The sequence below is a fragment of the Streptomyces sp. NPDC048295 genome, from assembly GCF_040652135.1.
Taxonomy (GTDB): Bacteria; Actinomycetota; Actinomycetes; order Streptomycetales; family Streptomycetaceae; genus Streptomyces.
The window spans coordinates 1-52,664 of sequence record NZ_JBEZLL010000035.1; the positions used below are offsets into that span (position 1 = coordinate 1).

At 71.4% G+C, this 52,664-nt stretch carries 40 protein-coding genes and 1 pseudogene; 14 read left to right on the top strand and 27 right to left on the bottom strand.

The features are described 5' to 3' along the window. Positions 1 to 112: pseudogene (locus AB0D53_RS36025) on the top strand (epimerase); the annotation flags it as partial. 38 nt (positions 113 to 150) lie between these two features. On the opposite strand, the gene AB0D53_RS36030 reads toward AB0D53_RS36025, so the two are convergent. The 6 genes from AB0D53_RS36030 to AB0D53_RS36055 all read right to left on the bottom strand — a co-directional run bounded on the left by AB0D53_RS36030 (position 151) and on the right by AB0D53_RS36055 (position 10,826). Next, the gene (locus tag AB0D53_RS36030; RefSeq protein WP_362453560.1) at positions 151 to 3,909 is read right to left on the bottom strand and encodes a S8 family serine peptidase; all 3,759 of its coding nucleotides are present in this window, start codon (positions 3,907 to 3,909) and stop codon (positions 151 to 153) included. 104 nt (positions 3,910 to 4,013) lie between these two features. Beyond that, entirely contained in the window at positions 4,014 to 5,165 is a 1,152-nt protein-coding gene (locus tag AB0D53_RS36035; protein ID WP_362453562.1) for an XdhC/CoxI family protein, read from the bottom strand. Positions 5,166 to 5,215: 50 nt separating this feature from the next. Next, complete coding sequence (locus tag AB0D53_RS36040; protein WP_362453564.1) at positions 5,216 to 6,667, bottom strand: NCS2 family permease; 1,452 nt, start codon at positions 6,665 to 6,667, stop codon at positions 5,216 to 5,218. A gap of 285 nt (positions 6,668 to 6,952) precedes the next feature. Further along, a complete protein-coding gene (locus AB0D53_RS36045) occupies positions 6,953 to 9,337 on the bottom strand; it encodes a molybdopterin cofactor-binding domain-containing protein (RefSeq protein WP_362453565.1) in 2,385 nt (794 codons plus the stop codon). A 2-nt stretch (positions 9,338 to 9,339) separates the two neighbouring features. Further along, positions 9,340 to 9,933, bottom strand: a complete 594-nt coding sequence (locus tag AB0D53_RS36050; protein ID WP_362453567.1) for a (2Fe-2S)-binding protein — start codon at positions 9,931 to 9,933, stop codon at positions 9,340 to 9,342. 2 nt (positions 9,934 to 9,935) lie between these two features. Then, positions 9,936 to 10,826 (bottom strand): xanthine dehydrogenase family protein subunit M, encoded by an 891-nt coding sequence (locus AB0D53_RS36055; RefSeq protein WP_362453568.1) that lies wholly within the window; start codon positions 10,824 to 10,826, stop codon positions 9,936 to 9,938. Between the two features lie 260 nt (positions 10,827 to 11,086). Here AB0D53_RS36055 and AB0D53_RS36060 point away from each other — a divergent pair, with 260 nt between their 5' ends. Together AB0D53_RS36060 and AB0D53_RS36065 are read left to right on the top strand one after the other, a co-directional pair. Further along, the gene (locus AB0D53_RS36060) at positions 11,087 to 12,808 is read left to right on the top strand and encodes a PucR family transcriptional regulator ligand-binding domain-containing protein (protein ID WP_362453570.1); all 1,722 of its coding nucleotides are present in this window, start codon (positions 11,087 to 11,089) and stop codon (positions 12,806 to 12,808) included. 162 nt (positions 12,809 to 12,970) lie between these two features. Next, on the top strand, positions 12,971 to 13,756 hold the full coding sequence (locus AB0D53_RS36065) for a hypothetical protein (RefSeq protein WP_362453572.1): 786 nt from the start codon (positions 12,971 to 12,973) through the stop codon (positions 13,754 to 13,756). A 19-nt stretch (positions 13,757 to 13,775) separates the two neighbouring features. Here AB0D53_RS36065 and AB0D53_RS36070 read toward each other — a convergent pair whose 3' ends face one another. Further along, on the bottom strand, positions 13,776 to 14,525 hold the full coding sequence (locus tag AB0D53_RS36070) for a GntR family transcriptional regulator (RefSeq protein WP_362453574.1): 750 nt from the start codon (positions 14,523 to 14,525) through the stop codon (positions 13,776 to 13,778). 146 nt (positions 14,526 to 14,671) lie between these two features. Here AB0D53_RS36070 and AB0D53_RS36075 point away from each other — a divergent pair, with 146 nt between their 5' ends. Together AB0D53_RS36075 and AB0D53_RS36080 are read left to right on the top strand one after the other, a co-directional pair. Further along, the gene (locus AB0D53_RS36075) at positions 14,672 to 15,520 is read left to right on the top strand and encodes a (2Fe-2S)-binding protein (RefSeq protein ID WP_362453576.1); all 849 of its coding nucleotides are present in this window, start codon (positions 14,672 to 14,674) and stop codon (positions 15,518 to 15,520) included. A gap of 191 nt (positions 15,521 to 15,711) precedes the next feature. Further along, positions 15,712 to 16,785 (top strand): DUF2637 domain-containing protein, encoded by a 1,074-nt coding sequence (locus AB0D53_RS36080; protein WP_362453578.1) that lies wholly within the window; start codon positions 15,712 to 15,714, stop codon positions 16,783 to 16,785. 42 nt (positions 16,786 to 16,827) lie between these two features. Here AB0D53_RS36080 and AB0D53_RS36085 read toward each other — a convergent pair whose 3' ends face one another. Further along, complete coding sequence (locus AB0D53_RS36085) at positions 16,828 to 17,190, bottom strand: ATP-binding protein (RefSeq protein ID WP_362453638.1); 363 nt, start codon at positions 17,188 to 17,190, stop codon at positions 16,828 to 16,830. 375 nt (positions 17,191 to 17,565) lie between these two features. Between AB0D53_RS36085 and AB0D53_RS36090 the strand changes: the two genes are divergently transcribed. After that, positions 17,566 to 17,985, top strand: coding sequence for a ribonuclease (locus AB0D53_RS36090; RefSeq protein ID WP_362453580.1), 420 nt, complete (start codon positions 17,566 to 17,568; stop codon positions 17,983 to 17,985). A 109-nt stretch (positions 17,986 to 18,094) separates the two neighbouring features. Then, entirely contained in the window at positions 18,095 to 18,481 is a 387-nt protein-coding gene (locus AB0D53_RS36095; protein ID WP_362453582.1) for a barstar family protein, read from the top strand. 99 nt (positions 18,482 to 18,580) lie between these two features. Here AB0D53_RS36095 and AB0D53_RS36100 read toward each other — a convergent pair whose 3' ends face one another. Continuing rightward, positions 18,581 to 20,947 (bottom strand): M9 family metallopeptidase, encoded by a 2,367-nt coding sequence (locus AB0D53_RS36100; RefSeq protein ID WP_362453639.1) that lies wholly within the window; start codon positions 20,945 to 20,947, stop codon positions 18,581 to 18,583. 350 nt (positions 20,948 to 21,297) lie between these two features. On the opposite strand from AB0D53_RS36100, the gene AB0D53_RS36105 reads away from it, so the two are divergent. After that, the gene (locus AB0D53_RS36105; RefSeq protein ID WP_362453584.1) at positions 21,298 to 22,776 is read left to right on the top strand and encodes an aminopeptidase P family protein; all 1,479 of its coding nucleotides are present in this window, start codon (positions 21,298 to 21,300) and stop codon (positions 22,774 to 22,776) included. Positions 22,777 to 22,843: 67 nt separating this feature from the next. Here AB0D53_RS36105 and AB0D53_RS36110 read toward each other — a convergent pair whose 3' ends face one another. From AB0D53_RS36110 to AB0D53_RS36140, 7 genes are all read right to left on the bottom strand, one after another. Beyond that, entirely contained in the window at positions 22,844 to 23,572 is a 729-nt protein-coding gene (locus AB0D53_RS36110; protein ID WP_362453585.1) for a GntR family transcriptional regulator, read from the bottom strand. Positions 23,573 to 23,659: 87 nt separating this feature from the next. After that, the gene (locus AB0D53_RS36115; RefSeq protein WP_362453586.1) at positions 23,660 to 24,610 is read right to left on the bottom strand and encodes an ornithine cyclodeaminase family protein; all 951 of its coding nucleotides are present in this window, start codon (positions 24,608 to 24,610) and stop codon (positions 23,660 to 23,662) included. Next, complete coding sequence (locus AB0D53_RS36120) at positions 24,607 to 25,608, bottom strand: proline racemase family protein (RefSeq protein ID WP_362453587.1); 1,002 nt, start codon at positions 25,606 to 25,608, stop codon at positions 24,607 to 24,609. Before AB0D53_RS36120 ends, AB0D53_RS36115 begins: the two co-directional genes overlap by 4 nt. 114 nt (positions 25,609 to 25,722) lie before the next feature. Further along, positions 25,723 to 26,631 carry a dihydrodipicolinate synthase family protein gene (locus tag AB0D53_RS36125; RefSeq protein ID WP_362453588.1) on the bottom strand — a complete coding sequence of 303 codons (909 nt, stop codon included), beginning with the start codon at positions 26,629 to 26,631 and terminating at the stop codon, positions 25,723 to 25,725. A 165-nt stretch (positions 26,632 to 26,796) separates the two neighbouring features. Further along, on the bottom strand, positions 26,797 to 28,263 hold the full coding sequence (locus AB0D53_RS36130; RefSeq protein WP_362453590.1) for an NAD(P)/FAD-dependent oxidoreductase: 1,467 nt from the start codon (positions 28,261 to 28,263) through the stop codon (positions 26,797 to 26,799). Next, a complete protein-coding gene (locus AB0D53_RS36135; RefSeq protein ID WP_362453591.1) occupies positions 28,244 to 28,570 on the bottom strand; it encodes a (2Fe-2S)-binding protein in 327 nt (108 codons plus the stop codon). The genes AB0D53_RS36130 and AB0D53_RS36135 overlap by 20 nt, the downstream gene beginning before the upstream one ends. A gap of 40 nt (positions 28,571 to 28,610) precedes the next feature. Next, positions 28,611 to 29,777, bottom strand: coding sequence for an FAD-binding oxidoreductase (locus AB0D53_RS36140; RefSeq protein ID WP_362453592.1), 1,167 nt, complete (start codon positions 29,775 to 29,777; stop codon positions 28,611 to 28,613). Between the two features lie 156 nt (positions 29,778 to 29,933). On the opposite strand from AB0D53_RS36140, the gene AB0D53_RS36145 reads away from it, so the two are divergent. Next, on the top strand, positions 29,934 to 33,053 hold the full coding sequence (locus AB0D53_RS36145; protein ID WP_362453594.1) for a glycoside hydrolase family 38 C-terminal domain-containing protein: 3,120 nt from the start codon (positions 29,934 to 29,936) through the stop codon (positions 33,051 to 33,053). A 20-nt stretch (positions 33,054 to 33,073) separates the two neighbouring features. Here AB0D53_RS36145 and AB0D53_RS36150 read toward each other — a convergent pair whose 3' ends face one another. The 3 genes from AB0D53_RS36150 to AB0D53_RS36160 all read right to left on the bottom strand — a co-directional run bounded on the left by AB0D53_RS36150 (position 33,074) and on the right by AB0D53_RS36160 (position 40,429). Next, complete coding sequence (locus AB0D53_RS36150; protein WP_362453595.1) at positions 33,074 to 34,816, bottom strand: pyruvate dehydrogenase; 1,743 nt, start codon at positions 34,814 to 34,816, stop codon at positions 33,074 to 33,076. 65 nt (positions 34,817 to 34,881) lie between these two features. Then, on the bottom strand, positions 34,882 to 36,534 hold the full coding sequence (locus AB0D53_RS36155; RefSeq protein ID WP_362453597.1) for a protein phosphatase 2C domain-containing protein: 1,653 nt from the start codon (positions 36,532 to 36,534) through the stop codon (positions 34,882 to 34,884). 127 nt (positions 36,535 to 36,661) lie between these two features. Next, entirely contained in the window at positions 36,662 to 40,429 is a 3,768-nt protein-coding gene (locus AB0D53_RS36160) for a S8 family serine peptidase (protein ID WP_362453599.1), read from the bottom strand. Between the two features lie 210 nt (positions 40,430 to 40,639). On the opposite strand from AB0D53_RS36160, the gene AB0D53_RS36165 reads away from it, so the two are divergent. The 3 genes from AB0D53_RS36165 (at position 40,640) to AB0D53_RS36175 (ending at position 44,725) form a co-directional block, all read left to right on the top strand. Beyond that, on the top strand, positions 40,640 to 41,629 hold the full coding sequence (locus AB0D53_RS36165; protein ID WP_362453600.1) for a helix-turn-helix domain-containing protein: 990 nt from the start codon (positions 40,640 to 40,642) through the stop codon (positions 41,627 to 41,629). A 55-nt stretch (positions 41,630 to 41,684) separates the two neighbouring features. Further along, positions 41,685 to 42,167 carry a DUF456 domain-containing protein gene (locus AB0D53_RS36170; protein ID WP_362453602.1) on the top strand — a complete coding sequence of 161 codons (483 nt, stop codon included), beginning with the start codon at positions 41,685 to 41,687 and terminating at the stop codon, positions 42,165 to 42,167. Between the two features lie 152 nt (positions 42,168 to 42,319). Next, complete coding sequence (locus tag AB0D53_RS36175) at positions 42,320 to 44,725, top strand: glycoside hydrolase family 95-like protein (protein WP_362453603.1); 2,406 nt, start codon at positions 42,320 to 42,322, stop codon at positions 44,723 to 44,725. Positions 44,726 to 44,731: 6 nt separating this feature from the next. On the opposite strand, the gene AB0D53_RS36180 is transcribed toward AB0D53_RS36175, so the two are convergent. Beyond that, positions 44,732 to 46,084, bottom strand: a complete 1,353-nt coding sequence (locus tag AB0D53_RS36180; protein WP_362453640.1) for an AlkA N-terminal domain-containing protein — start codon at positions 46,082 to 46,084, stop codon at positions 44,732 to 44,734. 101 nt (positions 46,085 to 46,185) lie between these two features. Then, positions 46,186 to 47,358 carry a ribosome small subunit-dependent GTPase A gene (rsgA, locus tag AB0D53_RS36185; RefSeq protein WP_362453604.1) on the bottom strand — a complete coding sequence of 391 codons (1,173 nt, stop codon included), beginning with the start codon at positions 47,356 to 47,358 and terminating at the stop codon, positions 46,186 to 46,188. A gap of 375 nt (positions 47,359 to 47,733) precedes the next feature. Between rsgA and AB0D53_RS36190 the strand changes: the two genes are divergently transcribed. Beyond that, the gene (locus AB0D53_RS36190; RefSeq protein WP_362453605.1) at positions 47,734 to 48,234 is read left to right on the top strand and encodes a DUF5949 family protein; all 501 of its coding nucleotides are present in this window, start codon (positions 47,734 to 47,736) and stop codon (positions 48,232 to 48,234) included. Between the two features lie 161 nt (positions 48,235 to 48,395). Here AB0D53_RS36190 and AB0D53_RS36195 read toward each other — a convergent pair whose 3' ends face one another. From AB0D53_RS36195 to AB0D53_RS36220, 6 genes are all read right to left on the bottom strand, one after another. Further along, a complete protein-coding gene (locus tag AB0D53_RS36195) occupies positions 48,396 to 48,806 on the bottom strand; it encodes a rodlin (RefSeq protein WP_362453606.1) in 411 nt (136 codons plus the stop codon). Positions 48,807 to 48,925: 119 nt separating this feature from the next. Then, a complete protein-coding gene (locus AB0D53_RS36200) occupies positions 48,926 to 49,126 on the bottom strand; it encodes a hypothetical protein (protein WP_362453607.1) in 201 nt (66 codons plus the stop codon). Between the two features lie 263 nt (positions 49,127 to 49,389). Continuing rightward, positions 49,390 to 49,800, bottom strand: a complete 411-nt coding sequence (locus tag AB0D53_RS36205; RefSeq protein WP_362453608.1) for a rodlin — start codon at positions 49,798 to 49,800, stop codon at positions 49,390 to 49,392. A gap of 186 nt (positions 49,801 to 49,986) precedes the next feature. After that, positions 49,987 to 50,277 (bottom strand): hypothetical protein, encoded by a 291-nt coding sequence (locus tag AB0D53_RS36210; protein WP_329819730.1) that lies wholly within the window; start codon positions 50,275 to 50,277, stop codon positions 49,987 to 49,989. 250 nt (positions 50,278 to 50,527) lie between these two features. Next, positions 50,528 to 50,761: a chaplin gene (locus AB0D53_RS36215; RefSeq protein ID WP_362453609.1), complete on the bottom strand. Its 234-nt coding sequence runs from the start codon at positions 50,759 to 50,761 to the stop codon at positions 50,528 to 50,530. A gap of 306 nt (positions 50,762 to 51,067) precedes the next feature. Further along, positions 51,068 to 51,469, bottom strand: coding sequence for a rodlin (locus tag AB0D53_RS36220; RefSeq protein WP_362453610.1), 402 nt, complete (start codon positions 51,467 to 51,469; stop codon positions 51,068 to 51,070). Positions 51,470 to 52,001: 532 nt separating this feature from the next. Here AB0D53_RS36220 and AB0D53_RS36225 point away from each other — a divergent pair. Then, a partial coding sequence (locus AB0D53_RS36225; RefSeq protein WP_362453611.1) for a chaplin occupies positions 52,002 to 52,664 on the top strand: 663 nt, incomplete at its 3' end.

Genomic DNA, 52,664 nt, shown 5'->3' on the forward strand with positions numbered 1-52,664 from the left:
CCCGGTCACCAACAGCGAGGTGACGGCCGCGATGGGGCGGGTGCTGCACCGCCCCACCCTCTTCACGGCCCCGGCACCGGCCCTGCGGCTCGCCCCCGTCGGGGAGTGCGCGACCGCCTCGGTGCCGCCTCGGGAACGGAACTCAGCGGGTCACTTCAGGCCGAAGGCCCGGACGATCTCCTGGTCCACGCCCAGCCCGCCGGCCGCCCCGGCGTGCGCCTTGAGCGAGACGAACGAGCCGGGCTTCTTCGGGGTCTTGAACCGGGCGGTCCAGGAACCGGCCGCGTCCTTGCGGAGCTGCACCGCCTCCCAGGTCTCCCCGTCGTCGTAGCTGACCGACAGCGAGGCACCGGTGGCCTTCACCGCACCGTCCAGCCACTCCTGCGTACCGGAGGAGAGACCCACCTCGGTCCACTGCCCGGCCCGCACGTCACCGGCCAGGTCGGTGTCGACCCGGTAGTCCAGCTGGAGCATCGGGATGTCGGCCTGGGACGGGCCGTTCTCGTCCATGGCACCCGAGACGAAGTTCCACTCGGTGTGGGTGCGGGTGGACGTCCGCCACACGTCGCCGTCCCGGGCGGAGTCGAGCACGAAGCGGTACGGCAGCTTCTCGGGCGAGACGTCCCAGGCGAAGCCCGCCCGGCCCGGGGCCTTCTTGATCAGGGTGTCGCCCTGGTAGAAGGACGTGACGGTGGTGTCGTACTCGTCCTCCGGCATGGCGCCCGAGTGGCCCGCTCCGGAGTCCGTCCACGGGGTGAAGTTGTACTGGATGTCGTTGTAGACGGACCGGAACGGACCCCAGTAGCCGGTCCCCAGACGCGGCCGGGTGATCGGCGCGAACCACTGGGCCGGGTAGGTGCGGCCGGCCGTGTAGTCCAGCTCGCCGCTGCGCATCTCCTGCGCGAAACCGCTCTCGTCGGCGTTGAGGACCGAGTGGTTCTCGTACCAGAAGGAGGCGCCCGCAAGCGGGTCGACCCACTCCTCGCGGGTACCGGGGAACTTCTCGTACTCCTCGAAGCCGATGCCCGGTCCGTAGTCCGGGATGTCGTAGCGGTAGCCGCCGCCGAGCATGTCCTTGTGGCCGTAGAAGGTGTTCTCCACCTTCGCCAGCCGACGGGCCGACGGCGCGTACTCCAGCGAGCGGTCCGGCACGACGCCGTCGTGGCGGTCGACCAGGTCGTACACGTAGCGGGCGAACTTCCGCTGGGCGACCGTCACCTTCGCGCCGCGCCGGGCCGAATCGATCATTTTCTCGCCCGCGAGGCGCTGGACCGAGGCGACCGGGACGGTGGTCTCGGTTCCGTAGGGGGCGTACCACTCCATCGCGACGCCGTCGCCGTCGTTGACGACGAAGAGCGCCTCGGCGCCCGCGGCCACCGCGTTGGCCGCCCGGTCCTCGGGAGCGACCGCGTCGCTGCGGCGGATGACGACCGCCTTGCCCCTGGCGTCCAGGCCCTTGTAGTCGGCCGCGGCCCCGTCGCCCGCGAAGACGGTGGCGAGCTTCTGCGTGCCGCTCTCCGCGACCGGGGCACCGCCCTGCGCGGTCACCGGGACATCACTGCCGCCGGCGGTCAGGTCGATCAGCTTCTCGCCCTGCCGCCAGCGGGTCAGGAAGGAGAAGCTGCCCTGGGTGACCTTCTTGGTGGGGCTCGCCCACAGCTGGTCGTACGTCAGCGGGATCTGGTAGGCGTCGCGCTGGACGGTGCCGTCCGGCGCGGTACGTGCCATGTCGTAGCGCAGCTGCCTGGTCTCGGTCTCCTTCGGCGTCCGCACGGAGACCTTGCGGGCCTTGGACGCGTCGAGGGTGACCGTGGCCGCCTTGCCGAGGATGATCTCGGGGGCCGCGAGGAAGGCCAGGGCCTTGGAGTCGGCGCGGTCCCCGGCGACGTCCGCCGCCGTCCAGGCGGTGTAGTTGCCCGGCGGCAGCCGCAGTGTGGTCTCGCCCGGGACGGCGACGGGCTGCAGCTGCGGGTCGCCCAGCGCTCCGAGGACGACGGTGCCGTCCATCGGCTTGCCGTCGCGGTCGCGGAGCCTCAGCGTCAGGTCGTACAGCTCCTGCTCCTTGTTCAGGGCGAAGCCGGTGTGGGCGACGGTGGTGCCCGCCGCGTTCTTGGCGACGACCTGGCCGGAGAACCGGGTGTTGTTCGCGACCTTCGACGGGTCCAGCGAGAGCACGGCCTCGGCGGTGGAGCCGGCCGGGACGGTCAGCTGCTTCGCCGAGAGGGTGTACGCCTCGTCGTCCGTGTCCGTGGCCAGGTCCAGCGTGACGTCCTCGGCACCCGTGTTGCGGTAGGTGATGGTGCGCTCGGCGACCGGGTCGGACGGGGAGTGCGGCCAGTCGTACGAGGCGACCGCGACGGAGCCGGTGGCCTCGATCGTGGTGTCGACCGCCGCCTTCACGTCGAGCCGGCCGGTGCCCTGCTCGTACGGGGTGTAGTCCGGGAGTTCCTTGGACGAGCTCATCAGCGCGTCCTTTATCCGCTGGCCGGACCAGTCGGGGTGACGCTGCTTCACAATGGCGGCCGCGCCCGCGACGTGCGGGGTCGCCATCGACGTACCGGACATCGACTGGTACATGCCGTCGATGCCCGGGACCGACTGCGAGGCCGCCGCGTTGATGTCCACGCCCGGTGCGGAGAGGTCGGGCTTCAGACCGTAGGACCTGACCAGCGGGCCCATCGAGGAGAAGGACGCGCGGTTGTCCTGCTTGTCGACGGCGGCGATGGTGAGCGCCTTCTGGGCCGACCCGGGCGAGCCGATGGTGCCCTCGCCGTAGGAGTTGCCCGCGGCGATCACGAACAGCGGACCGCCGTCGGCGGAGAGGGCGTCGACCGCCTGCGACATCGGGTCGGAGCCGTCGTCCGGGATGCTGGAGCCGAGGCTCATCGAGACGACGTCGGCGCCTTCGGCCTTCGCCCACTCCATGGCCTCGATGATGCCGGAGTCGGCACCGGAGCCCTCGTCGCTGAGCACCTTGCCGATGATCAGGCCGGCGCCCGGGGCGACGCCCTTGTTGACGCCTTCGGAGGCGGCGCCGGAGCCCGCGATCGTGGAGGCGACGTGCGTGCCGTGGCCGTTCCGGTCGACGACCTCCTCGCCCGGCACGAAGCTCCTGGTTTCGAGGATGCGGTCCTTGACGTCCGGGTGCGTGGCGTCGATGCCGGTGTCCAGGACGGCGACCTTGGAGCCCTTGCCGTCATATCCTTCGGCCCACGCCTGCGGGGCGTTGACCTGGGGAACGGAGTCCTTGAGCGACGCCTCCGCACGGCCGTCGAGCCAGAGCTTGGCGATACCGGCGTCCAGCGAACGGGCTTCGGGGGCACCGGTGATGCCGTTCCAGAAGGTGCGGGCGGTGTCCTTGCCGGCCTTCAGCGCGGCGCCGTGGATGCTGTCGAGGGTGCGGACCTTCTTGGCACCACGCGGGGCGGCGGGCAGCGAACGGCCCTTGCCGGCCGGGTAGGTGGCGATCAGCGGTATGCCGCCCGAGCTCTTGTCGTCGTACCCCATCTTCGCGAGGGCGGAGACATTGAACAGCCTGCGGTCCAGCTTTCCGGCCGCGAGCAGCCCGGTGGCCTCGTCGGGCAGTACGTAGATGTCGTCGCCGGCCTGCTGGACATGCACCCCGCCCTTCGCGCCGTCGGGGCGGTCCACGGTGACGGTGTCCTGCTTGCCCGCCCCGTCGGTGTAGTGCACGACATCGCCCGTGAGCAGGGTGATGTCGTACTCCTTGACGGGGGCGGCGGCCTGGTGGCCGGTGGGCCCGGGCCGTGCCGGGGCGGCGGAGGCGGAGCCCGTCGCGGGAAGCAGTGCGCCGCTCACCAGGGCGACCGAGGTCGCTATGAGCAGGGCCCTGCGTCCCGCGCGAGCGGGTCTCGCCCGGCCGGGGACGGAGGAGGGAGTGAATGTCATGCAGCTGATCTACCGGCAAAACCGTGGCTACGGTCGAGTTCACACCTGGCGTGAAGCCGCCGTGGCGGCATTCCGCCCCCGGCGGTCACGGCCAGGGGACCGGTTCAGGCCACGGATGTGATCACGGCTGTGGGCGGCTCGCCCGCCTCGTGATGGATCGGGGTGTGCGCGCCCTTGAGCGGAACACCGCTGCCGCCGCGCCGGTCGGCGACGATCTCCGCGGCGATCGACAGCGCGGTCTCCTCGGGGGTGCGTGCACCGAGATCGAGGCCGATCGGCGAGTGCAGCCTGGCCAGTTCCAGCTCCGTGACGCCGACCTCGCGCAGCCGGTCGTTGCGCTCCAGGTGGGTGCGGCGCGACCCCATCGCTCCGACGTACGCGACCTGCATCCCCAACGCCAGCTTCAGCAACGGGACATCGAACTTGGCGTCGTGGGTGAGGACGCACAGGACGGTGCGCGCGTCGGCCTCGGTCGCCGCGAGGTAGCGGTGCGGCCAGTCGACGACCAGCTCGTCGGCCTCGGGGAAGCGGTCCTTCGTGGCGAAGACCGGGCGGGCGTCGCACAAGGTCACGTGGTACCCGAGGAACTTGCCCGCGCGGACCAGTGCCGAGGCGAAGTCGATGGCCCCGAAGACGATCATCCGGGGCGGTGGGACGCTCGATTCGACGAGCAGGGTGAGGGGCTGTCCGCAGCGCGAGCCCTCGGCGCCGATGGTGACGGAGCCGGTTCGGCCCGCGTCGAGCATGGCGCGGGCGTCGGCTGCCGCGGTGCGGTCCAGTTCGGGGTGTCCGCCGAGCCCGCCCTCGTACGAGCCGTCGGGGTGGACGAGCAGGGGGCGTCCGAGGAGTTCCGCCGGCCCGTCGGTGATCCTGGCCAGGGCCGCCGCCGTCCCCCGCGCGGCGGCGGCGAACGCGGCGGCGAACACCGGGCGTGCGGGGTCGTCCGCACGGACCGGTGTCACCAGGATGTCGATGACGCCGCCGCAGGTCAGCCCGACCGCGAAGGCGTCCTCGTCGCTGTAGCCGAACCGTTCGCGCACGGCGGTGCCCTCGTCCAGGGCCTGCTCGCACAGTTCGTAGACCGCGCCCTCCACACACCCGCCGGAGACCGATCCGATCGCCGTGCCGTCGCGGTCGACGGCGAGCGCGGCTCCGGGCTGCCGGGGCGCGCTGCCGCCGACGGCCACGACGGTGGCCACGGCGAATTCGCGTCCCTGCTCGACCCACCGGTTGAGCTCCTCGGCGATGTCCAGCATGGCTCTCTCCTTCTACGGGTGTGCGGAGGGGAAGCGGTATCGGTTCGGCCCTACTTGGCGCCGATCCAGCTCTCGATCGGGCTGAGCGCGAAGTACACGACGAACACGAGGGTCAGCACCCACATGAAGACGCCCACTTCGCGGAACTTGCCCTGCGCCGCCTTGATCGCGGCGAAGGAGATCACCCCGGCGCCGACCCCGGCGGTGATCGAGTACGTGAACGGCATCAGCGCCACGGTCAGGAAGACCGGTACGGCCACGGAGCGGTCGCTCCAGTCGACGTGCCGGGCGTTCTGCATCATCATCGCGCCGATGACGACCAGTGCGGCGGCGGCGATCGGGCCGGGGACGATCTGGGCGAGCGGGGTGAAGAAGAGCCCGGCGGCGAAGAGCACACCGGTGACGACGGAGGACAGACCCGTGCGGGCCCCCTCGCCGACGCCGGTCGCGGACTCGATGAAGACGGTCTGCCCGGACGCCCCGGAGACACCGCCGATCGCACCGCCCGCACCGTCGATGAACAGTGCCTTGGACAGGCCGGGCATCCGGCCCTTGCTGTCGGCGAGTCCGGCCTCGGTGCCGACACCGATGATGGTCGCCATCGCGTCGAAGAAGCCGGCCAGCACCAGGGTGAAGACGATCATTCCCACGGTCATGACGCCGATGTCGCCCCAGCCGCCGAACTCGACATGGCCGAAGAGCCCGAAGTCGGGCATCGAGACCGCGCTGCCCTGGAGTTCGGGTGCGCTGCCGCCCCAGGCCTTGGGGCTGATGTCGGTGGCCGCGTTGACGATGACGGCGAGGACCGTGCCGACGACGATGCCGATCAGGATCGCGCCGGGCACATTGCGGGCCTGGAGCATGAAGATGAGCAGCAGGGTGACGCAGAAGAGCAGGACGGGCCAGCCGGCGAGCTGTCCGCCGGTGCCGAGCGTGACGGGGGCGCCCTTGCCGACGAAACCGGCGTTGACCAGGCCGATCAGCGCGATGAACATGCCGATGCCGATGGTGATGCCGTGCTTCAGGGCCAGGGGTATGGCGTTCATGATGATCTCGCGCAGCCCGGTGACGACCAGCAGCACGATCACGGCGCCGTACATCACGCACATGCCCATGGCCTGCGGCCAGGTCATGTGGGGTGCCACCTGGGTGGCGAGCACGCCGGAGACGGAGAGTCCCGCGGCGAGGGCGAGGGGCACCTTGCCGATGAAGCCCATCAGCAAAGTGGAGACGGCGGCGGCCAGGGCGGTCGCCGTGATCAGCCCGGCGTGGCTGAGCCGGTGGCCCGCCGCGTCCGGCCCGGACAGCAGGAGCGGGTTGAGTAGGAGGATGTAGCACATCGCCATGAAGGTGGTGATGCCGCCGCGCACTTCGCGTGCGACGGTGGAGCCACGGTCGGAGATGTGGAAGTACCGGTCGAGCCAGGATCTTCCGGCGGGGACGCGCGAGCCTGAGCCCGCGTCCTCCGCACCGGTCCTGGGCTCCACTGACTGCTGGGTCATGATGCCTGACTCCCAAGGTTCACAGGGGCACCCGCGATGAAGAATCGATATACGGGATTTGGGATGACTGCGCTGGCGGCACGACCCGGGGGACGGCCCGAGGCGAACTGTTCATGCAGAGTGGAATGTGACGTGTGACGTGGTACGTGTGCGGCGTCACCCGCACTGCTGTTGTTGCGGTACTGCGTAACTGCGGTACCGCGGTTCTCCGGGCGGTGCGGGCGACGGAAGTGTGACGTTCCTGGGAGGCACGCACCGCCCGGAGAGATCGGATGGAGCCGCGGCTCAGCTGCCGGTGAGGTGCTCGGGGCGCACCGGCGTCCGGTTGAGCTCCAGGCCCGTCGCGTTCCGGATCGCCGCGAGGACGGCCGGGGTGGACGACAGGGTGGGTGCCTCGCCGATGCCACGGAGCCCGTACGGGGCGTGGTCGTCGGCGAGTTCGAGCACATCGACCGGGATGGTCGGGGTGTCGAGGATCGTGGGGAGCAGATAGTCCGTGAAGGACGGGTTCCTGACCTTCGCGGTCCTGGGATCGACGACGATCTCCTCCATCACCGCGATGCCCATGCCCTGGATGGTGCCGCCCTGGATCTGACCGACGACGGAGAGCGGGTTCAGCGCCTTGCCGACGTCCTGGGCGCAGGCCAGTTCGATGACCTTGACCAGACCGAGTTCGGTGTCGACCTCGACGACCGCGCGGTGGGCTGCGAAGGAGTACTGGACATGGCCGTTGCCCTGTCCGGTGCGGAGGTCGAACGCCTCGGTGGGCCGGTGGCGCCACTCCAGCTCGATGTCGACCGCCTCTTCCTCCAGTACGTCGACCAGGTCGGCCAGCACCTCGCCGCCGTCGGTGACGACCTTGCCGCCCTCCAGGAGCAGTTCGGCGGTGGCCCACGCGGGGTGGTACGTACCGAACTTGCGGCGGCCCATCTCCAGGACCTTCTCGCGGACGGCCTCGCAGGAGTGCTTCACGGCGCCGCCGGTGACGTAGGTCTGCCGGGACGCGGAGGTGGAGCCGGCCGAGCCGACCTGGGTGTCGGCCGGGTGGATGGTGACCTGGGCGACGCCGAGTTCGGTACGGGCGATCTGGGCGTGGACGGTGACGCCGCCCTGCCCGACCTCCGCCATGGCGGTGTGCACGGTGGCGACCGGTTCGCCGGCGACGACCTCCATGCGCACCCGCGCGGTGGAGTAGTCGTCGAAGCCCTCGGAGAAGCCGACGTTCTTGAGGCCGACCGCGTAGCCGATGCCGCGCACGACGCCTTCGCCGTGGGTGGTGTTGGAGAGCCCGCCGGGCAGGGCCCGTACGTCGGCCTGTTCGCCGGCCACCTCCCACTGGCGCTCGGGCGGCAGCGGCATGTCCTTGACGCGGCGCAGCAGTTCGGCGACCGGTGCGGGTGAGTCGACGACCTGTCCGGTCGGCAGGAGGGTGCCCTGTTCCATGGCGTTGAGCTGCCTGAACTCGACGGGGTCCATGCCCAGTTCGGCGGCGAGCTTGTCCATCTGGGCCTCGTAGGCGAAGCAGGCCTGCACCGCTCCGAAGCCGCGCATGGCGCCGCACGGCGGGTTGTTGGTGTAGAGCGCGATGGCCTCGATGTCGACGTCGTCGATGACGTACGGGCCGACGGAGAGCGAGGAGGCGTTGCCGACGACGGCCGGGGAGGCGGAAGCGTAGGCCCCGCCGTCCAGCACGATGCGGCACTTCATGTGGGTCAGTTTGCCGTCGCGGGTGGCGCCGTGCTCGTACCAGAGCTTCGCCGGGTGGCGGTGGACGTGGCCGAAGAAGGACTCGAACCGGTTGTAGACGATCTTGACCGGTTTGCCGGTGCGCAGGGCGAGCAGGCAGGCGTGGATCTGCATCGACAGGTCCTCGCGGCCGCCGAAGGCCCCGCCGACGCCGGAGAGCGTCATGCGGATCTTGTCCTCGGGCAGGCCCAGGACCGGTGCGATCTGGCGCAGGTCGGAGTGGAGCCACTGGGTGGCGACGTACAGGTCGACGCCGCCGTCCTCGGCGGGCACCGCCAGACCCGACTCGGGGCCGAGGAAGGCCTGGTCCTGCATGCCGAAGACGTACTCACCGCTCACGACGACATCGGCACGGGCCGCCGCCGCGTCCGCGTCGCCGCGGACGATGGGCTGGCGGTGGACGATGTTGGGGTGCGGTACGTGCCCGGCGTGGTGGTCGTCGCGCCCCTCGTGGATGAGGATCGCGTCGGGGGCGGTGGCGGAGGCCTCGTCGGTGATGACGGGCAGTTCGCGGTAGTCGATCCTGATCTTCGCGGCGGCGCGGCGGGCCGTCTCCGGGTGGTCGGCGGCGACCAGCGCCACCGGTTCGCCGTGGTGACGGACCCTGCCGTGGGCGAGAACGGGGGTGTCCTGGATCTCCAGCCCGTAGTTCTTCACCGTGCTCGGCAGGTCGTCGTAGGTGAGTACGGCGTAGACGCCGGACGTGGCGAGTGCCTCCGAGGTGTCGATGGAGACGATCTCGGCGTGCGCGACCGTGGAGCGCAGTGTGTGGCCCCAGAGCATGTCCTCGTGCCACATGTCGGAGGAGTACGCGAACTCTCCGGTGACTTTGAGGATGCCGTCGGGGCGGAGCGTCGACTCGCCGATGCCGCCCTTGGTGCGGGTGCCCTGGTTGATGCTGGTGGGGTTGCCGGTTACGCCCATCGTCAGACCGTTTCTTCCGCGCGGGCGGCCGCGAGGCGGACCGCGTCGAGGATCTTCTCGTAGCCGGTGCAGCGGCAGAGGTTGCCGGAGAGCGCCTCGCGGATGTCCGCGTCGGACGGTTCCGGGTTGCGCTCCAGCAGCTCGTCGGCGGCGACCAGCAGGCCGGGGGTGCAGAAGCCGCACTGGACGGCTCCGGCGTCGATGAACGCCTGCTGGATCGGAGAGAGTTCACCGGTCTCCCGGCTCTCCTCGCCGGACGGCGCGGCCTCCCAACGCCGGGCCTTGTCGAGGGCCGTGCCGCACGCGCCGGAGGCGCAGCCGCTGCCCGGGTGCTGCTCGGCGCGGTGGGCGGCGAAGTCCGCGAGGCCCTCCACCGTGACGACCTCGCGCCCCTCCACCTGACCCGCGGCGACCAGGCAGGAGCAGACCGGCACACCGTCCAGGCGGACCGTGCAGGAGCCGCACTCGCCCTGCTCGCAGGCGTTCTTCGAACCGGGCAGGCCCATCCGCTCGCGCAGCACGTAGAGGAGGGACTCGCCCTCCCAGACGTCGTCCGCCTCGTGCCTGCGGCCGTTGACCGTGAAATTGACGCGCATGATCAGGCAGCTCCTTCGGTGCTGCGGCCATTGCCGCGGTACGACTCCCAGGTCCAGCCGAGGGTGCGGCGGGCCATGATCCCGACCGCGTGCCGGCGGTAGCTCGCGGTGCCGCGCACATCGTCGATCGGGTTGCAGGCACCGGCGGCGAGCGTGGCGAACTGTCTGGCGATGGACGGGGTGATGATCGCGCGGCTGTCCCAGAAGCCGCCCTCTTCGAGCGCGGCGTTCAGGAATTCCTCGGCCTCCTTCGCCCGTACGGGCGTGGGGGCGGCCGAGCCGATGCCGGTGCGCACCGTGCGGGTCTCGGGGTGCAGGGCCAGGCCGAAGGCGCAGACGGCGATGACCATCGCGTTGCGGGTGCCGACCTTGGAGTACTGCTGGGGCCCGTCGGCCTTCTTGATGTGCACGGCCCGGATCAGCTCGTCCGGTTCGAGGGCGTTGCGCTTGACGCCGGTGTAGAAGGCGTCGATCGGGATCATCCTGGTTCCGCGTACGGATTCGGCCTCGACCTCGGCGCCCGCGGCGAGCAGGGCCGGATGGGCGTCGCCGGCGGGCGAGGCGGTGCCCAGGTTGCCGCCGACGCCGCCGCGGTTGCGGATCTGGGGCGAGGCGACGGTGTGCGAGGCGAGCGCCAGTCCGGGCAGCTCGGCCCGCAGGTGCTCCATGACGTGGCTGTACGGGACGGAGGCCCCGAGCCGTACGCTCTCCTGGCCCACCTCCCACTCGGTCAGCTCTCCGATGCGGTTCAGGTCCAGGAGGTACTCGGGCCGCCGGTGGTCGAAGTTGATCTCGACCATCACATCGGTGCCACCCGCGATGGGCACAGCCGTCGGGTGCTCGGCCTTGGCGGCGAGCGCCTCCTCCCAGCTGGCGGGGCGAAGGAAGTCCATGAGTGGCTCTCTTCTTCTCAATCGGGTCGTTCACTGGGGGCGGGGTGCGGCCGGCCCTCGGCTTGGCGTTCATATGTTGTTAACGCGGTGTGGGGCCAAGTACACAAGCCGTGCTCCACCCGGTGCAGTCACCGAAACCATGAAGGAGTTGGCTGGTCGATCTCCTCGTCTTGTAGATTCGAACGAATGGCGGGGGTCAGTAACCTCACCGCAATACCCAGTTTTCACCCGCACCAACGAAAGAGATCGGCGGCGACGAGATGCGGCTGCGCGCACTGCTGGAGACCGACGCGCTGGGCCTGCGGCTGCTCGGCGGCGAGGACGAGCTGGACCGTTCGGTCCGTGGCGTGATGACCACCGACCTGCGGGATCCCAGCCGCTACCTGTCGGGGGGCGAGCTGGTCCTGACGGGTCTGGCCTGGCGCCGGGACGCGGCGGACTCGGAGCCGTTCGTACGGATCCTGGCGGGGGCCGGCGTGGCCGGGCTCGCGGCGGGCGAGGCGGAGCTCGGGGACATCCCCGGCGATCTGGTGGAGGCCTGCGCGCACCACCGGCTACCGCTCTTCGCCGTCCATGAGACCGTCGCGTTCGCAACGATCACCGAGCATGTCGTGCGCCAGGTGTCCGGTGAGCGGGCGGGCGACCTGGCCGCGGTCGTGGACCGGCACCGCAGGCTGATGACCTCGGGCCCGGCGGGCGGCGGTCCGGAGGTGGTCCTGGATCTGCTGGGATCCGACCTCGACCTGCATGCCTGGGTGCTCTCCCCCACCGGCCGGCAGATCGCGGGGGCCGGTGAAACGTCACTGCCCGGACCGGTCGGCGCCGCGCTGGCCGGTCAGCATCTGGCCGCCACCCGCTCCGGCCGCCGGGCCCCGCACCGGGCCACGGTCGAGGGCACCACATATTCGCTCTTCCCGATCCGGAACACCGGCCGCGGCGCCGTTCCGGCCTCCCGCGACGTCCGCGAGTCGGTGCTCTCCGACTGGCTGCTCGCGGTCGAGGCGGACGCGGGCGACTGGCCGCCGGCCCGGCTGGACCTGCTCCAGGGCGTCACCCAGCTGATCGCCGTCGAACGGGACCGGCGCGACGCGGCCCGTACGGTACGCCGCAGGCTCGCCCAGGAAGTCCTGGAGCTGGTCCAGACGGGCGCCCCGCCGGCCGAGATCGCCGCCAGGCTGCGGGTCGCGGCCCCGGTGCTGCTGCCGGGCCTCGGGACGGCGCCGCACTGGCAGGTCGTGGTGGCGCGGGTCGAGTGGGGCGGCGCGGAGGGCCGGTCCGCCGTCCCGGGCGGCCCGGTCGCCCAGGCGCTGCTGGAGGAGATCCTGGTCGACCCCGCGGTCACCGGCCCCGACACGGCGGACCGGATCGCGGTCGCCCATGCGGGCGAGGAGGCCGTCGCCCTCGTTCCGCTGCCCGCCGTCACCACGCCCGCGCCGGACCGGGGCGCCGGTGGGGACGACGCGCACGCCGACGCGCACGACGATCCCGCGCTCCATGCCGATGTACTGCTCGCCGCCGTCCGCGAGCCGCTCTCCGCGGGCCTCGCCGACGACGGCCGGCTGACACTCGGTGTCAGCGCGGCCGTCCATTCGCCCGAGGGGCTGCGCGGCGCCCTGGAGGAGGCCCGGCATGCCCGCCGGGTGGCGGCGGCGCGCCCCGGCCGGGTCTGCGCCGCCGGGCACCACGAGCTGGCCTCGCACGTGCTGCTGCTGCCGTTCGTACCGGACGACGTGCGCCGCGCGTTCACCGCACGCCTGCTCGACCCGCTCCGCGACTACGACCGGCGCCACCGCGCGGAGCTGATCCCGACCCTGGAGGCGTTCCTGGACTGCGACGGTTCCTGGACCCGCTGCGCGACCCGGCTCCACCTGCACGTCAACACGCTGCGCTACCGGGTCGGGCGAATCGAGCAGTTGACGGGACGTGACCTTTCGCGTCTGGAGGACAAGCTCGATTTCTTCCTCGCCCTGCGTATGAGCTGATTCCCCGGCCCTGTCACGGCCGTTGGCCGCCCCGGCGGTTTGTGAAATCTTTCACCTGAGATGGAACGACCCCTTGGCCCGGCGTGCCGATCCGTGCTGAGATGCCGCCAGACTCAACAGCTCGATGGCGCGCTCGGGGAGGGCAATGTGGCGCATACCGCCATGTCTGGTTCCGGAACGACAGCCGATGACGATCCGCCGCTCCAGACAGCGGTATGGCGGCTGCGGTCACGTGCCTGCTGGACGGACGCCGCGGCGCTGCTCGAACCCGGCGCGAGCAGCGATCCGGCCGTGGCGCTCCAGCGGACCGCCCTGCTGACCGAACGGTGCCTGTACACCGGGGAGGGCTGGACCGACGCCGAGGACGCGCTGCGCACCGCGGAGGCGCTCGCCCACGACGACGACGAACGCGGCGCGGCCGCCTGTGAACGCGGCCATCTGGCCTACGCGTCGACACTCCTGGGGGTACGCGACCGGGCCGACGAGGCCAGCGTCGCGCTGAGCCGGGCCGCCGCGCTGCTCGCCCCGGCCGCGCCGGGGCGCCCGCTGCTGGACTTCCGGCGGGGCCTGATCGCGCAGAACATCGCCGACTCGCCGCAGGCCGCGCGCGCCGCGTACCGCAGGGCCCACGCCGGGGCCACCGCCCGGGGCGACGCGCTGCTGCTCTCCTCGACCTGGCGTCATCTCGCCCTGCTGGCCCTGCGCGAGGGCGAACTGGCGGAGGCCCGGCACGGCTTCGCGGAGTCCTTGCGGATCAGGGAGGAGCTGGGCTACCTGATCGGTACGGCCCCGGCCCTCATCGCCCTCGCGGACTCCGAACCGGAGCCCGAGCTCGCGACCCGGCTGCGCGCCGAGGCGGGCCGGCTGTTCCGGCTGCTCGGGGGCGTGCCGACGTGGCTGGCGCCGCACCTGGACCCGCCTCCGGCGGAGACCGCCGAGGCGAACTGAGGGCGGGCGCCGCCGCCGGTCAGCCCTCGGCGCCGGTGAAGTGTTCCCGTACGAGCGACTGCACGACGGTGAGGTCCTGGGCGATCAGCGCGTCGAGCAGCGCGGTGTGCTCGGCCGCGTCGGCGAGGAGGTCGGCGCGGCGGGTGGCGGGGTTGCTCTCCAGCGGCCACTGGGAGCGACGGTGCAGATCGTCGGCGACCTGCACCAGCTGCTCGTTCCCCGAGAGCGCGAGGACCGCGCCGTGGAAGGCCCGGTCGGACTCGGCGTAGCTCGCCCGGTCGCCCACGGCCGCGGCGGCCACCGTGGCCTCGGCCAGCGGTCGCAGGGCGCACCAGGTGCCGGGCGGGACGGTGCGGGCCAGCCGCAGCATCACGGGGACCTCGATCAGGGCCCGCACCTCGGCCAGCTCGGCGAGCTGGCGCGGGCCGCGCTCGGCCACCCGGAACCCCCGGTTCGGTACGACCTCGACGGCGCCCTCGATGGCCAGCTGCTGCATCGCCTCGCGCACCGGCGTGGCGGAGACCCCGAACCGGGCGCCGAGGGCCGGGGCCGAATAGACCTGGCCCGGAGCCAGCCGGCCGTCGACCAGGGCGGCGCGCAGGGCCTCCAGGATCTGGCCGCGCACGGAGTGCCGCCGCACCGCCGGCCGGGGGGCGGAGGGCTCGCCGTGGGTGTGTTCGCCACGTGCCTGTTCGGGCACCCGGGCGACCGCCGGGGCGGCCGCAGGCGCGGCGGTCCCGTACCTCTCACGCGCTCTGCCCTGCTCCACCCGTACCTCCTCGGCCTGCCGTGGGCGCGGCTCGCGCGTGCCATGCCCTTTGTGCACGATAGGCGCAGGAGGCCGCAGTTCAAACATCGATCCGGTCGGGTAAGGTAAGGCTAACCTGCAAACGGTCGCGATTCGGTGGTCCCTGCATGACACTCCCCGCCCTGCTCCCCGGCACCACGGCGTCCGCCGTGACGGACGCCTACGCACGCCTGGCCGAGGTCTTTCCCGGGCTGCGCGCGCAGGTACTGGCCGACGGCGAGAGCGCCCCCGGCGGGGCCGGCTGGGTGGGCGCGGAGGAGCTCGCGGCGGGCGGCGCCGCGCTCGACGCCTTTCTCTCCTGGGACCACGCCCAGGTGGTGCGGGACTACGGGCAGGAGCCCCGCCCCGACGTGGTCGCCAGTTTCGGGCTGCACCGCTACGCCTGGCCCGCCTGTCTGCTGGTGACGGTGCCCTGGTTCCTGCACCGGCGGGTGCCCCGGATTCCCGTCGGGGACGTGGCGTTCCAGCGGGCGCTGGGCCATCTGACCCTCCGGGTGAGGGAGTTCGCCTGCCTGCCGGACGACCCGGCGGCCGGGCTGCCGGGGGCCCGCGTGGTGCCCGACGAGGCGGCGCTGCGGGCCGAGGTGCTCGCGGCGGTGGCCGACCACATCGGCCCGGTGCTCGACGGCTTCGGCCCCAGGATGCGGCGCGGCAGGCGGGCACTGTGGGGCATGGCGACGGACGAGATCGTCGAGGGGCTCTGGTACATCGCCCATCTGCTGGGCGAGGAGCGGCGGGCGATGACCGAGCTGGAGGCGCTCCTGCCGGGCACCACGAAGCCGTACGTCGGCTCCGCGGGCTTCCGCGATCTGACCGGGCCGAACGGCGAGTCGCTGCCCACCCGCGACCGGGCGAGCTGCTGTCTCTTCTACACTCTGCGCCCCGAGGACACCTGTGTCACCTGCCCGCGTACCTGTGATGCCGACCGGGTACGTAAGCTGACGCCCGCTCACTGATCAACACCACTCGCGCGAGTAGTACAATTCGAACGCAACTCATCGGACGCGTACGGGCATTCGATCCGATCCCGGTCATCCGTACGCCGTGCCGACCCAATGGCGTTCTCTTGTCCCGAAACCCCCTGTGCGTGATGGGGTTTCGGCAATCATGGCGCCCGAAATGCCCTACGCAATGCAAGGGACCGCGCATGAGACTGACCGACATATCGCTGAATTGGCTGCTTCCGGGCGCCGTGCTGCTCGTGGGAGTCCTGGCGGCGGTGGCGGTGGTCGCGCGCGGCAAGCGCGCAGCTGACACATCCGTGGCCGAGGACAGCTGGGAACGCAGCGAGGAACGCCGCAGACGCAAGGAAGCCCTGTACGCCACCGCCTCCTACGTACTGCTGTTCTGCTGCGCGGCGGTCGCCGCCGCGCTCTCCTTCCACGGGCTCGTCGGCTTCGGCGAGCAGAACCTCGGCCTCTCCGGGGGCTGGGAGTACCTCGTCCCCTTCGGCCTCGACGGCGCGGCCATGTTCTGTTCCGTGCTCGCGGTGCGGGAGGCCAGCCACGGTGACGCGGCGCTCGGCTCGCGCCTGCTCGTGTGGACGTTCGCCGGTGCCGCCGCCTGGTTCAACTGGGTGCACGCGCCGCGCGGCATCGACCACGCGGGCGCCCCGCACTTCTTCGCGGGGATGTCGCTCTCGGCGGCCGTGCTCTTCGACCGGGCACTGAAGCAGACCCGCCGGGCCGCGCTGCGCGAGCAGGGCCTGGTGCCCCGCCCGCTGCCACAGATCCGGATCGTACGGTGGCTGCGCGCCCCCCGGGAGACCTTCGGCGCCTGGTCGCTGATGCTGCTGGAAGGCGTACGCACGCTGGACGAGGCCGTCGACGAGGTACGTGAGGACAGGCGGGAGAAGGAGCAGAACCGTCTGCGCAGGAAGGACCAGGAGAAGCTGGACCGGGCCCACATCAAGGCCCTGAACCGGCAGAACCGGGCCTGGCGCCGGGTCGGCCGCGGCGGCACCCAGGTGGACGTCCAGGCCATCGCCCCCGCGGCGGGCTCCGCGCCCGTCGTGGAGCCCGCCATATCCGAGCCGGGACAACTGCCGTTGCGCCCCCGGCCATCCCTGCAAGCCGTGACGGGTCCGAGCGCCGGCTCTCCGGACCGGAACCCGGCTGACCCGGTCACCGTCGACCTCACCGCCGAGGACGACACCCAGGCACTGCCCCGGCTCGATTCGCTGGAGCGGAAACTGAAGGATCTGGAGCAGCAGTTCGGCTGATCCGCAGCCACAGGCCCTGACGGCCCGGTCACTTCCGGGCCGTCAGGGCCTTTCGCCTTCCAGCTCGAACCAGACGACCTTGCCCGGCGCATGCGCGTCGACTCCCCAGGCGTCCGCGAGACTCCGTACCAGGAACAGCCCCCGGCCATGCGTACCGTCGTCGGCGTTCGGTACGTACGGCAGGGGCAGTCCGGGCACGAAGTCCCGCACCTCCACCCGCAGTCCGGCGGGCGCCACGCTCGCCGTGACGACCGCCCCGTGCCCCGTGTGGATCAGTGCGTTGGTCACCAGCTCGCTCAGCAGGAGCTCCGCCACCTCGGCCGGCTCGTCCTGCCACCGGTGGCGCAGGAACTCCCGTAACGCACCGCGCACTTCGCTCACGGCCGCCAGATCGGTGCGGGCCAGTCTGCGGTGCAGCCGGACCGGCCGGCGCTCCTTCGCCCCCGGCTGGTGCGAGCCCTCGCCCTCCATGGAACCGGCATCTCCCCGACGTTGCATCGTCTCCCCCGCCCGCACAGTGAACCGCCCCCTGCTGTCGTCCCGTTTTCCCGTGTCGTCGGCTTCTCGTCGAACTCCTTCGCGGAACACGTTCACCGGATGCATGCCCCGCAGACGGGCCGTCACGCTTGTCGACTCATCAATAAGTGAACGGGGAACCGGAATCACCCCGAAGGCTGCCGGACATCTGCTCGACACATTTCCCCCCTCGGGTTAACTTCCAAAAAATTCACATCGGTTGGCGTTGACGGGACCGTATCTACGCGCGTCATCATGGTGGCTATGCGAATCCCCCCACGGATCACCACGCTCGGTGGCGCAGCCGCCCTCCTGTCCGTCCTTCTCGTCGGAGCCCCGGCCACCGCGGCCACCGCCCCGACCGGATCCACCGCCTCCGCCCCCATATCCATCACGTCGGTCAGCAGCATCTGCTACTCGGCGCTGCCCTCCCAGGCGCACGACACCCTCGACCTCATCGACGCGGGCGGCCCGTTCCCGTACTCGCAGGACGGCGTCGTCTTCCAGAACCGTGAAGGCGTCCTGCCCGGCCAGAGCACCGGCTACTACCACGAGTACACGGTCATCACCCCCGGCTCCCCGACCCGCGGCGCGCGCCGGATCGTGACGGGCGAGAGGACGCAGGAGGACTACTACACCAGCGACCACTACGCCACCTTCGACCTGATCGACCAGGGCTGCTGAAGCCCGGCCCCTCCGGACCGATCCGCGCCGTAGCCCCCCACCTGCGGCGCGGATCACGGACCGACTGCGCGAGCGACCCGTACGTTCCACGACTTGTACCCTCCCTTCCATGACCGTGACCTATGTGATCGACGGCTCCCGGGTCACCGGCCTGGAGCAGTTCTGGAAAGTGATCGGCGAGGCCGTGAACGGCCCGGGTGGATATTTCGGCCGCAATTCCGACGCCCTCGCGGACTGTCTGCACGGCGGGATGGGCACCCCGGACGACGGCGACTTCGTATTCGAGTGGCGGGACCACGCCACCTCCGCGCAGGCCCTGGGCCACGAGGAGACGGCCCGGCAGCTGCGGCGGAGCCTGGACCGGGCCCACCCCAGCAACCGGGCGGAGCTGCGCCGGCGGCTCGACGAGGCCCTCGCGGGGCGCGGACCGACGCTCTTCGAACAGCTCGTGGAGATTCTGCGGAACGAAGGGCCGGGCGCCCTGCGGCTGTTGTGAGCTCCGGGCCGTGGTCGGCGGACCCGACGGAGAGGGACAGCACCGGTCGGCCGAGCGGGATCACCACTCGGCCGACCGATACCGTGGGGGTCGTGGGGATCAGAACTCGGTGGTGACCTTGGCTCCGTCGAACGCCTCGGTGCCGTAGAGGCTGATGAAGTGGTAGCCCGGCGACGGGTTGTTGACGGTCAGGGTGTGCTCGTTGCCCGCGCCGACGGACTTGTCGGTGAAGACCTTGGTCGTCGCCCACTCCTGCGAGCTGTAGTAGAGGTCGGCGTCACCCGTGCCGCCGGAGGCGGTGATCTTCAGCTGGGTGGTGCCGGCCGGGACGAGGACGGCCAGATAGGCGTAGTCGCCCTTGACTGCCTTCAGCCCGCTGCGCATGCAGTTCCGGCCCAGCATCCTGGTGTCGGCGTCCTTGCACTCGGTGATCTCACCGGGCGGGTTGGTGGACCCGCCGCCGCAGGCACCGGCCGCGCAGGCGGCCAGCCAGGTGTTCCAGTCGGCGTCGTAACGGCTGCCGATGGTCGACGTCAGCAGGGTGCGGGCGCCGTCCCAGTCGCCCTTGCGGTAGAGACCGAGCAGGGTGTCGACGTCGGAGCGGTGGGATTCGAGCATGTAACGGACGGCCAGGTAGCCCCAGTTGTAGACGCGGGTCTGGTCGGCGTTCTCGTAGGTGGTGTCGAACAGGGTACTCAGGGGGTAGGTGCGGTTCGCGGCCTGGGCGATGGCGTCGTCGTAGGCGACCTTGCGGTACGAGTACGAGACGAACTCCGCGAAGCCCTCCACCCACCAGACGGTCGGGGTGGTCATCCCGGCGGCGAAGTCGCCGTACATGTCGAAGCGGCCGTCGAGGTAGTGCGTGTACTCGTGGTTGAGGTTCCAGATCTGGAAGTCGGGGCGGGCCCACTCGGCCTCGTAGGCGATGAACCGGGGCTGGTTGCCCTCGGCCTTGGGGTCGCCCTCCAGGTACATGCCGCCGTTGTTGGTGTCGATGCCGAAGATCACGCCGGCGTAGGTCTGGTAGTCGGCGCTGGAGTTGAAGGCGATGACCTCGATGGTCTTGTTGTTGTCATCGGCGACCGCACCGTTGTCCCGGGCCACCTCGTGGAAGTAGGCGTCCTGGTTGTTCAGGCTGGTACAGCTGGCCTCCAGCTCCTCCGCGGTCATGTCCTGCGCCCGGATGGTGATGCTGTCGCTACAGGTGTGCTTCACCGGCAGGACGGTCTTCTCAAGACGCTCCGCGAGGTTGCAGGCGTCGTACTTCGCGCAGTTGTCCTTGTCGTAGGCGTCGACCATCTTGGCCAGGTTGACCCAGAGCGGGGCGGTGGGACCGTCGATGGAGCTCTTGCCCATCAGGTCGATCGCCAGCGGGCTCGCCTTGTCGCGCAGCGAGTCCTCCTTGAGGAAGCGGCCGAGCTCCAGCCCCGCGTTGGCGGCCAGGAACGAATTCTTGGTGCCCAGCAGGTCGAGGTGGTTCGCCGCGAAGTCGTGCAACGAGGTCAGCACGCTGGGGTCGGCCTCGATGGCGGTGAGGAATTCCGGCACCTGGTGACCACGGAACATCACCGTGTACACGCTGTTCACTGCGTTGAGCATGTACCACGAGTCGTTGTACGACGCGTCGTAGCCGGCCAGCATCTTCTTGACGATGTTCAGGTAGCGGGCGTTCTGCTCGGCGCTGTCGACCAGGATGATCGCCTCGGACAGGCTCTCGCCGTTGGCGTCGGTGACGTCGAAGGCGTGCGAGGAGCCGAAGAAGCCGTCGAGCGCGCCCTGGATGGCCGTGCGCAGGCGCGGCCCGTACTGTCCGACGGTGTCGGGGTCGTAGTACTGCACGTAGTAGCCGGCCCGGAGGAAGAGGACCAGCTGGGGCATGCCGGTGCTGCTGTCACCGGGGTAGGAGGCCGATGCGTCGCGCATGGCATCGGCGATGGTGACCATCTGGTCCTCGCGGAAGGCGTTGTAGCCGTCCTGGCCCTTGAGACGGAACAGCGTGTTGACGCAGTCGGTGGTCGCCGCCTTGACCTTCTCGACCAGGGCGCTTCCGGTGTTGTTGGTGAAATCGGTGGTGTTGCACTCGGCCGCGGCCGTGCCGAGCTTCTTGGCGCGGCGCTTCTCTGCCTTCATAGAAGGTGCCGGGTGGCTCGGAAGCGCGGCGGCCTGGTCGTCGTAGTCCCGCTTGAGCGCGTCCTTGGACGCGGACAGTGGCGGCCGGTCGGCGGCCTTGAGCGGCTTGCGTTCGACGTGAGCGGCATCGTCTGCGGGCGCCGTCAGCGACTCGGCGGTGGGGCCGCCGAGATCCTGGGCCCGGTTTTCCGCCCGCTCCTGGGCGGCACCCGAGGAGTGGGCGGCCGACGCTGAGGGGCGCTGCTCGACGGCCTGGCTCGGTGCCGTGAACAGGCCCACGCCGAGGCAGGCTGCCAGGACCACTGTGGACAATCCGGTTATTTTCTGTCGAACCATCAGGTTCTTCACGTGCCGCCTCCCAGCGGAGTGGTGACCGCGCGACAGGGCGCGGTTGTGGGGGAATGCAAGAGGCCGGTGGCGGACCGGGTCTGATCTGCACTCACGTCGTGACATGAGCACGGCTCCGTTCCCCTTGCGCGCTGTACAATGGCACATGTCACATGTTCTTTGGAAGCCCTCTCGCGCACATTCATCCGCGCGACAACTTCTCGTCGCAGCACGGGATATGACACGCGGCCCCGCACGAGCCGGCCGTCACCGCCGGTTTCCCGACCACCGCATCGCCGTGTCCCCGGAGAGCCGGAATTCCGGCCCCGGCCCCGGCCCCACAGAGCCCCCGAGGAGCAATGCCCGTGTCCCGTTCCTTCTCCGCGCCCCGCACCGGCAGCCACGATCTGCCGGTGTCACCGGCCCTGGACGCCTTCATGGGCACCGGGTGGGCCGAGTCCCCACTGCCGACGGACCTTCGCGTCCCCTCCATCGGCGCCACCCCCGCCCGCCGGGCCCGGCTGGCCGCCCGTTTCCCCGGCGAACGCCTGATCATCCCGGCGGGCGCGCTCGCCGTCCGCTCCAACGACACCGACCACCGCTTCCGGCCGCACACCGGTTACGCCTGGCTCACCGGCCTCACCGGCGAGGACCAGGCCGGCCATGTCCTCGTCCTGGAGCCGGACGGCGACGAGCGCCACGAGGCGGTGCTCTATCTGCGGCCCCGGTCACCGCGCACCGGCCAGGAGTTCTACCGCGACCGCAGGTACGGGGAGTTCTGGGTCGGCCGCAGACCCGACCTGGCGGAGGCCGCCCGGCTGACCGGCATCCGCTGCGCGCACCTGGACGCCTGGGAAAAGCTGCTCACCGGGCCGCAGCCACCGGTGCGGGTGCTGGACGGCGTGGATCCGTCCGTCGACGAACTCCTGCGCTCCCGCCGTCCGTTCCCTCTCGGGCGCTCGGCCCCGGCCGGGCTCGAAGCGGTGCTCAGCGAACTCCGGCTCGTCAAGGACCCCTGGGAGAGCGGGCAGTTGCAGCAGGCAGTCGACGCCACGACGGCGGGGTTCGAGGACGTGGTGCGAAGCCTGCCGCAGGCCTTGCGGCACCCGCGCGGCGAGCGCTGGATCGAGGGCGTCTTCGATCTGCGGGCCCGGCTGGAGGGAAACGGCCCGGGCTACTCCACGATCGCCGCGGCCGGGGCGCACGCCTGTGTCCTGCACTGGATCCGCAATGACGGGCCGCTGGCACCCGACCAGTTGCTGCTCCTGGACGCCGGGGTGGAGACCGACTCGCTCTACACGGCCGACATCACCCGCACCCTGCCCCTCTCCGGCCGCTTCTCACCCGTGCAGCGAGCGGTCTACGAGCTGGTGCTGGCGGCACAGGACGCGGGCATCGCGGCCCTGCGCCCGGGGGCACGGTTCCGTGACTTCCACATGGCGGCCATGCGGGTCATCGCCGAAGGGCTGCACGAGTGGGGTGTGCTGCGGATGCCGGCGGACGAGGCACTCGACGCGGACAACGGCTTCTACCGCCGGTACACCCTCTGCAGCAGCGGCCACATGCTCGGCATGGACGTGCACGACTGCGCGCAGGCGCGTGCGGAAACCTATCTGGACGGACGCCTGGAGGCCGGTCAGGTGCTGACCGTGGAGCCCGGGCTCTACCTCCAGCCCGATGACGAGACGTTGCCCCGGTCGCTGCGCGGAATCGGGGTGCGGATCGAGGACGACCTCGTGATCACGGCCGACGGCGCCCGTCTCATGTCGTCCGCGCTGCCGCGCACCGCCGACGGCATCGAGGAGTGGATGGCCTCGCTGCTGGAGACCGGGGCCTGAGAATTTCCTTCAACGGCCGCCCGGCGGGCGGTCGTTGAAGGGAAGCGCGAAGAAGGGGCGCGGAGGATCAGGCCTCTGCCGCCGGCATCCGCACACTGCTGATCCGCGTGCCTCCCGCGCCGGTGCCATCGGGTTCGTCCTCGGCCCAGAGGTTCCTGACATGTGACATATGGCCCAGCATGCACCGCTCGGCGTCCTCCGCGTTCCCCGCGATCAGGAGGTCGAGCAGCTGGCCGTGCTCCTCCGCGGACTGGACCAACAGCCCGGTCTCGTCGAGCCGGTTCAGCCCGAACAGACGCGACCGCTTGCGGAGATTGCCGACCTCTTCCACCAGGCGGCGGTTTCCCGCCAGGCCGAGCAGTTCGAGATGGAAGCGCCGGTCGGCCTCCAGGTAACCGAGGATGTCGTGTTCGGCGGCGGCCGCGACGATCGCCTGGGCGAGTGGCCGCAGCGCCTCCAGCTCCTCGGTCCGGCCCATCCGGGCGATGCGGCCGACGGTGGGAACCTCGATCATGACCCGCAGCTCGGTGAAGTCGTCGAGATCCTGCTCGGTCAACTCCGTTATCCGGAAGCCCTTGTTGCGTACCGCTTCGACCAGGCCTTCGCGAGCCAGGTCGAGCATGGCCTCACGGACCGGGGTGGCGGACACCCCGAAGTCGGCGGCGAGAGCGGGAGCGGAGTAGATCATGCCCGGACGCAGCTCCCCCGCGATCAGGGCCGCCCTGAGGGCGTTCGCCACCTGGTCACGCAAGTGCTCCTGCGCGGAGATGGCGTTGAGCGTCGTCAGGCGGGCCATATCTGTTCCTCCAGCGCCGTGCGGGGCCTCAGAATACAATGTCACGTTTCCGCCAGGCCCATCACTCCGAAGCTGTGGACAAATCGCTCAAGGCGCCGAATTCCGGTGCACCGCCGCGGCCACGGCGAGGTCTTCCCAGCCCATTCCGACGCTCTTGAAGAACCGGGGGCCTTCGGAGCCGGACAGCTTCCCGCGGAGGTGGCGACCGGTCACCAGCTCGGCGAGGTTGCCGTCGATGCCCTCGGCCCCGAAGGCCCCCTCCGCCAGCGGGATCAGCAGATCGCCCGCCTCCGCCAGCGCCGCCGCCCGTGATTCGACGACGACCGCGGAGCGCGCCACCAGCGCGGTGTCGACCTCGCGGGCGTCGGGCGTGTGCGAGCCGACCGCGACGACCGTCGCCCCGTCCGGTACGAGGGAACCGTCGAACAGCGGGGTGGCGGAAGTGGTGCAGCAGAGCACCAGATCGGCCGTCGCGACCTCACCGGCACCGTGCTCCCGCCCCTGCCCCGCACGGGCGTCCACCCCGAGCCGGCGCGCGTGCCCGGCAAGCGCCTCGGCCCGGTCCGGGTTGCGGCCGACCACGGTGACCCGCTCGACCCGGCGTTCCGCGAGCACCGCCGCCAGGTGCCCGTACGCCTGGGGGCCCGTCCCGAAGAGCACCAGGTGGCGCACGACGGGCCCGGTGAGGTGGCGGATCGCCAGTGCGGACACGGCCGGTGTACGCAGGGTGGTGAGCGCGGCCCCGTCCAGCAGGGCGAGCGGCAGCAGCGTGGCGGCGTCGAGCAGCAGATAGCTTCCGGTGATCCGGGGCAGGCCGCGCGCCGGGTTGTCCGGGGCGACCCCGGCGATCTTCACCCCGGTCACCTGCCGGGTGGTGGCGGGCATGATCAGCAGCTCCCCGCCCGGCACGCTGACATGGTGCCGGGCGGGTGCCGTTTCCGGATCGAGTCCCCCGCGCAGCGCCGACTCCAGTGCGTCCACGGCTCCGGTCGGCCCCAGGGCCTCGATGTCGTCGGCGCCGAGCAGGGGAAGATTCACAGCAGGAATCCTTCGGGGAAGGGATCGGACGGGTTCAGGAAGAATTGTGCGGTACCGGTGATCCAGGCGCGGCCGGTGACGGTGGGGACCACGGCCGGCAGTCCGCCCACGGTGGTCTCCCGGACAAGCCGTCCGGTGAACGAGGTGCCGATGAAGGACTCGTTCACGAAGTCGGTGTCCAGGGGGAGTTCACCGCGCGCGTGCAGCTGCGCCATCCGGGCCGAGGTGCCGGTCCCGCAGGGCGAGCGGTCGAACCAGCCGGGGTGGATGGCCATCGCGTGCCGGGAGTGGCGCGCGTCGGACCCGGGCGCGATGCACTGCACGTGCTTGAGGCCGTGGATGCCGGGGTCCTCGGGGTGGACGGGCCGGTCGGTGGCGTTGACGGCGTCCATCAGGGCGAGTCCGGCGGCCAGGATGTCGTCCTTGCGCGCCCGGTCGAAGGGCAGCCCGAGGTCGTCCAGGTGAAGCATCGCGTAGAAGTTCCCGCCGTAGGCGAGGTCGTAGCGCAGCTTTCCGTAGCCGGGGACGTCCACCGTCCGGTCGAGCGCGACGCTGAACGCCGGAACGTTGGTGAGGGTCACGGCCGTGGCGGCGCCGTCCGTCACCTGTACATCGACGCTGACGAGCCCGGCCGGGGTGTCCAGCCGCACGGTGGTGACGGGTTCGGTGACCTCCACCATGCCGGTCTCCACCAGGACGGTCGCCACCCCGATGGTGCCGTGCCCGCACATCGGCAGAAAGCCGGAGACCTCGATGAAGAGGACTCCGTAGTCCGCGTCCGGCCGGGTGGGCGGCTGGAGGATCGCGCCGCTCATGGCGGCGTGGCCGCGCGGTTCGTACATGAGCAGCGTGCGTACGGCGTCGCGGTGCTCCTGGAAGTGGCTGCGCCGTTCGGCCATCGTGGCACCGGGGATGGTGCCGATGCCGCCGGTGATGACGCGGGTGGGCATGCCCTCGGTGTGCGAGTCGACGGCGTGGAAGATGTGACGTGTCTGCAAGGCTCCCCCTGATGGGTCACGGCGTACACGAAGAACGCGGGAACGGGACGGAACCGGCCGGTCCGGGCGGAGCCGGGTGCGGCTCCGCCCGGACGTACGGGCCGGGCGCCGTTCTCAGTGGAGGCCCCCGGCGAGCGCCTTCTCCGTCGCGGCGCGTACGGCCGCTTCGTCCTCGGCGGGGAGCGGGAGGCGCGGCGGACGGGTACGGCCGCCGTGGCGTCCGGCGACGTCCATGGATGCCTTGATGGCCTGGACGAACTCCGGCTTGGAGTCCCACCGCAGCAGCGGGTGCAGCTCCCGGTAGAGCGGCAGCGCGGTCGCCATGTCACCGGTGACGGCGGCCCGGTACAGGTCCACGCAGCAGGACGGCAGCATGTTCGGGCACCCGGCGATCCACCCGACGGCGCCGGCGAGCGCCAGCTCCAGCAGTACGTCGTCGGCGCCCACGAGCACATCGAGGCCGGGCGCCTGTTCGGCGATCTCGTACGCCCTGCGGACGTCTCCGCTGAACTCCTTGACGGCCACGATGCTGCCGTCCTGGTGGAGGCGGGCGAGCAGGCCCGGTGCCAGGTCCACCTTGGTGTCGTACGGGTTGTTGTACGCGACGACCGGTACCCCGACCTCGGCCACCGCGGCGTAGTGGGCGCGCACCGCCTCGTCCTCGCAGCGGTATCCGTTGGGCGGCAGGAGCAGCACGGAACCGGCGCCCGCCTCGGCGGCCTGTTCCGCCCAGCGCCGTGACTCCGCGCTGCCGTAGGCGGAGACGCCGGGCATGACGCGGCTGCCGTCGCCCGCGGCCTCGACGGCGACCCGGACCACCTGCTCGCGTTCGCTGTCGGTCAGGGTCTGGTACTCCCCCAGCGAGCCGTTGGGCACCACTCCGTCACAGCCCGCCTCGATGAGCTGCCGCACATGGGTGGCGTAGGCGTCGTAGTCGATGGTGCAGTCGTCGCGCAGGGTGACCGGGGTGGCGACCATGACTCCGTGCCAGGGGCGGGTGCGCGGGTGGGTGTTCGTCTGCATCGTGGCTCCTTGAGAGGTGTGACAGGTCACGGTGTGGCGATACGCGGACGACGGTTGGCGAACGCGGTGTTCCGGTGTGCCGGGAATCCGGACGGGCGGGCCGTCGGGCTCCTGGGCAGGATGGGCTGCGAGGGGGCGGGGTCCGGCCTCGGGGCTGGTGGCGGGCTACCCGGGATCGGCCAGGTCGGCGAGCGTGGAGAGCTTCACGGGGCAGGCCAGCGGGCGCCGGTCGGGCCCGCCCGGGTCCAGCCCGGTGCCGTGTGCGGCGGCGAGTTCACGGACGGCGAATCCGCACGTCCGGCCCTGGCACCACCCCATTCCGGCCCGGGTGAGCAGCTTGACGGTCCTGGTGTCACCGGCTCCCAGCTCCTCGCAGGCCGTACGGATCCGGCCCGCGGTGACCTCTTCGCAGCGGCAGACCTCCGTATCGCCGGTCAGCCACTCGCTCCATCCGGCGCCCGGCCGGTGCACGGTGCCCATCAGCGCGGCGAAGGCCCGTAGCCGGCGCCGGGAGCGTCGCAGCGCGACCGCTCTGCGCGCATCCTGCCGCCGCACCCCTCCCCGTACCTCACGGATGATCGACAGTGCCGCCGACTCGCCTTCTTCCAGGGCGAGTTCGACTCCGCCGATCCCACCGGACTCACCGGCCGCCCAGACGCCGGGGACGGTGGTCCTGAGCTGTTCGTCCAGGATGACGGCGTGCGTGCCGTCGGGGCCCGGACGCGTGCCGCAGCCGGCCGCCACCGCGAGTTCCAGCTGCGGCACCAGACCGTGTCCCACGGCGAGCACGTCGCAGGCGATCCGGCGGCCGGTCCCCGCGACGGGGCGCCATCGACGGTCCACCCTGCTGACGGTCACCGCCTCCACCCGCTCCTCGCCGTGCACCTCGGTGACCGCCCGGTGTGCCAGCACCCGGACCCCGGCGCGGGCCAGCGCCGCCCCGAACCGCGCCCCTTCCGCCGCCTTGCCGGGATTGGCCGCCAGCACCCGTGGAGCACGGGCGTACGCCCCGTACCCGGCGGCCTCGACGAGCGCCGGGACACGCGCGCCCGCCCGCGTGAGCGAGAGTGCGACCGCCTGGAGGAGCGGACCGCTCCCCGCGACCACGATCCGGCGCCCCGGCAGCACCAGCCCGGACTTGAGCATGGCCTGCGCCCCCGCCGCACTCACCACTCCCGGAAGTGTCCAGCCCGGAAAGGGGAGCTGGCGCTCGTACGCACCCGTCGCCAGGACCATGCGGCGGGCCCGGACGGCGGAGCGGGCCTCCTCGTCGCCCCCGGTGACCGCGTGCAGGATCCAGTCGCCGTCACCGGTTCTCTCGACCGTCCACACCTGGTGGCCGGTGAGATGGCGGATCGTGCCGGTGTCGCGGTGCGCGGCGAGCCGTGCGGACAGTTCCGCGAAGGCGCGCCAGTGGTGGTGGAGGGCCTCGGGCCGGGTGGCACCGAGCCCGTCCGCCGGGCTGCGGTAGTACTGCCCGCCGGGCGCCGTGGCCGCGTCCAGCAGAACCACGTCGAGCCCGTGGTCGGCGGCGGTGACGGCTGCGGCCAGGCCCGCCGGTCCCGCCCCCACCACGGCGAGCGCGGCGCGCCCGTTCTCCCGCGCCCGGCGGTCATCCGTCGAGTGCGGCATGCCCGTCGCCCTCCTGGGTGGTGATGACGTCGCCCGGCGCGGCGGGCAGCAGACAGGCACGCTGGTTGGGCCGGCCGTTGACGGTGGCCAGGCAGTCGTAGCAGGCGCCGATGGCGCAGAAGGCGCCGCGCGGCCGGCCGTGGACGCGGGTGGTGCGCCAGGTCAGGATGCCCGCCGACCAGAGTGCGGCGGCGATGGTCTGGCCCGGCAGTCCGCGGATCGGTCGGCCGTCGAAGGTGAGCCGGAACTCCGGTCCGGGCTCGGCCCCGACGAGTTCGGCGGGGGTGCGTGCACGGGTGCGTCTCACGGGGTCCTCTCCTGGGGCGCGGGCGCCCCGGTCTCCGCCGTCATGGGACATGGCGGGTGGCATCGAACCGGTCGGGGGCGAACGGTGCGAGGTCGAGTGCGGTCCGCTTCCCCCGGACCGCGTCGGCGATCAGCAGGCCGGTCGCGGGCGCCAGCCCGATTCCGGCTCCCTCGTGGCCGCAGGCGTGGAACAGCCCCGGCGCCCGGGGGTCCGGTCCGATCGCGGGCAGATGGTCGGGCAGATAGGGACGGAACCCGTGGTAGGCCCGGAGTACCCGCGCGTCGGCGAGCACGGGGAAGAGGTCGGCGGCCCGGGCCGCCAGCCGGGCGACGACCGGGACGGACAACGTCCGGTCGAAGCCGACCCGTTCGCGGCTCGCGCCGATGAGCACCGGCCCCGAAGGCGTCCCCTCCACCACCGGGGAGGTCTGCAGTGCCGCCGACCCGCTCGACACGTCGGCCACGTACTCCGCCGCGTAGACCTTGTGCCGGATCAGCCGGGGCAGCGGTTCGGTGACGAGTACGAACCCCCTGCGCGGCAGGACCGGCAGGTTCACCCCGGCCAGTGCGGCGAGATCGCCGCCCCAGGTGCCCGCCGCGTTGACGACCGCGGGGGCTCGCAGTTCACCCCGGGTCGTCCGTACCCCGCACACGGCACCCTCCCGGTCCCTGAGGATCCCCACCACCTCTTCCCCCGGCCGGACGAGCGCGCCGGCACGCGTGGCCGCACGCAACAACTCCGCGGCTGCCAGGGCCGGTTGCACCTGAGCGTCCTGCGGATAGTGGCAGCCGCCGGCCAGGTGCGGGGCGAGATGGGGTTCGAGCTCGCGCAGCCGGTCGGGGGCGAGGTGGTGCGCCTCGACGCCCGCCCCCCGCTGAGCGGCGGCCGTCGCGGACAGGGTGGCCAGGGAGTCCTCGGACGCCGCGACGACCACGCCGCCCTTGAGTTCGTACTCGATGCCCGGGGGCAGCTCCTCGGACAGCCGCTGCCACAAGGAGGCGGAGAGCAGGGCCAGTTCCAGCTCCGGTCCCGGAACCTTGTCGGAGACCAGGAGGTTGCCCTCGCCGGCTCCGGTGGTGCCGCCGGCCAGCGGCCCGCGGTCGACGACGGCTACGGAGAGTCCGGACCGGGAGGTGTAGTAGGCACAGGCGGCGCCGACGATGCCGGCCCCGACGATGACGACGTCCAAGGGGTGTCTCGTGAGCACGTCAGTAATATGTCACATTGCTCAAGGGCCGCCAAGGGTGCGGGCAGGGCCAGTTGATCAACCGTCACCCGCTCGTGCGAGCGCAGGGGTGCCGCGCCGGCCGCCGGGGAAGTGGAGCCATGGACACCCCGCAGGCGCCGACTCCGAGGAGCCGTGATGCACGACGACCGCACCCTGGTCGAGGACCGCCTCGAACGGGCCCTTCACCAGTTCATCCGTCCCGCCCAGTACCCGGACCGGATCCCGCTCGCGCTCTCCGTCCGGCACGTCCCGGGCGAACCCGTTCCGGTCGCACGGGTCCTCCCTCAGCCGTTCGAGCCGTTCCGTACGGGCACCGAGTGGGGCAGACCCTGGTCCACCAGCTGGTTCCGGCTGGAGGGAACCGTGCCGGCGCGTTGGGCGGGGCGGCGGGTCGAGGTGGTCGTCGATCCCGGGTTCACCGGTCAGGGACCGGGCTTCCAGGCCGAGGGCATGCTGTACGACGCCACCGGCGTGCCCATCAAGGGCATCCACCCGCGCAATCGCCATCTCGCGCTGGCCTCCCCGGCGGCGGGCGGCGAGCCGGTCTCGCTGCTGCTGGAGGCGGCGGCCAACCCGTCCGTGCTGGAGCACGGTTTCGCGCCGACGCCGCTCGGGGACCCGGCGACGGCGGGCGACCGGCCGCTGTACCGGTTCGCCGCCGCGGACCTGGCCGTGCTGGACGAGGAGGTCTGGCATCTGGTCCTGGACATCGAGGTGCTCTCCGAGCTGATGCGGGAACTCCCCGTGGAGCGCTCCCGGCGCCACGAGATCCTGCGGTCGCTGGAGCGCATGCTCGACGCGCTGGATCTGCACGATGTGGCGGGCACGGCGCGGGCCGCCCGGGACGAGCTGGCCGAGGCGCTGTCCCGCCCGGCCCCGGCGAGCGCGCACCGGATCTCGGCCACCGGTCATGCGCACATCGACTCGGCGTGGCTGTGGCCGCTGCGGGAGACGGTACGCAAGGCCTCACGCACCTTCGCCAATGTCACCGCGCTCGCCCGGGACTATCCGGAGCTGGTCTTCGCGGCCTCGCAGGCCCAGCAGTACGCGTGGGTGAAGGAGCACCAGCCGCACATCTGGGAGCGGATCAGGCAGGCCGTGGCGGACGGGCAGTGGGTGCCCGTCGGGTCGATGTGGGTGGAGTCCGATGCCAACATGCCCGGCGGCGAGGCACTGGCCCGCCAGCTGGTGCACGGCAAGCGGTTCTTCGAGCAGGAGCTGGGGGTGGAGACCGAGGAGATCTGGCTGCCGGACTCCTTCGGCTGCACGGCAGCCTTCCCGCAGCTGGCCCGGCTGGCGGGGGTGAAATGGTTCCTGACCCAGAAGCTGTCCTGGAACCAGACCAACAGAATGCCGCATCACACCTTCTGGTGGGAGGGCATCGACGGGACCAGGGTCTTCACCCACTTCCCGCCCGTGGACACCTACAACGCCCAGTTCCACGGCAGCGAACTCGCCCACGCGGAGCGGAACTTCGCCGAGAAGGGCCTGGCGACCCGCTCCCTCGTCCCGTTCGGCTGGGGTGACGGCGGGGGCGGGCCCACCCGCGAGATGCTGGAGAAGGCGCGCCGGCTCAGGGACCTGGAGGGTTCGCCGAGGGTCGCCATCGAGCGGCCCGCGGCGTTCTTCGCCGCGGCCGAGGAGGAGTACGGACAACGGGCTCCGGTCTGGTCGGGCGAGCTGTACCTGGAGCTGCACCGGGCCACATACACCACCCAGGCCAAGACCAAACAGGGCAACCGCCGCAGCGAACACCTGCTCCGCGAGGCCGAGTTGTGGGCGACCGCGGCGGCGCTGCGCAGCCCGGCCCAGGGCTACGCCTATCCGTACGAGACGCTGGACCGGCTGTGGAAGACGGTGCTGCTGCACCAGTTCCACGACATCCTGCCCGGCTCGTCGATCGCCTGGGTGCACCGCGAGGCCCGCGAGACATACGAGCGGGTGCGCGCGGAACTGGCGGAGCTGGTGGCGGACGCGGTGGCCGCCCTGGGTGCACCCGCGGGGCCGGTGGTGCTCAACTCCTCGTCGTACCACCGCCGTCAGGTGGTCGAGCTGGACGCGGAGGCGAGCGCGCTGCTGCCCTCCGGCGCGCGGGTGCAGCATCTGGGCGGCGGCCGCACGGTGGTGGTGGCCGATGTGCCCGGGCTCGGCTCGGCTCCCCTGGACGGCTCTGCGGTGCCGGAGCACCCGGTCACCGCGACCGGCTCCGCGGACGAGGGCCTCGTCCTCGACAACGGGCTGCTGCGGGTGACGGTCGACGGCGACGGGCTGATCGCCTCCGTGCGCGATCTCGCCGCCGGGCGGGACGTCCTCGCCCCCGGCCACCGGGCCAACCTCCTCCAGCTGCACCCGGACCACCCCAACCACTGGGACGCCTGGGACATCGACCGGCACTACCGCCGCACCCGGACCGATCTCACCGGAGCCGACCGTGTCGAGCTGGTGGAGGAGGGGCCGTTGCGGGCGGCGGTCCGTGTGCTGCGGTCCTTCGGGCGGTCGCATGTCGCACAGGAGATCCGGCTGGCCGCGGGCAGCCGGCGGATCGACATCGGGACCGAGGTCGACTGGCGGGAGTCGGAGAAGGTCCTCAAGGTGGCGTTCCCGCTCGATGTGCATGCCGAACGATCCACGTCCGAGATCCAGTTCGGCCACATCCACCGCCCCACGCACGACAACACGAGCTGGGACGCGGCCCGTTTCGAGATCTGCGCCCACCGCTGGCTCCGGGTCGCCGAGCCGGGGTACGGCGTGAGCCTGCTCAACGACTCGACGTACGGGCACGAGGTGACCCGGACCCCGCACGGCTCGGGTCTCGGCACGACCGTACGGCTGACGCTGCTGCGTGCCCCGCACAGCCCCGACCCGGAGACGGACCTGGGACGGCACCGGTTCGGTTACGCACTGGCGCCGGGCGGCACGGTCACGGACTCGGTACGGGAGGGGCTCGCGCTCAACCTGCCGTTGCGGGCGGCCGTGGCACCCGTACTGCCGTCGCTGGTCGACACCGGGCATCCGGCGGTCACGGTGGAGTCGGTGAAGCTCGCCGAGGACCGGAGCGGCGATGTGATCGTGCGGCTGTACGAGTCGGCGGGCGGCCGCGCCGAGGCCACGCTGCGGGTCGGGTTCCCCGTCGTGCGGGCCCGGGTCACCGATCTGCTGGAACGGCCGCTGCACGAGGCGGACACCGACGAGCACCGGCTCGTACTGTCGCTGCGGCCGTTCCAGATCCTGACACTGCGGCTGACCCCGGCGTGATCCGGCCGTGAGCCGCCGGTTCAGGGGCGGGGCACGTTCCGCAGGTTGGATCGGGCCATCTGGACCATCCGGCCCACTCCCCCGTCGAGCACGATCTTGCTCGCGGAGAGCGCGAAGCCGGTGACCATCTCGGTGCTGATCTTCGGCGGGATGGAGAGTGCGTTGGGGTCGGTGACGACATCGACGAGTGCCGGGCCCTTGTGCTTGAAGGCGTCCTTGAGGGCGCCTTCAAGCTGCTTGGGCTTCTCCACCCGCACCCCGTACGCCCCGCAGGCGCGGGCGACCGCGGCGAAGTCCGGGTTCTTGTTGGACGTACCGAACGACGGCAGGCCCGCGACCAGCATCTCCAGCTCGACCATGCTGAGGGAGGAGTTGTTGAACAGCACGACCTTGACCGGCAGGTCGTACTGCACCAGCGTCAGGAAGTCGCCCATCAGCATGGTGAATCCGCCGTCGCCGGACATCGAGACCACTTGCCGGTGCGGATCGGTGAACTGGGCGCCGATGGCCTGCGGGAGCGCGTTGGCCATCGAGCCGTGGCTGAACGAGCCGATGACACGGCGCTTGCCGTTGGGGGAGAGATAGCGTGCGGCCCACACATTGCACATACCGGTGTCGACGGTGAACACGGCGTCCTCGGCGGCCAGTTCGTCCAGCACCGAGGCGACGTACTCAGGATGGATCGGGACGTGCTTCTCGACCTTGCGGGTGTATGCCTTGACCACGCCCTCCAGCGCCTCGGCGTGCTTCTTCAGCATCCGGTCGAGGAACTTGCGGTCGGTCCTGGGCCTCACCTGCGGGGTCAGACAGCGCAGGGTCTCGCGGACATCGCCCCAGACCGCCAGATCCAGCTTGGAACGGCGGCCCAGGTGCTCGGGGCGCACATCCACCTGGACGATCTTCACATCGCTCGGGAGGAAGGCGTTGTACGGGAAATCCGTGCCGAGCAGGATGAGGAGATCGCACTCGTTGGTCGCCTCGTAGGCGGCACCGTAGCCGAGCAGGCCGCTCATCCCCACGTCGTACGGGTTGTCGTACTGGATCCATTCCTTGCCGCGCAGCGCGTGCCCGACGGGGGCCTTCACCCGTTCGGCGAACTCCATCACCTCGGCATGGGCGCCCGCCGTGCCGCTGCCGCAGAACAAGGTCACGCGTTTCGCCGCGTCGACCATCCGGCAGAGCTCGGCGATCTCCTCGTCGCCGGGCCGGACCGTCGGCCGCGAGGTGACCAGCGCGTGCTCGATGGACTTCTCCGGGGCGGGCTGCGACGCGATGTCACCCGGCATCGTGACGACGCTGACCCCGCCCCGGCCGATCGCGTGCTGGATGGCGGTCTGGAGCAGTCGCGGCATCTGCTGCGGGTTGGAGATCATCTCGTTGTAGTGGCTGCACTCCTGGAAGAGCAGCTCCGGGTGGGTCTCCTGGAAGTAGCCGAGCCCGATCTCGCTCGACGGGATGTGCGAGGCGAGGGCGAGCACCGGAGCCATGGAACGGTGGGCGTCGTAGAGACCGTTGATGAGGTGCAGGTTGCCGGGGCCGCACGATCCGGCGCAGGCCGCCAGCGAGCCCGTGATCTGGGCCTCCGCACCGGCGGCGAACGCGGCGGTCTCCTCGTGCCGGACCTGGATCCAGTCGATGGCCCGGTTGCGGCGGATGGCGTCGACGACCGGGTTGAGGCTGTCGCCGACGACACCGTACATACGCTTGACGCCCGCCCGGACGAGGATGTCGACGAACTGCTCCGACACGTTCTGCTTGGCCATGGGTGCGTACCCTTTCCGCGCTTCGGCTTCCGGACTCCGCATCCATCAACCCATGGCGCGCGCGGTTACGCCTCCCAGACGCCCACGCCCGTACGGTCGTCGGAGTACCCCTTCACCCGGAGCTGGGTGTCCGCGAGGAAGGCCACGAGCCCGGGTGCCGTGCCGGGGGCCCAGCGTCCGGCGAGCTCCCGGGCCAGGGCGGGCTCGCCGCGCAACGGTTCGGCCAGTCCGGGGCTGCACAGCAGCAGGGTGTCCCCCGGCCTGGCCACCGAGCCCCGGAAGCGGAACGGTTCTGCGGGCGGGTCGGACCGGCCGGGCGGGGCCTCGGCGCAGGCGGACCCCGGCGTGGTGACGGCCGGGTCCATGGTGAGGCGGTCACCGTCGGGGCCGCTCCCGGACGACGTGGACCCGGCCGGGGACCCGGTAGCGGCACCCGGTCCGGACCCGGGGTCCGCGCCGGGGCCGCCCACTGCCGGGGCCTCCGGTTCGAGGTCCTGCCAGACGCCCTCGCGGAGCCGGAGGAGTGCACCCTCGCCGACGCCGAAGAAGATCCTGGTACGGCAGTCGGGGTCCGCCGGCAGCAGGAGGCAGCGCAGGCCCGCCGTGTACTGCTGCGGTTCCGTCCCCAGTTCTGCGGCGCGGGCGCGCAGCTTGCCGTAGGTGCGGTCGGTGAGGCGGTGCAGACCGGATTTGAGCTCTCCGCGGCGGCCCGCCCTTATGTCCTCGGAGAGCCGGGCGTGGCTGCGGCCGACCGCTGCGCCGATCCAGCGGCAGGCGTCGGCCGCGGCCAGGTGTGCCGATTCGGTGGCGCGGGCCCCGGTGGCGACGGCGACCAGGACCAGTGCGTGCTCGTCGGCGCCGAAGCGGGCGGTGAGCAGCGCGTCGCGGCGGGGCTCGCCGCGGAACCGTGCGGAGTCCCCGCGCACGGAGGCGGCCCGCAGGGTGTACGTGCCGTAGCGGGCACCGTCGAGCGCGGTGTCGGCGACGAGTCCGTCCAGCTCCTGCGGGACGGTGACGGGCAGTGCGGTGGGTTCGGCGTCGTAGGTGGGCGGCCGGTCACCCACATGGCCGATCACGGGACGGGGAGCCGACGCGGTCTCGTGCCCTTCCCCCGGTACGGGTGTGGCAGCCATGGCGTCTGAGACCGGCGGGGCGGCCGGGACCGGTGGGGCGACAGGAACCGGCGGAGCGACAGGAACCGGCGGGGCGGCAGGTCTCTCGGCGGCAGGTCCCACGGCCACCGGCCGCCTGGGCAGAGGCGGCCGGGGCGGCACCGCCGGAACCGCCGACTCCGGTGGCTGCTCCGGAACCCGCGGAGGTTCCGGAGGAACCGGAGGAACCGGAGGCGCGGCGAAGGTCCGCGGCCTCGACGGGCCGGCAGCAAAAGCACCCGGAGCCCGTGAGGTCGTCGCGGGCGGCTCCCACGGCGCACGCTCCCCCGCCGGCCGGGGCGGAGCCACCGCGCTTCGGGGCCCGCCCTCCCCGCCGGACGGCGCGCCCTCCCCCTTCGCCGGTGCGGTCTCCCCGTCGGGCGACGTCCCCGTCTCGCCGTCGGCCCCCTCGCGCCCGCCGGAACCCACCGCGCCCGACACCGAGTCGAAGCGGTCGTCGAGGCTGTCGGCCGCGCCGCTCGTCCCGGTGTCCGGGGCGTTCTCGTCGTACAGCCTGCGCCACCAGTCGTCCTCGTGGGCGGCGGGCCTCTCCCCCTGCTGACTCATGTCCTTATTTTCGACCGCGGGGGCCGTACGAAAACGGGTCATCCGGAAACAGTGGCCGCGGACATGGGTCCGCCGGGCGTCCCCACCCCCCACGGGAAGGACGCCCGGCAGCCCGGTCGGGTCGTGATCAGCGCACGGCGTACGCGTCGGTCACGGTCTGGACGACGGAGTTGCCGTTGGCGTCCGTCAGTTCGGTCCTCAGGGTGACCGGCTTGCCGGCCGCGCCCGCGTGGTTCACGGTCGCGGTCCACCGGCCGTCGTGCTGTGCGGTGGCCGCCTCGGTCCAGGTCTTCCCGTCGTCGTAGGAGAACGAGACCTTGGCCGCGGTCAGCTTGCCGGGCGTGTAGCCGGCGTGACCGGTGACGCTCAGGCCGATCTTCTGGCCGTCCTGCGCCGCCAGGGTCTTGAGTCCGTCGGCCGGCAGGTCGTAGCCCGGGAAGAGCAGCGGGATGCCCTGGGAGTACGCGTTCTCGTCCCGCTTCGAACGGAACTTCCAGGTGGTCTCGGTGCTGGTGGACCGCTTCCACACGGCGGCGGGCTGACCGAACCTGGCGGTCTGCATGGTGAGTTCGTAAGCGGCGTCCTCCGCCGGGACGGTGAACACCCCGGACGGCCAGCCGCTCTCGCCGATCACCTTGCCGCCGCTGCTCAGCCGCATGTTGCCCATGTCTCCGAAGGAGCCCTGGAGACCGGCGTGCTCGCTGTCGCTCCAGAAGCCCGGGGCGACGCCGATCAGGTTGTCCTGGCGCTCGGCGGCGAGCTGGGGCTTGCCGGCGGCGTCACGCGGGGCGGCGGGGACGGGGATGCCCCGGTACCAGTTCTCCGTACGCTTCGAACCGGCCGTGTAGGTGCGCGGCTGGTCGACCATCAGCTCGCCCCAGGGGAAGCTGGAGGAGAGGTACCGCACCCACGCGGTGTCGCCCGCCGAGTAGTACTCGGTGCGCGTGCTGGGGGCGGCGACGTAGTCGGTGGCGGCGGAGAAAGCACCGCCGTACGGCCGGTTGATGATCATCGTGTCGAGGTAGTCCGCCGCGAGGCCCATCGCCTCGTAGTTGGCGGTGACCTTGCCGAGCCCGCTGTCGCGGACCTTGTAGGTGCGGTCCGAGGTGACCGGGCCGGTCTCGGGGAAGGCGAGGTTGTAGACGAACGGGCTGACCGCGGTGGCCTTCCAGCTCAGCTCCACCGGGCCGTCGGCCAGGGCGGCCTTCAGCGCGTCGGCCTCGCTCGACTCGATGCCGAGTGCGGGCAGCGTCGAGGGGGCGTAGCCGATGGACGGCTGCCAGGGTCCCGCGGAGGGACGGTGGGCGATGACGGCCTTGGCGCCGGCGGCCTTGGCGTCGCGCACCTGGGCGTAGACGTTGTTGCTGTCGTCACCGACCTGGACCAGGGCGATCTTTCCGGTGACGTCCGCGGCCCTCAGTTCGTCGGGGGTGCCGGTGCCGGCGTCGACGAGGGCGGCCTCGCCGGTGCCGTCGAGGTTGGCGGAGCCGGTGCTCGCCGCCCTCGGGTGCAGTCCGATGCCGCCGACGACCGACAGCTTCTCGATCTGCGGGGCGTACGCACGCCAGAAGCTGGCGAACTCGAAGTCGCCGTCGCTCGCCCTGCCCTGCACGTCGGCCAGGTAGTTCCCGACGGTGGAGCCGCCGGTGATGGAGCCCGAGTGCAGCCAGACATCGTCCCAGGTCCGGCCGAAGGAGAGCGTCGTCGAGCGGTTCTCGGAGGCGCGGTCCACGGTCTTCACCTGGATCCGGTGCGCCTTGCGGGCGTCCAGGACGAGGGTGGTGTCCTTGGTGAGGTTCACCTGGGGCCGCGCGAGGTAGGCGACGGACTCGTCCAGGTTGCCGGTGGCGTCCTTCGGGTCGGGCGTGGTGACGAAGCCGGAGACGAAGTACGCGCCGGGGCGCAGCTGGTAGACCTGGTCGGTGGAGCCCTCGTTGAAGCGGCGCTCGCCGCTGGAGGTGTCGGTGCCGATCACGTCGAGCGAGGAGAAACCGGCGGCGGGCTTGCCGGCACCGTCGACGACCTTGACCCGCAGCGTGACGGTCTCCGCCCCGACGTACAGCGAGAACGGGGTGGAGACCTTGGCGCCGCCGGGGCCGGTGGCCAGCACGCGTCCGGTGACGTCCCCGTACTGCGCGGCCTTCAGCTTCGCCGTCGGGTCGATCTTCAGCGGGACCTCGACGGTGGCTCCGGCCGGGACGGTGACGGTGCCCGTGTCGAGCTTCGCGACGGAGGAACGGACGGCCGAGCCGTCGTTGCCGGTGACGCCCTGGACGCTCAGCGACAGCTTCACCGGCTTGGTGCCGGAGTTGGTGTACGGGACGCCGACCGTGGTGCGGTCGGTCCGGTCCTGCGGCCAGTTGTAGGTGCCGCCCTGGATGGCGGGGGCGCCGACGAGTGTGGTGTCGATGGCGGCCTTGACGTCGAGGCGGCCGCCGCCGGTCTCGCGTACGTCGCCGGGGATGTCGCTCTTCGCGGACGAGACGAGCGCCGCCTTGATCTGCTGGGCGGTCCAGTCCGGGTGACGCTGCTTCACGATGGCTGCGGCGCCCGCGACATGCGGAGTGGCCATCGAGGTGCCGGACATCGTCTGGTACGCGTAGATGCCGCGGCCACCGGCCGCGGCGGCCGAGATGGCGACGCCGGGGGCGGCGATCTCGGGCTTCAGGGTGTGCGATCCGATGACCGGGCCGCGGCTGGAGAACCGGGCCGTGGTGTCGTCGCGGTCGACGGCACCGACGGTCAGCACGCTCGGGGCGCAGCCGGGCGAGGAGACGGTGTTGAACGTCGGGCCCGAGTTACCGGCCGCGATCACGAACAAGGTGCCCTTGTTCTGCGCGAGTTCCTCGGCCGCGACGCTCATCGGGTCGGTGCAGTCGGTCGGTTCGGGACTGCCCAGGCTCATGGAGACGACGTCGGCCTTCTGGTCGACGGCCCACTGCATGCCGGCGATGATCCAGGACTCGGCGCCGGAGCCGCTGTCGTTGAGGACCTTGCCCGCGAGCAGGTCGGCGCCGGGGGCGACGCCCTTCTTCTTGCCGCCGCTGGCCGCGCCGGAGCCGCCGACGGTGGAGATGGTGTGGGTGCCGTGGCCCTGGCGGTCGTCGGTGGAGTCGGAGTCGGTGAAGTTCTCCGAGGCGGCGACCCGGCCCTTGAGGTCGGGGTGTTCGGCGTCGACACCGGTGTCGAGGACGGCGACCTTGGTGCCCTTGCCGTCGTATCCGGCGGCCCAGGCCAGGTCGGCGCCGATCTGCTTGGTCGACTTGTCGAGAGTGGCCTGAACCTTGCGGTCGAGCCAGAGCTTCTGCGGGCCGGAGGCCGAGCGGGAGCGGGTGTTGGTGACGTCCGCCCAGAAGTCGGCGGCCTTCTCCTTCTCCGCCTTGAGCGCAACACCGCCGATGGCGTCGAGCGCGAGTCCGCGCCTGGCGCCGCGCGGGGTGGCGAAGGTGGACCGGGCCCGGTCCTTGCCGTAAACCGCGATCAGCGGCAGGGACTTGGTGTGCGCGTCGTCGTAGCCCTGCCGGATGAGGCCGGTGACGTTGAAGAGCTCCTCGTCGACCTTGCCCGCGGCCAGCGCGGCGGCGGCGCTCTCGGGGTAGACGTAGAGGTCCTTGCCGGACTGCCTGGTCTGCACCAGCGGGACGGTGCCGTCCTCGCGGGGCAGCGCGGTGGCCGAGGCGGCCCCCGAACTGTCCCTGCCCACCAGGACCTTGTCACCGGTGACCAGAGTCACGGTGACCGACTTGTCCTTCTCGGCCCCGGCGGCCGAACTGCCGGTCAGCGCTCTCCTACCCGTCGCGTCGTCCTGCGGCGCTGCCGCGGACGGTGCGATCGCGGTGACGGCGAGGACCGCGGCGGTGGCCGCTCCCAGTGCCGTACGCGATATCGGACGCATCGCTCTCCCCAAGTGAATCCGGAACCTACCTGCGCAAACCGCAGCATTCCGGAGGTTGTTGGTACTGCGGTGGCGCCACATTGGCAGAGCGAAGAGCGTTAAAGGGATGATGTACACGGCGGGTTTACGCCGTGGCCGCTTTCCGCCATGGCCGGACACCCGACGGCAACGACATCGTGCGGAATCAGTGCGTCCAGGAGGGGGCCGGGGATGCTGGGAGCCATAGGTCTCGACGAGATACAGGAGTCGGCGTACCGCGCGCTCGTGGCGGTGGGAGCCGCGGAGGTCCCCGATCTCGCGCACCGGCTGGGCCTTCCCGAGCCGGACACCGAGCGGGCCCTGCGCAGGCTGGAGCAGCACGGCCTGGCCGCGCAGGCATCGGCCCGCACCGGACGCTGGGTGGCGGCGCCGCCGGGCGTGGCACTGGGGGCGTTGCTGACCCAGCAGCGCCATGAGCTGGAGCAGGCGGAGCTGGCGGCGGCGCTGCTCGCCGAGGAGTACCGGGCGGATGCCGCCGAACCGGCCGTGCACGATCTGGTCGAGGTGGTGACGGGGGCGAGCGCGGTGTCGCACCGCTTCCACCAGTTGCAGCTCGGTGCGGCGAGCGAGGTGTGCGCACTGGTCACCGGGAAGCCGATCGCCGTCAGCGGAATGGAGAACGAGGCCGAGGAGCGGGCCGCGACGCGCGGGGTGACGTACCGGGTGGTGGTCGAGCGCGAGACGCTCTCGATGCCGTTCGGGATCCTGGAGCTGTCGGCGGCGCTGAGCCGGAACGAGCAGTGCCGGGTCATCGACCGGGTGCCGACCAAGCTGGTCGTCGCGGACGGCGCCCTGGCGATGGTGCCACTGACCGGTCGCGGCGCCGAGCCGGCCGCCCTGGTGGTCCACGCCTCCGGGCTGCTGGAGTCGCTGATGGGACTCTTCGAGGCGGTGTGGCGCGAGGCGATGCCGCTCAGACTCGGGGAGAGCGGCGGGCCCCAGGAGGAGGTCACCGGCCCCGATCCGACGGACCTGGAGATCCTCTCGCTGCTGCTGGCCGGGCTGACGGACGCGAGCGTGGCCAAACAGCTGGAGCTGGGACTGCGGACCGTACAGCGGAGGGTGAAGGGCCTGATGGAGATGACGGGCGTCTCCACCCGGCTGCAGCTGGGCTGGCACGCGTACGAACGGGGCTGGGTGTCCCGCACGCCGCGGGCCTGAGCGGCCCCGCGGGCGCTGACGGGCGGGACCGGCCGGACTCCGGCAGGCTGGTCAGATGGGTGTGTGGCAACTCGTCGCCGTCGGCCTCGTCATGCTCCTCGGCCTGTTGGGCGTGCTGGTGCCGGGAGTGCCGGGCCAGGCGATCGTCTGGGCCGCCGTGCTGTGGTGGGCGCTGACCGACGTGACGCCGGTCGCCTGGGGGGTACTCATGGGTGCGACAGCGCTGCTGCTGCTGAACCAGGCGTTGAAGCCGCTGCTGCCGCCGCGCCGCCCGCACGAGACGGGGGCGCCGCGCAGGACGCTGATGCTCGGCGGGATCGGCGCGATCGTGGGCTTCTTCGTGGTGCCGGTGATCGGCGGAGCGGTGGGGTACGTGGGGGCCGTCTACGGGGCGGAGCGGCTGCGGCTCGGCAGCCGCGGGGCGGGCTGGGCCTCGGTGCGCTCGGTGATGCGGGCGACCGGCTACGCGGTGCTCGTGGAGCTCTACGCGTGCCTCCTGGTGGCGGGGGCCTGGCTGGGCGCGGTGATCTGGACCTGACCGCCACGCATCCCGCTGGACTGTGTCCAGATACACGGAAACACATCGGATCTCTGCGGCTCCATTGACGCAGCAATGCCCCGCGCCTACCTTCCCTCAAGGAATAGCTCGGATGAATTGAAGCGCCTGCGTACGAGTCGCCAGGAGATGCCTTGCCCACAGCACCGGACCCCTCCCGCACGCCCCGCACCGAAGCCTCGTCACCGTCCCCTTCCCGGCCGTCCCCCTCCCGGAGGACGGTCCTCGCCACCGGCACCGCGATCGGCGGCGCACTCGTGGCCGGTGGCACGGCCGCCCCGGCCTCGGCCGCCACCCCGGCGACACCGGCTCCCGCCGCCCCGTTGTCCACCACCGTGCACTCCCCCGGTGACAGCTGGCGCACGGTGCTCGACGACGCCGACCTCCTCTGGCAGAAGCTGCCGACGACCTGGTACGAGGGCCCGTACCTGGGCAACGGCCGCCTCGGATCCGGCATCTACGCGGAGCCCGGCGCCACCACCCGGGCCGTCCGCTTCAACGTCCAGCACTCCGAGGTCCAGGACCACCGCCCCGAGTTCGGTTCGCTCTTCGGTCTCGCGCGCCTCCCCATCGGCCACTTCACCCTGGAACCGGCCGGCACCATCACGGGCGTCGAGTGGTGGATGCGGCTGCGCACCGCCCAGCTCGAAGGCACGATCACCACGACCGCGGGCACTCTGAAGCTCCGCGCCCTCGTCCACTCCACCAGCGATCTGCTCGCCGTGGAGGTCACCCCGAGCGCGGGCGAGAGGGACTTCCGCTGGGTCTTCCACCCGGCCGAGGCGATCAGCCCGCGAGCCGCCTTCAAGCCCCTGCCGGACGGCTACACCGGCAACCCTCCCGCGGTGACCGAACAGCACGGCGACACCACCGCCGCCGTCCAGCCACTGCTCGCGGGCGGTCAGCACGTCACCGCCTGGCGAGAACGCACCAGGGGCGACAGCCGCACCCTGTACGTCACGGTCGCCCACTCCCACCCCGCGACAACGGCCCGCGACCGTGCGCTGCGTACCGTCAAGGCCGCTTCCGCGCTCCCGTACGGCCCGCTCGCCGCACCCCATCGCACCTGGTGGGACCGGTTCTACCGGAAGAGCTTCCTGTCCCTGCCCGACGCCCGGCTGCAGCGCTTCTACTGGATCCAGCTCTACAAGACCGCGTCCGCGGCCCGCAAGGACGCCCCGGTGATGGCCACCTCCGGCCCCTGGCTGGAGCCCACGCCCTGGCCCAACACCTGGTGGAACCTCAACGTCCAGCTGGAGTACTGGCTGATCCACGGCTCCAACCACCTGGAACTCGACGCGGTCACCCGGGCCCTGAGTGAATTCCGGGACCAGCTCTCGCGCGAGGTCGCCGCCCCCTACCGGGCCGACTCGGCCGGCATCCCCCGCACCACCGACCCCCAACTGGTCAACGGCGCCTCGGTCACCGACGGCGGCTACGGGGTCGGCATCCCCGGCCAGGACCCGCCCACCCCCGAGGTCGGCAATCTGACCTGGGCGCTGCACAACGTCTGGCTCTCCTACCGGCACACGATGGACGAGTCGATCCTGCGCGACACGCTGTTCCCGCTGCTGCGCAAGGCGGTCAACTACTACCTGCACTTCCTGACGCCCGGCACCGACGGCAGGCTGCACCTCCCGGCGACGTTCTCCCCCGAGTACGGCGTCAACGCCCCGGACTGCAACTACGACCTCATGCTGCTGCGCTGGGGCTGCCGCACCCTGCTGGAATCGGCCGGACAGCTCGACGTCCGCGACCCGCTGACGGCCCGCTGGCAGGAGGTCCTGGCCAGGCTCGCGCCCTACCCGGTCGACGCCGACGGGTTCATGATCGGCGCCGGGGTCCCGTTCGCGAAGTCGCACCGCCACTACTCGCACATGCTCGCGGTGTACCCGCTGTACGAGCTGACGGGCGCGACGGCCGGTGAGCGCGCCCTGATCGAGAAGTCCCTCGCCCACTGGGTGGGCTTCGAAGGCGCCCTGCAGGGCTACACCTTCACCGGCGCCGCTTCGATGTCCGCGCTGCTCGGCAAGGGCGAGGACGCGCTGAAGTACCTCGGGCAGCTGATGAGCCGCTTCATCCAGGCGAACACCATGTACAAGGAGTCGGGCCCGGTCATCGAGACCCCGCTCTCGGCGGCCCAGTCCCTGCACGACATGGTCTGCCAGTCGTGGGGCGGCACGATCAGGGTCTTCCCGGCGCTGCCGGCCGCCTGGCGCGAGCTGACCGTGCACGACTTCCGGACCCAGGGCGCGTTCCTGCTCAGCGCGGTGCGCGAGGAGGGCCGGACCCGCTGGGTGCGGCTGACCAGCGAAGCCGGCGCACCCTGCGTCGTACGCCACGGCATCGACGGGCCGGTGGAGATCCGGGACCGGCACGGACGGCCGCTCGCTCACGAGGAGACGGCCGGGGGCACGGTACGCATCCGCCTGCGCAAGGGCGAATCGGCGCTGATCACGGCGCGGGGCGACCGCCCCGACCTGACCGTCCGCCCGGTGCCGGCGAACGCACCCGCGCCGCGCTGGGGCCTGCCTGCCTGACCCCGCTCACAACAGCGCGAGGTGGCGCAGCCCGTACGAACGCCAGGGCCGCCACCGCTCCGCCTCGGGCCGCCCGTCCGGATCCACGTCCGGGTCACCGAGGGCACGCATCCTGATGAGCGCCGCGGCTGCCGGGCCGATCCCCGGCAGCCGCAGCAGCGCCTGCTCGGCCTCGTCGCGGTCGGCCCCGGCGTCGAGCCGTACGTCCCCGTCGGCCAGCGCGCCCGCCAGTGCCCGCAGCTCCGGACCGTCCGCCGCACCGGCCAGCGCACCCGGCTCCGGGAACACATGCGTCAGCCCGCCGCAGGGCACGTCCAGCACCTTCCCGTACGTCTCCACCAGCCGCTCCGCCGCCTCCCGGCCGACCAGCGTCCGTACGGCGAACTCCTCCGGGTCCGCGGCACCGGGCGAACGCAGCCCCGGACGGGCGGCGACGCCCGGCGCGAGGAGCGGGTCGGAGCCGAGCCGCTCGTCGACGGCGTACGGATCGGCGTCCAGGTCGAAGAGCCGCCGCAGCCGCTGTACCGCCGTCGTCAGGTCCCGCAGGTCCGTGAGGTGGATCCGGGCGTCCAGCCAGGACCCGGCGGACCGCTCGTCGACGGCCACGATGCCCGTGCCGTACGGAAGACGCAGGGTGCGCCGGTAGGTCCGGGCCCCGGCCGCACCGCTGACCTCCTCGATCCGGGCGACCGTCTCGGTGGCCAGGAGATCGAAGACCTCGCGGGCGGCGTACGGCCCCCGGTGGGCGAGCCGCAGCGGGATCCCGGTGGTCCGCGCCTCGCGGACCGCCGCTCCCAGCCCCGTACCGGCCTCGGCCCGCAGCGCCCTCGGCGTACGGGCGTAGATCTGCCGGATCGTGTCGTTGAACTGGCGCACACTGGCGAAGCCCGACGCGAAGGCGATCTCCGTCACGGGCAGCCCGGTCGTCTGGAGCAGCACGCGTGCGGTGTGGGCCCGCTGGGCGCGGGCCAGCGCGACCGGACCGGCGCCCAGCTCCGCGTTGAGCTGCCGCTGCACCTGACGTGAGCTGTAGCCGAGCCGGTGGGCGAGACCGGGCACGCCCTCCCGGTCGACCACACCGTCGCCGATCATCCGCATGGCGCGGCCCACGACATCGGCCCGGACGTTCCAGTCGGCCGAGCCCGGCACGGCGTCGGGGCGGCAGCGCCGGCAGGCCCGGAAGCCGTTGCCCTGCGCGGCGGCCGCGGTCGGGTAGAAGCGGACGTTCTGCCGCTTGGGCGTGACGGCGGGGCAGCTCGGCCGGCAGTAGATGCCGGTCGTTTCGACCGCGAAGAAGAAGACCCCGTCGAAACGCGCGTCGCGGCTGCTCACCGCCTCGTATCTGGTCCGTTCGTCCATCACACCGTCCAGTGTGCGGCACCCGCCGGTGCCGAACTGGCGGTTTTCGGACGTGGACCGGCGGCCCGCGGCCAAGGCGGCCGCGGGCCGGGAAACCGCCCCTACCGGAACCGGCCGCGCTTGGCGTCCATCGCGGCCCGGCCCTCGGCGCCCTTGCGCTTCCAGCCGCGCAGGATCTCCGAGCGCACCCGGGCGTCGGTCTTGGCGGCGATGCGCTGGTTCTCGCGCAGCAGCTTGCGGAAGCTGTCGAGGCGCCGTTCGTGCAGCGAGCCGTCCTCGATCGCGGCGAGCACCGCGCACCCGGGCTCCGACTCGTGGGCGCAGTCGTGGAAGCGGCACTGCTCGGCCAGTTCCTCGATCTCGGAGAAGACCTGGCCGACGCCGGCCTCCGCGTCCCAGAGCCCGACCCCGCGCAGTCCGGGGGTGTCGATCAGCACGCCCCCGGAGGGCAGGAGCAGCAGATTGCGGGTGGTCGTGGTGTGCCGGCCCTTGCCGTCGACATCACGCGCGGCCTGCACCTCCATCGCGTCATGGCCGAGCAGGGTGTTGGCGAGGGTCGACTTGCCCGCACCCGACGCCCCGAGCAGCACGCTCGTGCCGCCCGAGACGACGGCGGAGAAGACATCGATCCCCTCCCCGGTGGCGGAGCTGACGGTCAGCACCTGCACACCGGGCGCGACGCCCTCGATGTCCTGGACGAGGTACGACAGGGTGGCCGCGTCCGGCACGAGGTCGGCCTTGGTCAGCACAACGATCGGCTCGGCCACGCCGTCACCGGCCGGTCCGCCGTCCCGCAGCAGCGCGGCGCCGCTGGAGCTGGACATGGCGAGCGCGAGAAAGCGCTCCACCCGCCCCAGGTCGAACTCGACCGCGAGCGAGAGGCAGATGACGATGTGGTCCACGTTGGTGGCGAGCACCTGGCCCTCGGAGCGCTGCGAGGACGTCGAGCGGACGAAGGCGGTACGCCGCGGCAGCAGCGTCCGTACGAACTGCGGATCACCGTCGGGGTCGACGGCGACCCAGTCGCCCGTGCAGACGATCCGCATCGGATCGCGCGGGACGACGAGGGCGGTGTCGGCGCGGAGTGTGCCGTTCGGGGTGACGACATCGCACTGGCCGCGGTCCACCCGCACCACGCGTCCGGGCAGCAGACCCTGCTCGGCGTACGGTGCGAATGCGGCCGCCCAGGCGTCGTCCCAGCCGTACGGGGACAGCGGATGCGACGCGGACGGGCCCTGAAGAGACGAAACGGACGGAAAAGACGGGAAAGACAAGGGAAACCCTTCAAAGGGGTGGCCCCGGCAACGCGCACACGGGCGCGGAGAGTTACGGAGTAGGTCAGCCGGCGACCACGGGGGTGGGAACGATGCTCTTCGAGTTGTGGGCAGCGCCCATCGCAGCGACAGTCATCACGATCCTCACCTCCTGGTTCAAGCACGGGACCGACAGCGGTGGTTGATCCACGCCGTCCGGAACAGTGGACACCCTAGTCCGTCCACGCCGGGCGGCTCAACACATTTGATCGAGGCCGTTTCCAGCCCTCGGGCGGAGACGATTCGGGCCACGTCCACCGGAGATATCCGGCTATCTCCCTCGATCAGGTGATACACATGCACAACGACCGGTCCGTGGCCGTTATGGTGCCGAGCATGACCACACCCCAGACCCCCACCGGCACGTTCACACAAGCCCAGTTGGGCACGATCACACTGATCGGATGGAGCGGCGAACACCCCGCCGACGGCCACGACGTCGCCTTCCTTCTCGTCTACTCGCTGGGCGACGGTACGGACGGCCCCGCGGCCGGCGAGGCCGCCATGCGCGTGGCCCTGGACCGCAGTGGACTCCCCGTCGGCAGCGGTCCGGTGTACGCCGCCGAGAACCCGGGCCTCCCCGTGAAGCTGCTCGTCCAGGCCGGCCAGGCGGTCCTGACGATGCCGCACTTCACGGCGCAGTACCCCGCACCGCCCGAGTGGCTGGCGGCGGCCGGCCGGCGGGGCGAGGTGCACGCGATGTTCGCCACCCGCCCGTGGCCCCAGGGAGCACCGGGCCGGCCGGTGAGCGAGGAACTGCTGCGGTCCTTCGCGGCCGACCCCGAGGTCATCACGACCGCCGCCCACTGCGTCCTTCCGGTGCGCAGCCTGGGCTGACCCGCCCCGGAACGCCGGATGCCCACCGCCCCCCGTGGTGCGGTGGGCATCCTCATGCGTGGAGCCCTGAGGCGGTGCCCCGGATCCTGCTGTGCGGCGCTGCGCGCCTCGGTGCGGGCGGCCGCGGGACGGATCCCCGGGCAGCCCGCACGTCAGGCACGTCAGTCGTTGGCGATGCCGTTGCCCGAGAGCACCGGGATGTCGTCGACGAGGTGCGACAGCGGCTCGTCGCCCTTGGCCTGGGTGGAGTTCTCGGCGCACTGCTGGTTCTGCGGCGAGGACAGCACGTTGACGTCCTGGACCGCGACCGGCACCAGCAGACCGACGAGCGAACCGGCGTTGGCCTTGAGCGGCAGACCGACGCAGGCCTTGTTCAGCGTGCCCTGGACGAGCTGGACCTGCGGGCTGCCGTCGCCCCGGGTCACGCTGTTGCCGAACTCGTCCACGGCGCCGTTGCCGTTGACCGACGTGGTGCCCCCGTCATTGCCGATCGCCATGGCCGCGGGGGCCGCTGCGGCGGACAGACCGACCAGGGACACGGCCACTGCTGCGCCGGCCATCATCTTCTTCATCACGCTTCACCTTTCGGAGCGTCCCGTTGTGGAACGTACTGATCAACCCGCTACGGAAGCGTCGGTTCCGCAGTACCACTCAAACGGGTTCGATCCGGCATGAGTTCGACCATCTTCGGTCACCCGTCGACAGCCTCGCCGGAGGTGCGGGCCGCCGGGACCCGGCTTCCCGCGCACGGCCGCTCGGGCCCTGCGGGCGGGGCCGGATCCGGGCTGCCGTGGGCCGCCCGCCACTCGGCGAGCAGCCGGTCGTAGATGGGTGTGCCGTCCTGTGCGTGCTGCTGCCGGTCGCGGGGGTGCTGACTGTCGTACTGGTCCATGAGTGGCCCCTACCCGGTGCGGCGGGTGACGTCTTCCGGCACTACGGCAACCGGCCCAGTCCGCCCGCCCCTTCGAGGGGCCCGTGCCGGGCCGGACACACCGGTGGGGCCGGCGCATCCGGGCGGCCGGGGAACCGGCTGCCGTGCGGATGTGCCGACCCCACGGGTGTTTCGGTACTGCGTACAGACGGGCGCGAAGCTGCCCGCGGTGCGCTCCCTGCCGGTTCGGACAACCGGCGAGGAGCACCCGGAGCGGTACGGCCCTAGTTGTTGCCGGCGCCGTTGCCGGACAGGATCGGGATGTCGTCCAGGATGTGCGAGAGGGCCTCGTCACCCTTGGCCTGGGTGGAGTTCTCGGTGCACTGCTGGTTCTGCGGCGAGGCCAGGACGTTGATGTCCTGGACCGAGATCGGAATGGCCCCGAGGACCGAACCGACGTTGGCCTTGGCCGGCAGCGCGATGCAGGGCTTGTTGAGCGAGCCCTGGATCAGCGCGAACTGCGGGCTCCAGTCGCCGTGGGTGGCGGAGTTGCCGTACGACTGGATGGCGTCGTTGCCGTTGACCGACGTCGTGCCACCGTCGTTGCCGATGGCCATGGCCTGCGGGGCGATCGCGGCGGAGACGCCGACGATCGAGGCAGCGACGGCTGCCGAGGCCATAATCTTCTTGATCATGAAATTGCCCTTCTGGGGTTTTCTGTTGCCCGCCTGTCCGGAGCGCCCTGATCAACTCACGACAACGGGGATGGTTGTGCCGATTCACTCGAACGGTGCTTTTACGTTCGGTTGTTCGCCGAATTCGCCGCACCGGAGGAATGGGAATGGCCGGGGACCGGCGGGAAACTGCCGCAGCGCGACGGATCAGCCGCCGAGCGGCAGGCCGCCCATGAGCGGGGCCGCGCCCTTGGCGGCGCCGGTGGCCTGGCCGGCCAGCTTGGTGACGGTGCCGTTCTTCTGTACCGATTCCGCGGCGCCGCCGACCGTGTCGACGACCGGGTCGACGGCCTGCGGGGCGCTCTCCACCACCTGGTTGACGCCTCCGTTGAGGCTGAAGTTGGGGGCCGTGGCGTTGGTGACGGCGAAGGCGGGAGCAGCCGTTCCGAGAGCAACCACGGAACCGGCAACGAACGCAGCAGTCTTCGCGTACTTCACTTTCGGGTTCCCTTCTGCAGCGGCATCTGTTTCGGTCGCGCACCCGCGCCGCACGAGCCTTCTTTAGCCGTGCCTTCTGCCGCTTTCACCCTGGGTAACGATGCGGTTGCGACACGGCAACTGGACGGCGTTGCTTTTTCTGCGGGACCACCCGATCGAATGCCGGAGGAGAAAGGGGGAAGGCCCCGGACCGCATCGAATGCGGTCCGGGGCCTTCCGGACATGAGCGTTCCGCCCGTCCGACCAGAGGTCAGACGTTGCCGCAGTTGGCGCCGAAAGCGGGGTTGAGCAGGCCGACCACGTCGACGGTGTTGCCGCACAGGTTGACCGGAACGTGGACCGGGACCTGGATGTCGTTGCCGGACACCACGCCCGGGGAGAAAGCAGCGCCGCCCTCGGCACCGGAGTCGGCGAAAGCGGGCGCGGCAGCGCCCATCGCCATCAGGGTTCCGGCGGCGATGGCGGCAACCTTGGTGTACTTCACGTTGTTCCCTTTCTTTGACGGAGTCCGGAGCGGCAACGTCTTTCGTGCCGCACGAGCGCGATCCTGCTCACTCGTAACTCCGTCGGTGTAATTCGTAACGATTTCAGACGGTATTCGAAACTCTTCCGGCAGAAGATTTTTGAAAGACCGCCCGAACGATGCAACATCGATCACCCGATGTCACCGGAAAGGTCTTCCGACCATCCGATGTGCCGGTTCCGGGGGACGACAGCAACAGGCCCGGGCCGCGCGGAGGAGGAACGCCTGCGGCCCGGGCCTGTCGTCTACGGCTGGATCAGCTGCGGATCAGCTGTTGCCGGCGCCGTTGCCGGAGAGCACCGGGATGCCGTCCAGGATGTGCGACAGCGGCTCGTCGCCCTTGGCCTGGGTGGAGTTCTCGGTGCACTGCTGGTTCTGCGGCGAGGACAGCACGTTGACGTCCTGGACCGCGACCGGGATCAGGCCGATGAGCGAGCCGACGTTGGCCTTGGCCGGCAGGCCGATGCACGGCTTGTTCAGGCTGCCCTGGACCAGACCGAACTGAGGGCTGCCGTCACCGTGGGTCTCGGCGTTGCCGAACGACTGCGAGGCTCCGTTGCCGTTGACCGAGGTCGTACCGCCGTCGTTACCGATGGCCATGGCCTGCGTCGCGCCCAGACCGAGGATGGAGGCGGCAACGGCACCCGTAGCCAGAACCTTCTTGATCACGATTAACCCTTCTCGTACTGGATGCCCCGTACCGGAGCCCCCTGACCAACTCGTGACCGGGCGTTTGGTTCTCTCCATTCACCCGAATGCCAGAGGCGTACGTACGGCCGTGCGAAACAGCACTCCAGGAGCACACCGGACGGAAACGGCCCGACCGACCGCATCCCGACGCCCGGCGACCCTTTTTCGCCGCGCAGCAAAACGAACGCACGTACACGTCGCCGGGGCCCGAACAGGCATATATATGTCGCCCATTCGAGTGATCACAGAATTTCCACGACCTGTCGAGTTTCCTCAACAATTTCTCCTCGTTATGAGTGACACAGGCGTGCAGGTTCGGGCGCTTGACCGGCAGAAGCGCGGAACCCCACATGAAACACATGTCTTCACGGTCTCCGCGCTTTCCGTAACCGCCGCTGGCCGAGTCACGCACGGGCACCGCCGGAGTCGTCTCCCGGCAGTGCTCGCACCGACCTGATGAATGAACTGCGAGCGTTCTGCTCGCACGGAATGTCCTAAGAAGGGGCAATCGATGCGAAAAGCCTTGAGTAAGAGCGTGCTGGTGATGGCGGCGGCGTCAGGGATCCTGACCTCAGCCGGTGGATACGCTTTCGCGGATGCCTCCGCCGACGGCGCGGCCGTCGGTTCGCCCGGCGTCGGCTCGGGCAACAACGTGCAGGTCCCGGTGCACGTGCCGGTCGATGTCTGCGGCAACACCGTCGATGTCATCGGGCTGCTGAACCCCGCGTTCGGCAACAAGTGCGCGAACGAGGACGGCCAGGGCGGCGGAAGCCAGGAGGCGAGCGCCGAGGGCGGCGCGGTCGGCTCCCCCGGGGTGCTGTCCGGCAACAACGTCCAGGCTCCGGTGGACGTTCCGGTCGATGTCTGCGGCAACACCGTCGACGTCGTCGGGCTGCTGAACCCCGCGTTCGGCAACGAGTGCGGCAACGAGTCCGGCGGGAACGAGACTCCGCCGCCGGCCCAACCGCCGCACGAGCCGCCGACGCACCACAAGCCGCCGACGCACCACAAGCCGGACTGCCCGCCCGACCACCACAAGCCGCCGGTTCACCACAAGCCGCCGACGCACCACAAGCCCCCGACGCACCACAAGCCGGACTGCCCGCCCAACCACCACAAGCCGCCGGTTCACCACAAGCCGCCGACGCACCACAAGCCCCCGACGCACCACAAT

Excerpts from the sequence above, each read along its gene's own strand:
- AB0D53_RS36030 (WP_362453560.1), bottom strand. The coding sequence starts at position 3,909 with ATGACATTCACTCCCTCCTCCGTCCCCGGCCGGGCGAGACCCGCTCGC.
- AB0D53_RS36035 (WP_362453562.1), bottom strand. The coding sequence starts at position 5,165 with ATGCTGGACATCGCCGAGGAGCTCAACCGGTGGGTCGAGCAGGGACGC.
- AB0D53_RS36040 (WP_362453564.1), bottom strand. The coding sequence starts at position 6,667 with ATGACCCAGCAGTCAGTGGAGCCCAGGACCGGTGCGGAGGACGCGGGC.
- AB0D53_RS36045 (WP_362453565.1), bottom strand. The coding sequence starts at position 9,337 with ATGGGCGTAACCGGCAACCCCACCAGCATCAACCAGGGCACCCGCACC.
- AB0D53_RS36050 (WP_362453567.1), bottom strand. The coding sequence starts at position 9,933 with ATGCGCGTCAATTTCACGGTCAACGGCCGCAGGCACGAGGCGGACGAC.
- AB0D53_RS36055 (WP_362453568.1), bottom strand. The coding sequence starts at position 10,826 with ATGGACTTCCTTCGCCCCGCCAGCTGGGAGGAGGCGCTCGCCGCCAAG.
- AB0D53_RS36060 (WP_362453570.1), top strand. The coding sequence starts at position 11,087 with ATGCGGCTGCGCGCACTGCTGGAGACCGACGCGCTGGGCCTGCGGCTG.
- AB0D53_RS36065 (WP_362453572.1), top strand. The coding sequence starts at position 12,971 with ATGTCTGGTTCCGGAACGACAGCCGATGACGATCCGCCGCTCCAGACA.
- AB0D53_RS36075 (WP_362453576.1), top strand. The coding sequence starts at position 14,672 with ATGACACTCCCCGCCCTGCTCCCCGGCACCACGGCGTCCGCCGTGACG.
- AB0D53_RS36080 (WP_362453578.1), top strand. The coding sequence starts at position 15,712 with ATGAGACTGACCGACATATCGCTGAATTGGCTGCTTCCGGGCGCCGTG.
- AB0D53_RS36090 (WP_362453580.1), top strand. The coding sequence starts at position 17,566 with ATGCGAATCCCCCCACGGATCACCACGCTCGGTGGCGCAGCCGCCCTC.
- AB0D53_RS36095 (WP_362453582.1), top strand. The coding sequence starts at position 18,095 with ATGACCGTGACCTATGTGATCGACGGCTCCCGGGTCACCGGCCTGGAG.
- AB0D53_RS36100 (WP_362453639.1), bottom strand. The coding sequence starts at position 20,947 with ATGGTTCGACAGAAAATAACCGGATTGTCCACAGTGGTCCTGGCAGCC.
- AB0D53_RS36105 (WP_362453584.1), top strand. The coding sequence starts at position 21,298 with ATGCCCGTGTCCCGTTCCTTCTCCGCGCCCCGCACCGGCAGCCACGAT.
- AB0D53_RS36110 (WP_362453585.1), bottom strand. The coding sequence starts at position 23,572 with ATGGCCCGCCTGACGACGCTCAACGCCATCTCCGCGCAGGAGCACTTG.
- AB0D53_RS36125 (WP_362453588.1), bottom strand. The coding sequence starts at position 26,631 with ATGCAGACGAACACCCACCCGCGCACCCGCCCCTGGCACGGAGTCATG.
- AB0D53_RS36130 (WP_362453590.1), bottom strand. The coding sequence starts at position 28,263 with ATGCCGCACTCGACGGATGACCGCCGGGCGCGGGAGAACGGGCGCGCC.
- AB0D53_RS36145 (WP_362453594.1), top strand. The coding sequence starts at position 29,934 with ATGCACGACGACCGCACCCTGGTCGAGGACCGCCTCGAACGGGCCCTT.
- AB0D53_RS36150 (WP_362453595.1), bottom strand. The coding sequence starts at position 34,816 with ATGGCCAAGCAGAACGTGTCGGAGCAGTTCGTCGACATCCTCGTCCGG.
- AB0D53_RS36155 (WP_362453597.1), bottom strand. The coding sequence starts at position 36,534 with ATGAGTCAGCAGGGGGAGAGGCCCGCCGCCCACGAGGACGACTGGTGG.
- AB0D53_RS36160 (WP_362453599.1), bottom strand. The coding sequence starts at position 40,429 with ATGCGTCCGATATCGCGTACGGCACTGGGAGCGGCCACCGCCGCGGTC.
- AB0D53_RS36165 (WP_362453600.1), top strand. The coding sequence starts at position 40,640 with ATGCTGGGAGCCATAGGTCTCGACGAGATACAGGAGTCGGCGTACCGC.
- AB0D53_RS36170 (WP_362453602.1), top strand. The coding sequence starts at position 41,685 with ATGGGTGTGTGGCAACTCGTCGCCGTCGGCCTCGTCATGCTCCTCGGC.
- AB0D53_RS36180 (WP_362453640.1), bottom strand. The coding sequence starts at position 46,084 with ATGGACGAACGGACCAGATACGAGGCGGTGAGCAGCCGCGACGCGCGT.
- AB0D53_RS36190 (WP_362453605.1), top strand. The coding sequence starts at position 47,734 with ATGACCACACCCCAGACCCCCACCGGCACGTTCACACAAGCCCAGTTG.
- AB0D53_RS36195 (WP_362453606.1), bottom strand. The coding sequence starts at position 48,806 with ATGAAGAAGATGATGGCCGGCGCAGCAGTGGCCGTGTCCCTGGTCGGT.
- AB0D53_RS36200 (WP_362453607.1), bottom strand. The coding sequence starts at position 49,126 with ATGGACCAGTACGACAGTCAGCACCCCCGCGACCGGCAGCAGCACGCA.
- AB0D53_RS36205 (WP_362453608.1), bottom strand. The coding sequence starts at position 49,800 with ATGATCAAGAAGATTATGGCCTCGGCAGCCGTCGCTGCCTCGATCGTC.